58 protein-coding genes, 1 other RNA gene and 1 pseudogene (2 of these 60 cut by a window edge) are annotated in these 55,513 nt (G+C 60.7%); 17 read left to right on the top strand and 43 right to left on the bottom strand.

Translation table 11 applies throughout. The features are described from left to right. Positions 1–289 carry the 3' portion of a DUF721 domain-containing protein gene (locus J7302_RS08580; protein WP_215372836.1) on the top strand. Its footprint begins 167 nt before the window's first position, so the window shows 289 of its 456 coding nt (coding positions 168–456); its start codon lies beyond the left edge, outside the window; the stop codon is at positions 287–289. Positions 290–539: 250 nt separating this feature from the next. Here the strand turns inward: J7302_RS08580 and J7302_RS27115 are convergent. From J7302_RS27115 to rsmI, 19 genes and pseudogenes are all read right to left on the bottom strand, one after another. Beyond that, positions 540–844, bottom strand: a pseudogene (locus J7302_RS27115) (ISL3 family transposase); the annotation flags it as partial. A gap of 155 nt (positions 845–999) precedes the next feature. Next, positions 1,000–1,911 carry a UDP-3-O-acyl-N-acetylglucosamine deacetylase gene (lpxC, locus tag J7302_RS08585; protein ID WP_215372837.1) on the bottom strand — a complete coding sequence of 304 codons (912 nt, stop codon included), beginning with the start codon at positions 1,909–1,911 and terminating at the stop codon, positions 1,000–1,002. A 112-nt stretch (positions 1,912–2,023) separates the two neighbouring features. Further along, positions 2,024–3,211, bottom strand: a complete 1,188-nt coding sequence (gene ftsZ, locus J7302_RS08590) for a cell division protein FtsZ (protein ID WP_215372838.1) — start codon at positions 3,209–3,211, stop codon at positions 2,024–2,026. Positions 3,212–3,259: 48 nt separating this feature from the next. Next, positions 3,260–4,510 (bottom strand): cell division protein FtsA, encoded by a 1,251-nt coding sequence (gene ftsA, locus J7302_RS08595; RefSeq protein WP_215372839.1) that lies wholly within the window; start codon positions 4,508–4,510, stop codon positions 3,260–3,262. Positions 4,511–4,531: 21 nt separating this feature from the next. Further along, positions 4,532–5,392, bottom strand: coding sequence for a cell division protein FtsQ/DivIB (locus J7302_RS08600; RefSeq protein WP_215372840.1), 861 nt, complete (start codon positions 5,390–5,392; stop codon positions 4,532–4,534). Positions 5,393–5,397: 5 nt separating this feature from the next. Continuing rightward, the gene (locus J7302_RS08605) at positions 5,398–6,345 is read right to left on the bottom strand and encodes a D-alanine--D-alanine ligase (RefSeq protein ID WP_215372841.1); all 948 of its coding nucleotides are present in this window, start codon (positions 6,343–6,345) and stop codon (positions 5,398–5,400) included. Beyond that, on the bottom strand, positions 6,342–7,802 hold the full coding sequence (gene murC / locus J7302_RS08610) for a UDP-N-acetylmuramate--L-alanine ligase (RefSeq protein WP_215372842.1): 1,461 nt from the start codon (positions 7,800–7,802) through the stop codon (positions 6,342–6,344). The genes J7302_RS08605 and murC overlap by 4 nt, the downstream gene beginning before the upstream one ends. Then, complete coding sequence (murG, locus tag J7302_RS08615) at positions 7,795–8,865, bottom strand: undecaprenyldiphospho-muramoylpentapeptide beta-N-acetylglucosaminyltransferase (protein ID WP_215372843.1); 1,071 nt, start codon at positions 8,863–8,865, stop codon at positions 7,795–7,797. Before murG ends, murC begins: the two co-directional genes overlap by 8 nt. After that, positions 8,862–10,070, bottom strand: coding sequence for a putative lipid II flippase FtsW (gene ftsW / locus J7302_RS08620; RefSeq protein WP_215372844.1), 1,209 nt, complete (start codon positions 10,068–10,070; stop codon positions 8,862–8,864). The genes murG and ftsW overlap by 4 nt, the downstream gene beginning before the upstream one ends. Next, positions 10,070–11,416, bottom strand: a complete 1,347-nt coding sequence (gene murD / locus J7302_RS08625; RefSeq protein ID WP_215372845.1) for a UDP-N-acetylmuramoyl-L-alanine--D-glutamate ligase — start codon at positions 11,414–11,416, stop codon at positions 10,070–10,072. Before murD ends, ftsW begins: the two co-directional genes overlap by 1 nt. Before the next feature lie 6 nt (positions 11,417–11,422). After that, positions 11,423–12,505, bottom strand: a complete 1,083-nt coding sequence (gene mraY, locus J7302_RS08630; RefSeq protein WP_215372846.1) for a phospho-N-acetylmuramoyl-pentapeptide-transferase — start codon at positions 12,503–12,505, stop codon at positions 11,423–11,425. Positions 12,506–12,507: 2 nt separating this feature from the next. Beyond that, on the bottom strand, positions 12,508–13,872 hold the full coding sequence (locus J7302_RS08635) for a UDP-N-acetylmuramoyl-tripeptide--D-alanyl-D-alanine ligase (protein WP_215372847.1): 1,365 nt from the start codon (positions 13,870–13,872) through the stop codon (positions 12,508–12,510). Next, positions 13,865–15,328, bottom strand: coding sequence for a UDP-N-acetylmuramoyl-L-alanyl-D-glutamate--2,6-diaminopimelate ligase (gene murE, locus J7302_RS08640; RefSeq protein WP_215372848.1), 1,464 nt, complete (start codon positions 15,326–15,328; stop codon positions 13,865–13,867). The genes J7302_RS08635 and murE overlap by 8 nt, the downstream gene beginning before the upstream one ends. After that, positions 15,328–17,058, bottom strand: coding sequence for a peptidoglycan D,D-transpeptidase FtsI family protein (locus tag J7302_RS08645; RefSeq protein WP_375740081.1), 1,731 nt, complete (start codon positions 17,056–17,058; stop codon positions 15,328–15,330). Before J7302_RS08645 ends, murE begins: the two co-directional genes overlap by 1 nt. After that, positions 17,055–17,348: a cell division protein FtsL gene (gene ftsL / locus J7302_RS08650; RefSeq protein ID WP_215372849.1), complete on the bottom strand. Its 294-nt coding sequence runs from the start codon at positions 17,346–17,348 to the stop codon at positions 17,055–17,057. Before ftsL ends, J7302_RS08645 begins: the two co-directional genes overlap by 4 nt. Continuing rightward, positions 17,345–18,292, bottom strand: coding sequence for a 16S rRNA (cytosine(1402)-N(4))-methyltransferase RsmH (gene rsmH, locus J7302_RS08655; RefSeq protein ID WP_215372850.1), 948 nt, complete (start codon positions 18,290–18,292; stop codon positions 17,345–17,347). Before rsmH ends, ftsL begins: the two co-directional genes overlap by 4 nt. Then, positions 18,289–18,744, bottom strand: a complete 456-nt coding sequence (mraZ, locus tag J7302_RS08660; protein WP_215372851.1) for a division/cell wall cluster transcriptional repressor MraZ — start codon at positions 18,742–18,744, stop codon at positions 18,289–18,291. The genes rsmH and mraZ overlap by 4 nt, the downstream gene beginning before the upstream one ends. A gap of 314 nt (positions 18,745–19,058) precedes the next feature. Continuing rightward, positions 19,059–19,417, bottom strand: an RNA gene (gene rnpB, locus J7302_RS08665) — RNase P RNA component class A. 40 nt (positions 19,418–19,457) lie between these two features. After that, positions 19,458–20,330, bottom strand: a complete 873-nt coding sequence (gene rsmI, locus J7302_RS08670; protein WP_215373013.1) for a 16S rRNA (cytidine(1402)-2'-O)-methyltransferase — start codon at positions 20,328–20,330, stop codon at positions 19,458–19,460. Positions 20,331–20,451: 121 nt separating this feature from the next. Here rsmI and J7302_RS08675 point away from each other — a divergent pair, with 121 nt between their 5' ends. Genes J7302_RS08675 through J7302_RS08690 form a run of 4 tightly spaced genes read left to right on the top strand, consistent with a single transcriptional unit; the run spans position 20,452 to position 23,777 of the window. Continuing rightward, positions 20,452–22,263 carry a penicillin-binding protein activator gene (locus tag J7302_RS08675; RefSeq protein ID WP_215372852.1) on the top strand — a complete coding sequence of 604 codons (1,812 nt, stop codon included), beginning with the start codon at positions 20,452–20,454 and terminating at the stop codon, positions 22,261–22,263. Then, a complete protein-coding gene (locus J7302_RS08680) occupies positions 22,260–22,628 on the top strand; it encodes a YraN family protein (RefSeq protein WP_215372853.1) in 369 nt (122 codons plus the stop codon). Before J7302_RS08675 ends, J7302_RS08680 begins: the two co-directional genes overlap by 4 nt. Positions 22,629–22,656: 28 nt before the next feature. Further along, positions 22,657–23,250 (top strand): phosphoheptose isomerase, encoded by a 594-nt coding sequence (locus J7302_RS08685; RefSeq protein WP_215372854.1) that lies wholly within the window; start codon positions 22,657–22,659, stop codon positions 23,248–23,250. Then, positions 23,247–23,777 carry a BON domain-containing protein gene (locus tag J7302_RS08690; protein ID WP_215372855.1) on the top strand — a complete coding sequence of 177 codons (531 nt, stop codon included), beginning with the start codon at positions 23,247–23,249 and terminating at the stop codon, positions 23,775–23,777. The genes J7302_RS08685 and J7302_RS08690 overlap by 4 nt, the downstream gene beginning before the upstream one ends. A gap of 47 nt (positions 23,778–23,824) precedes the next feature. On the opposite strand, the gene J7302_RS08695 is transcribed toward J7302_RS08690, so the two are convergent. From J7302_RS08695 to rplM, 7 genes are all read right to left on the bottom strand, one after another. Further along, the gene (locus J7302_RS08695; RefSeq protein WP_215372856.1) at positions 23,825–24,247 is read right to left on the bottom strand and encodes a ClpXP protease specificity-enhancing factor; all 423 of its coding nucleotides are present in this window, start codon (positions 24,245–24,247) and stop codon (positions 23,825–23,827) included. 10 nt (positions 24,248–24,257) lie between these two features. Then, on the bottom strand, positions 24,258–24,875 hold the full coding sequence (locus J7302_RS08700) for a glutathione S-transferase N-terminal domain-containing protein (RefSeq protein WP_215372857.1): 618 nt from the start codon (positions 24,873–24,875) through the stop codon (positions 24,258–24,260). Positions 24,876–24,965: 90 nt separating this feature from the next. Continuing rightward, positions 24,966–25,748 (bottom strand): cytochrome c1, encoded by a 783-nt coding sequence (locus J7302_RS08705; protein ID WP_215372858.1) that lies wholly within the window; start codon positions 25,746–25,748, stop codon positions 24,966–24,968. After that, positions 25,748–26,959: a cytochrome b gene (locus J7302_RS08710; RefSeq protein WP_215372859.1), complete on the bottom strand. Its 1,212-nt coding sequence runs from the start codon at positions 26,957–26,959 to the stop codon at positions 25,748–25,750. The genes J7302_RS08705 and J7302_RS08710 overlap by 1 nt, the downstream gene beginning before the upstream one ends. Beyond that, positions 26,959–27,552: a ubiquinol-cytochrome c reductase iron-sulfur subunit gene (gene petA / locus J7302_RS08715; RefSeq protein ID WP_215372860.1), complete on the bottom strand. Its 594-nt coding sequence runs from the start codon at positions 27,550–27,552 to the stop codon at positions 26,959–26,961. Before petA ends, J7302_RS08710 begins: the two co-directional genes overlap by 1 nt. A 253-nt stretch (positions 27,553–27,805) precedes the next feature. Beyond that, positions 27,806–28,198: a 30S ribosomal protein S9 gene (gene rpsI, locus J7302_RS08720; RefSeq protein WP_215372861.1), complete on the bottom strand. Its 393-nt coding sequence runs from the start codon at positions 28,196–28,198 to the stop codon at positions 27,806–27,808. 15 nt (positions 28,199–28,213) lie between these two features. Beyond that, positions 28,214–28,642 (bottom strand): 50S ribosomal protein L13, encoded by a 429-nt coding sequence (gene rplM / locus J7302_RS08725; protein ID WP_016490991.1) that lies wholly within the window; start codon positions 28,640–28,642, stop codon positions 28,214–28,216. A 271-nt stretch (positions 28,643–28,913) separates the two neighbouring features. Here rplM and J7302_RS08730 point away from each other — a divergent pair, with 271 nt between their 5' ends. After that, the gene (locus J7302_RS08730) at positions 28,914–29,951 is read left to right on the top strand and encodes an NADP(H)-dependent aldo-keto reductase (RefSeq protein ID WP_215372862.1); all 1,038 of its coding nucleotides are present in this window, start codon (positions 28,914–28,916) and stop codon (positions 29,949–29,951) included. A 45-nt stretch (positions 29,952–29,996) separates the two neighbouring features. Here J7302_RS08730 and J7302_RS08735 read toward each other — a convergent pair whose 3' ends face one another. Then, positions 29,997–31,133, bottom strand: a complete 1,137-nt coding sequence (locus tag J7302_RS08735) for an acyl-CoA dehydrogenase family protein (RefSeq protein ID WP_215372863.1) — start codon at positions 31,131–31,133, stop codon at positions 29,997–29,999. Between the two features lie 146 nt (positions 31,134–31,279). On the opposite strand from J7302_RS08735, the gene J7302_RS08740 reads away from it, so the two are divergent. Next, positions 31,280–32,278, top strand: coding sequence for a GlxA family transcriptional regulator (locus J7302_RS08740; RefSeq protein WP_394359080.1), 999 nt, complete (start codon positions 31,280–31,282; stop codon positions 32,276–32,278). Between the two features lie 228 nt (positions 32,279–32,506). Here J7302_RS08740 and zapE read toward each other — a convergent pair whose 3' ends face one another. The 3 genes from zapE to J7302_RS08755 form a co-directional block, all read right to left on the bottom strand. Beyond that, the gene (zapE, locus tag J7302_RS08745; protein WP_215373017.1) at positions 32,507–33,601 is read right to left on the bottom strand and encodes a cell division protein ZapE; all 1,095 of its coding nucleotides are present in this window, start codon (positions 33,599–33,601) and stop codon (positions 32,507–32,509) included. 95 nt (positions 33,602–33,696) lie between these two features. Beyond that, positions 33,697–35,043 (bottom strand): tryptophan--tRNA ligase, encoded by a 1,347-nt coding sequence (locus J7302_RS08750; protein WP_215372864.1) that lies wholly within the window; start codon positions 35,041–35,043, stop codon positions 33,697–33,699. 29 nt (positions 35,044–35,072) lie between these two features. Next, a complete protein-coding gene (locus J7302_RS08755) occupies positions 35,073–35,702 on the bottom strand; it encodes an alpha/beta hydrolase (protein WP_215372865.1) in 630 nt (209 codons plus the stop codon). Positions 35,703–35,828: 126 nt separating this feature from the next. Here J7302_RS08755 and J7302_RS08760 point away from each other — a divergent pair, with 126 nt between their 5' ends. After that, positions 35,829–36,269: a YhcB family protein gene (locus tag J7302_RS08760; RefSeq protein ID WP_215372866.1), complete on the top strand. Its 441-nt coding sequence runs from the start codon at positions 35,829–35,831 to the stop codon at positions 36,267–36,269. A gap of 91 nt (positions 36,270–36,360) precedes the next feature. Here the strand turns inward: J7302_RS08760 and cysN are convergent, their stop codons facing one another. The 3 genes from cysN to J7302_RS08775 form a co-directional block, all read right to left on the bottom strand. Next, positions 36,361–38,262: a sulfate adenylyltransferase subunit CysN gene (gene cysN / locus J7302_RS08765; protein WP_215372867.1), complete on the bottom strand. Its 1,902-nt coding sequence runs from the start codon at positions 38,260–38,262 to the stop codon at positions 36,361–36,363. A gap of 12 nt (positions 38,263–38,274) precedes the next feature. Continuing rightward, the gene (cysD, locus tag J7302_RS08770) at positions 38,275–39,192 is read right to left on the bottom strand and encodes a sulfate adenylyltransferase subunit CysD (RefSeq protein ID WP_215372868.1); all 918 of its coding nucleotides are present in this window, start codon (positions 39,190–39,192) and stop codon (positions 38,275–38,277) included. Between the two features lie 147 nt (positions 39,193–39,339). Further along, a complete protein-coding gene (locus J7302_RS08775) occupies positions 39,340–40,098 on the bottom strand; it encodes a Nif3-like dinuclear metal center hexameric protein (RefSeq protein ID WP_215372869.1) in 759 nt (252 codons plus the stop codon). 112 nt (positions 40,099–40,210) lie between these two features. On the opposite strand from J7302_RS08775, the gene algW reads away from it, so the two are divergent. Then, positions 40,211–41,362, top strand: a complete 1,152-nt coding sequence (gene algW, locus J7302_RS08780) for a Do family serine endopeptidase AlgW (RefSeq protein WP_215372870.1) — start codon at positions 40,211–40,213, stop codon at positions 41,360–41,362. A 520-nt stretch (positions 41,363–41,882) separates the two neighbouring features. On the opposite strand, the gene hisC is transcribed toward algW, so the two are convergent. From hisC to J7302_RS08830, 10 genes are all read right to left on the bottom strand, one after another. Continuing rightward, complete coding sequence (gene hisC / locus J7302_RS08785; protein ID WP_215372871.1) at positions 41,883–42,935, bottom strand: histidinol-phosphate transaminase; 1,053 nt, start codon at positions 42,933–42,935, stop codon at positions 41,883–41,885. Between the two features lie 2 nt (positions 42,936–42,937). Beyond that, complete coding sequence (gene hisD, locus J7302_RS08790; RefSeq protein ID WP_215372872.1) at positions 42,938–44,251, bottom strand: histidinol dehydrogenase; 1,314 nt, start codon at positions 44,249–44,251, stop codon at positions 42,938–42,940. Positions 44,252–44,374: 123 nt separating this feature from the next. Then, positions 44,375–45,010 carry an ATP phosphoribosyltransferase gene (gene hisG / locus J7302_RS08795; RefSeq protein ID WP_215372873.1) on the bottom strand — a complete coding sequence of 212 codons (636 nt, stop codon included), beginning with the start codon at positions 45,008–45,010 and terminating at the stop codon, positions 44,375–44,377. A gap of 97 nt (positions 45,011–45,107) precedes the next feature. Further along, complete coding sequence (murA, locus tag J7302_RS08800) at positions 45,108–46,373, bottom strand: UDP-N-acetylglucosamine 1-carboxyvinyltransferase (RefSeq protein ID WP_215372874.1); 1,266 nt, start codon at positions 46,371–46,373, stop codon at positions 45,108–45,110. Positions 46,374–46,393: 20 nt separating this feature from the next. Continuing rightward, on the bottom strand, positions 46,394–46,633 hold the full coding sequence (locus J7302_RS08805; protein WP_215372875.1) for a BolA family protein: 240 nt from the start codon (positions 46,631–46,633) through the stop codon (positions 46,394–46,396). A 109-nt stretch (positions 46,634–46,742) separates the two neighbouring features. Then, positions 46,743–47,051: an STAS domain-containing protein gene (locus J7302_RS08810; RefSeq protein ID WP_215372876.1), complete on the bottom strand. Its 309-nt coding sequence runs from the start codon at positions 47,049–47,051 to the stop codon at positions 46,743–46,745. Further along, a complete protein-coding gene (locus tag J7302_RS08815; RefSeq protein ID WP_394359081.1) occupies positions 47,044–47,700 on the bottom strand; it encodes an MlaC/ttg2D family ABC transporter substrate-binding protein in 657 nt (218 codons plus the stop codon). The genes J7302_RS08810 and J7302_RS08815 overlap by 8 nt, the downstream gene beginning before the upstream one ends. 11 nt (positions 47,701–47,711) lie before the next feature. Next, on the bottom strand, positions 47,712–48,179 hold the full coding sequence (gene mlaD / locus J7302_RS08820) for an outer membrane lipid asymmetry maintenance protein MlaD (protein ID WP_215372877.1): 468 nt from the start codon (positions 48,177–48,179) through the stop codon (positions 47,712–47,714). Further along, the gene (gene mlaE, locus J7302_RS08825; protein ID WP_215372878.1) at positions 48,179–48,976 is read right to left on the bottom strand and encodes a lipid asymmetry maintenance ABC transporter permease subunit MlaE; all 798 of its coding nucleotides are present in this window, start codon (positions 48,974–48,976) and stop codon (positions 48,179–48,181) included. Before mlaE ends, mlaD begins: the two co-directional genes overlap by 1 nt. Beyond that, on the bottom strand, positions 48,976–49,785 hold the full coding sequence (locus tag J7302_RS08830; RefSeq protein WP_215372879.1) for an ATP-binding cassette domain-containing protein: 810 nt from the start codon (positions 49,783–49,785) through the stop codon (positions 48,976–48,978). Before J7302_RS08830 ends, mlaE begins: the two co-directional genes overlap by 1 nt. A 231-nt stretch (positions 49,786–50,016) precedes the next feature. On the opposite strand from J7302_RS08830, the gene J7302_RS08835 reads away from it, so the two are divergent. The 8 genes from J7302_RS08835 to ptsN form a co-directional block, all read left to right on the top strand. Then, on the top strand, positions 50,017–50,991 hold the full coding sequence (locus J7302_RS08835; RefSeq protein ID WP_215373021.1) for a KpsF/GutQ family sugar-phosphate isomerase: 975 nt from the start codon (positions 50,017–50,019) through the stop codon (positions 50,989–50,991). Beyond that, a complete protein-coding gene (gene kdsC / locus J7302_RS08840) occupies positions 50,991–51,515 on the top strand; it encodes a 3-deoxy-manno-octulosonate-8-phosphatase KdsC (protein WP_215372880.1) in 525 nt (174 codons plus the stop codon). Before J7302_RS08835 ends, kdsC begins: the two co-directional genes overlap by 1 nt. A gap of 10 nt (positions 51,516–51,525) precedes the next feature. Beyond that, positions 51,526–52,095 carry an LPS export ABC transporter periplasmic protein LptC gene (gene lptC, locus J7302_RS08845; protein WP_215372881.1) on the top strand — a complete coding sequence of 190 codons (570 nt, stop codon included), beginning with the start codon at positions 51,526–51,528 and terminating at the stop codon, positions 52,093–52,095. Then, positions 52,082–52,627 carry a lipopolysaccharide transport periplasmic protein LptA gene (lptA, locus tag J7302_RS08850; protein ID WP_215372882.1) on the top strand — a complete coding sequence of 182 codons (546 nt, stop codon included), beginning with the start codon at positions 52,082–52,084 and terminating at the stop codon, positions 52,625–52,627. The genes lptC and lptA overlap by 14 nt, the downstream gene beginning before the upstream one ends. Further along, on the top strand, positions 52,627–53,352 hold the full coding sequence (lptB, locus tag J7302_RS08855) for an LPS export ABC transporter ATP-binding protein (RefSeq protein ID WP_215372883.1): 726 nt from the start codon (positions 52,627–52,629) through the stop codon (positions 53,350–53,352). The genes lptA and lptB overlap by 1 nt, the downstream gene beginning before the upstream one ends. 145 nt (positions 53,353–53,497) lie before the next feature. Then, positions 53,498–54,994 carry an RNA polymerase factor sigma-54 gene (locus tag J7302_RS08860; protein ID WP_215372884.1) on the top strand — a complete coding sequence of 499 codons (1,497 nt, stop codon included), beginning with the start codon at positions 53,498–53,500 and terminating at the stop codon, positions 54,992–54,994. An 83-nt stretch (positions 54,995–55,077) separates the two neighbouring features. Further along, the gene (gene hpf, locus J7302_RS08865; RefSeq protein ID WP_215372885.1) at positions 55,078–55,386 is read left to right on the top strand and encodes a ribosome hibernation-promoting factor, HPF/YfiA family; all 309 of its coding nucleotides are present in this window, start codon (positions 55,078–55,080) and stop codon (positions 55,384–55,386) included. Between the two features lie 9 nt (positions 55,387–55,395). Further along, on the top strand, positions 55,396–55,513 hold the start of the coding sequence (gene ptsN, locus J7302_RS08870; RefSeq protein WP_215372886.1) for a PTS IIA-like nitrogen regulatory protein PtsN. Its footprint extends 347 nt past the window's final position; only the first 118 of its 465 coding nucleotides appear in the window; the start codon lies at positions 55,396–55,398; its stop codon lies beyond the right edge, outside the window.

The following is a 55,513-nucleotide window of genomic DNA, read 5'->3' on the forward strand; positions in this document are numbered from 1 at the left end:
CGAAGGCCGTCTGCTGCTCATCGTGACCGATGGTCACTGGGCCACCCGCCTGCGCTACCAGCAGGCTCGCCTGCTACGACAACTGAAGGCATTCGAAGACTTTGCCGGCCTGTCAAAAATCATCTTCAAGGTGCAGCCGACTACTGGCGGTAGCGCCAAACCCGCTGCCGAGAGCAGGCTTTCCCCGACTGCGGCAGAGAGCCTCCAGGCGACCGCCGAGACGGTCAGCGACCCCCGTCTCAGGGCAGCCCTCGAGCGACTGGCTCGCCACGGCAAATCCCACGATTAGCCCCTCATAGCCGAGCAGTTGCTGAGGCCCGCCCGGTTTCCAGCAGAGTCGAAGCAGACTTAAAAAAAGGTTCATCGCGGAATCTGGGGGAGATGCAAGTTGACAGCCGGATAGCCGGTACTCTCTCTGTAGGAGCCAGCTTGCTGGCGAACATGCGCCATTCGCCAGCAAGCTGGCTCCTACAAGGTTTCGTGCGCCTTCGATGTGTCACTCCGCCCGACAAGTCCGCCAAGGAGGTGTTGCAGGCTGCTTTCCGGGGAAGGCGGGAAGCCGGCGCCAGACAGTCGATCCGCTCGGATACGCGTCCGCAGTACCGGCAGTCGACGCGACGCACCGGCAGTTGCAGCAGGACGCGCTGATCCTGCAGGTCACGATCCCGCACCTGGCGGATGTGCTGCTGCTCATGGATCAACAGGTTGGGTTTGGCACGCGGCTGCAAATCGGGAAGCGCTCGGTTTGCGGTTCAAGACTGATCAGCAGGGGGTCGTGAGTGGATTGGCGACAGGCGACGACCTCGTAGCCTGGCCAGAAAGCGGCAAGATCAATAGGATGCACGGTGGCAGCAAGGTGTGGGGGTTGGGATGTTTGGCGATTGCCAATCTGCCCGCTTCCCTGACTGTCAACTCGCTCTTCCCCAGATTCTGCGAAGAACCTAAAAAAAAAAGGCCACCGCAAGGGTGGCCTTCTGAAGTAAGGAAAGAGGGTATTGCTTAAACGGCTGCTACCGGCCGCATGTAGGAGATCGGTGCAGTCCTGGCATCCTCGAAGGTCACCACTTCCCACGCATCCTTTTGCTCGATGAGCTTGCGCAGCAGGCGATTGTTCAGCGCGTGCCCCGACTTGAAGCCGCGGAATTCGCCAATCAGGCTGTTGCCGAGCAGATAGAGGTCGCCGATGGCATCGAGGATCTTGTGTTTGACGAACTCGTCCTCATAACGGAGGCCGTCTTCGTTGAGCACTTGATTCTCATCGACCACGATCGCGTTTTCCACGCTGCCGCCGAGTGCCAGGTTCTGCGAACGCAGGAACTCGATATCACGCATGAACCCGAAAGTCCGTGCACGGCTGACTTCCTTGACGAAGGAAGTGCTGGAAAAGTCCACGCAGGCACTTTGGGTGCGATTGCGGAACACCGGATGATCGAAATCGATCTCGAAACTCACCTTGAAACCATCGAAGGGAACGAAGGTGGCGCGCTTGTCGCCCTCCTCTACCGTCACCTCTCGCAGGATACGGATGAACTTCTTGGCTGCCTCCTGCTCCTGCAGGCCAGCAGATTGAATCAGGAAGACAAAGGGACCTGCGCTGCCGTCCATGATCGGCACTTCCGACGCGGAGAGTTCGACGTAGGCGTTGTCGATGCCCAGGCCTGCCATGGCCGAAAGCAGATGCTCCACGGTGTCCACCTTGACCTCACCGTTGATCAGTGTGGTCGACATGGTGGTCTCACCGACATTTTCGGCACGCGCTGGGATGTCCACCACGGGTTCGAGGTCGGTACGGCGGAACACGATCCCGGTGTCCACAGGCGCAGGCTTGAGGGTCAGGTAGACCTTCTCCCCGGAATGCAGCCCTACGCCAGTGGCACGGATGATGTTCTTGAGAGTGCGTTGTCTGATCATGGCATTGGCCGCTTGTACGCAAGTTGCGAACTGTTTTCAACAATGGCCGGCGATAATAGCAGAACCGGCCTTTGCTGAACACCAATCACCTTCATACTCCTGATACAGTACATCAATCAGCCTGGCGTCGCAGGAATGCCGGAATGTCCAGATAGTCCAGGTCATCCTGCGTATTCAGCTTGGCTGCAGTGGCTGCACCGCCATGAGCTTGGTTACGCATCACGGTGGGGCGATCCAGGTCACGGTAGTTGACCGACGGTTGCTCCGGACGGGAGGCAATGGTGGCGCTCGCCGTGGCAGCTGGCTGCACGGTGTTGTCCACAACCTTGACCGGCTTTTCGATACGGGCGCCGAGACCAGTGGCGACAACGGTCACGTGCAGCTCATCGCGCATGTCCGGATCGATCACGGTACCGACCTTGACGGTGGCGTGCTCGGAAGCGAACTGCTCGATGATGTTACCCACATCGGAGTACTCACCCAGGGACAGGTCAGGACCTGCAGTAATGTTGACCAGGATGCCGCGAGCGCCCTGCAGGTTGACGTCATCCAGCAGCGGATTGCGGATAGCCGCTTCGGTCGCTTCACGGGCGCGATTCGGACCGCTGGCGCAGCCGGTACCCATCATGGCCATGCCCATTTCGCCCATCACCGTTTTAACGTCGGCAAAGTCGACGTTGATCATGCCCGGACGCTTGATGATGTCGGAAATGCCGCGTACAGCGCCCGCGAGGACATCGTCCGCCTTGGCGAAAGCGGACAGGAGGCTGGCGTCCTTACCCAGGATGGTCAGCAGTTTTTCGTTCGGGATCGTGATCAGCGAGTCGACGCTCTCGGCCAGCGAACGGATGCCCTCATCGGCAATCTGCATGCGCTTGCGACCTTCGAACGGGAACGGGCGAGTCACCACGGCAACGGTGAGAATGCCCATGTCCTTCGCCACCTCGGCAATCACCGGCGCAGCGCCGGTTCCGGTGCCACCGCCCATGCCAGTGGTGATGAAGACCATGTCGGCGCCTTGCAGCACTTCAGCGATGCGCTCACGGTCCTCGATCGCTGCCTGGCGACCGACTTCCGGGTTGGCGCCAGCGCCCAGGCCCTTTGTCACACCTGGGCCAAGTTGCAGGACGGTACGTGCTCCAATGTTCTTCAGCGCCTGAGCATCAGTGTTGGCGCAGATGAACTCGACGCCTTCGATGTTGCTCTTGGCCATATGGTTTACGGCGTTGCCACCACCGCCACCGACGCCGATAACTTTGATGACCGCTGTTTGCGGAACGTTATCTACGAGTTCGAACATATCCCCTCTCCTTTCCTTTTTAGTTTTATCGCCTACTGCGTACCGCGGTTAAAAATTGCCCTGGACCCAGCGTTTGAACCGTTCCAGTACAGGAGCCTTGGCTTCCTCGCCGTAGCCGAAGCTACCGCTGGAGACGGGCATGCCATCGGACTGCTTCTGCAGGCCATACAGCAGCAGGCCCACACCCGTCGAATAGATTGGATTTCGCACCACGTCAGCCAGCCCCTTGACGTTGTGCGGCAGACCGAGGCGCACTGGCATGTGGAAAATCTCTTCGGCCAGTTCCACCGCGCCTTCCATCTTGGCGGTGCCGCCAGTGAGGACGATGCCTGCAGGGATCAGGTCCTCGTAGCCACTGCGACGCAACTCGGCCTGGATCAAGGTGAACAGCTCGTCGTAGCGAGGCTCGACCACCTCGGCCAAGGCCTGGCGGGATAGCTCGCGTGGCGGCCGGTCCCCGACACTGGGCACCTTGATGGTCTCGCCAGCGCCGGCCAACTTGGCCAGTGCGCAGGCGTAACGGATCTTGATTTCCTCGGCGTACTGGGTAGGTGTACGCAGGGCCATGGCGATGTCGTTGGTGACCTGGTCGCCGGCAATCGGAATCACTGCGGTGTGACGGATCGCGCCCTCAGTGAAGATGGCGATATCCGTGGTGCCGCCACCGATGTCCACCAGGCAGACGCCCAACTCCTTCTCATCGTCGGTGAGCACCGAGTACGCCGATGCCAGCTGCTCGAGGATGATGTCATCCATCTCCAGACCACAGCGACGCACGCACTTCTCGATGTTCTGTGCGGCATTCACGGCACAGGTCACCACATGCACCTTGGCCTCCAGGCGCACGCCGGACATGCCCAGCGGCTCACGTACGCCCTCCTGGTTATCGATGACGTAGTCCTGCGCCAGGGTGTGCAGCACGCGCTGGTCAGCGGGAATAGCCACCGCCTGGGCAGCGTCCAGCACCCGATCGATATCGGCGCCACTGACCTCGCGGTCGCGGATTGCCACAATCCCGTGGGAGTTCAGGCTGCGGATGTGATTGCCGGCGATGCCGACAAAGGCCGAGTGAATTCGGCAGCCCGCCATCAGCTGAGCCTCTTCCACCGCACGCTGGATCGACTGCACAGTGGACTCGATATTGACCACCACGCCCTTCTTCAGGCCGCGTGATGGATGGGTACCAATACCGACGATCTCCAGTTTGCCGTCGGCCGCGATCTCGCCCACCAACGCGACCACCTTGGAGGTGCCGATGTCCAGGCCGACGATCATCTTGCCGCTCTGCACGCTTGCCATGGTTTTAACCTTCTCCTCAATTCACTGCACGGCGACCGTAGTCGCCGCAGGAGCCTCGACCGGCGCCCGCCATGCCACGGCCAGGCCGTTGGGGTAACGCAGGTCGACGCGCTCAATGTTCGCAATCTGGTCTTTCAACGTTTTCTCGTAGATCGAGATGAAACGACGCATCTTTTCCACCAGGTGATCCCGTCCCAGCAGGAGTTCAACCCCCTGGCCGGTCGAGAGGAACCAGCTGCCACGCTCGCGCAGCTCCAGCCGGGCAATGGAGAAGCCAAGCGGGCGCAGCATCTGGCTGAGCATCTGGTACTGCTGCATCACCTGCTCCTGGGCCCTTTGGGGTCCCCAGAGCTGCGGCAGTTGTTCGTAATGGGCTAACTCACGAGGTGTGAAAGCCTGGCCCTGGTTGTTCAACAAAGCCTCATCCCCCCAGCGGGCGACGGGCAACTGTTCTTCAAGACGGATACTGACCTGGTCTGGCCATACACGCCGAACTTCGGCATGGGCGATCCAGGGCATCTGTTCCAGCTCATGGCGCATTCCAGCCAGGTCGACGCTGAAAAAACTCGCAGAGATGTACGGCGCGATTCGCTGATGCACCGCCTGCTGGCTGATGTAGCTCAGGTCCCCCAGCACACTGACCTTGGCAATGGGCCTGTCCGCATAGGGCAGTAGACGCTGTGCCGCCTCATAGGCACCTACGCCCAGCACCAGCAACAGCACCGGCCAGAGCAGGCGCCGGAGCGAAGCGAAGCCAGGTTTTGGCAAGCGTGCCTTCAACGGCTCCTTGGCCACCATCCGGCTGGCACCACGCGGCACCGGCTTGCGCGCAGGCGCGCGGCCGATAACGGGTTCCTGACGACGGAGAGTGGCAGTTCTCATGGGTTTCAGCCTCTTGCCTCAACGCTGTCGGCGAGGATCGCCAGCACCAACTGCTGGTAATCCAGGCCCGCAGCGCGAGCTGCCATGGGGACCAGGCTGTGATCAGTCATGCCTGGCGCGGTGTTCACTTCCAGGAGCCAGAATTGCCCGTCTGCATCCTGCATCACGTCGGCGCGCGCCCAGCCTTGGATGCCCAGGGTTTCGCAAGCGCGCGCAGTCAGGTTCCTGAGTTCCTCTTCCTTTTCGACATCAAGGCCGCAGGGAATCTGGTAACGGGTATCACTGGCCAGATACTTGGCGTCGTAGTCGTAGAAGGTGTGCGGAGTACCCAGGCGGATCGGCGGCAGCACTTGGCCACGAAGCACCGCCACGGTGAACTCTGGCCCCTGGATCCACTGCTCCACCAATACCTGTGGGTCATAGACCGCGGCGCTACGCCAGGCCTCGATCAACGCATCGACGTTGTCCACCTTGGCCATGCCAATGCTCGAGCCTTCGTGGGCCGGCTTGACGATCAGCGGAAAGCCAAGCTCCTCGGCTGCGCCACGGCAGTCAGCCTCACTGGCCAGTACCGCATGGCGCGGTGTCGGCAAGCCCAGGCTCAGCCACAGTTGCTTGGTACGCAGCTTGTCCATCGCCAGAGCAGAAGCCAGAATTCCGCTGCCGGTATAGGGAATGTCCAAGCACTCAAGCAGTCCTTGCATACTGCCATCTTCCCCGCCACGGCCATGCAGGATGATGAAGGCGCGATCAATCTTCTCAGCCTGCAGCCGCTGCAACAGGTCGTCGCCCACGTCGATACCGAATGCATCGACGCCCGCATCCAGCAGTGCCTGCAGAACCATGGTGCCGGACTTCAGCGACACCTCACGTTCAGCGCTCTTGCCGCCATAAAGCACAGCGACACGGCCAAATGCCTGTGGCTCAAGGTTAGATTTCAGCTGCGCACTCATTTCGCTTTCCTCTTGGCAGCATCGTCAGACTGGCCGCCAAACAACGGGTTCTGAATCAGTTGCGGTGCCAGCGCGCCGATATCGCCGGCGCCTTGGCATAGCAGGATGTCGCCAGGGCGGAGCAGCGGCTTGACCAGAGGTGCCAAGTCGACGCCACGCTCGATATAGATCGGATCAAGCTGACCGCGCTGACGAATGCTGTGGCACAACTGGCGGCTGTCCGCGCCAGGAATGGGCTCTTCGCCAGCTGGATACACTTCCATCAGCAGCAGCACGTTGGACTCGCCGAGCACCTGCACGAAATCATCGTAGAGATCGCGGGTACGGCTGTAACGGTGTGGCTGGTAAACCATGACCAGGCGACGCTCCGGCCAGCCACCGCGGACAGCCTTGATCACGGCCGCTACCTCGCGGGGGTGGTGGCCATAGTCGTCGACCAGCATCACGCTGCCGCCTTCGACCGGGAGTTCGCCGTAGACCTGGAAGCGGCGGCCGACGCCCTGAAAGCCGGAAAGACCCTGCAGGATCGCGTCATCGCTGATGCCTTCATCCGTGGCGATCGCAATGGTCGCCAACGAATTCAAGACGTTATGGTTGCCCGGCATGTTGACCGAAACGTCCAACGGCTCACGATCCTTGCGCAGGACCGTGAAGAATGTGCGCATGCCCTCCTGGCGGACATTGATGGCGCGGACGTCGGCATCCTCGGCAAAGCCGTAGGTCACGGTCGGACGGGCCACCTGGGGCAGAATCTCGCGAACCACCGGGTCGTCGACACAGAGCACGGCAAGCCCGTAAAACGGCAGGTTGTGCAGGAATTCGACGAAAGTCTTCTTCAACCGATTGAAGTCACCTTCGTAGGTGCTCATGTGGTCGGCGTCGATGTTGGTGACCACGGCGACCATCGGCTGCAGGTGCAGGAAGCTGGCATCGCTCTCGTCAGCTTCTGCCACCAGGTAGCGGCTGGTGCCGAGTTGGGCGTTGGTGCCGGCCGCGTTCAGGCGACCGCCGATGACGAACGTCGGGTCCAGGCCGCCAGCGGCGAAGACCGAAGCGATCAGGCTCGTGGTAGTGGTCTTGCCATGGGTGCCGGCAACAGCGATACCGTGGCGGTAGCGCATCAGCTCCGAGAGCATCTCTGCACGGGGCACGACCGGGATACGCCGCTCCAGCGCAACCGCCACTTCCGGGTTGGCCTTGTTCACCGCGCTGGACACGACCAGTACATCGGCATGCTCGGCATTTTCGGCACGATGGCCGATGAAGATCTGTGCACCGAAACTTTCCAGGCGCTCGGTCACAGCCGAAGCCTTGAGATCGGAGCCAGAGACCTGGTAACCCAGGTTGAGCAGCACCTCGGCGATCCCGCACATGCCCACGCCGCCGATCCCGACGAAATGGATACGGCGAATCCGGCGCATCTCCGGCTGCGGCATGGCTTTCTGGCTCTCAACCATGGGCCACCTCCAGGCAGATATCGACCACAGTGCGGGTAGCGGCCGGTTTGGCCAGTCGGCGCGCAGTAGCGCCCATTGCCTTGAGTTTTTCGGGGTGCATCAAAACCTCGGTCAGCTGAGCAGCCAGCGTGGCCGCGTCAGTGGAATGTTGCGGGAGTAGGACGGCCGCGCCCTCCTTCGCCAGATAATCGGCATTGCGCGACTGGTGGTCGTCGATCGCGTGGGGCAAAGGCACCAGGAACGACGGTAGGCCAGCTGCAGCCAGTTCGCTGACGGTCAAGGCGCCAGCTCGGCAAATGACCAGATCGGCCCATGCATAGGCACGCGCCATATCCTTGATGAAGGGTGCGACCTCCGCTTCGACAGCGGCATTGCGATAACGCTCCGCAGTAATATCGTTGTGCTTGCGACCAGCCTGGTGGAACACCTGCGGACGCAGCTCCGCAGACACCTTGGCCAGCGCCTCGGGCAGCAGTTTGTTGAGGGGCTCGGCTCCCAGGCTTCCGCCCAGCACCAGCAAGCGCGGCTTGCGCCCCGCCAGACTGTCGCGTGGTGTTTCCAGGAAGAGCTCTTCACGCACAGGGTTGCCGGTGGTGCGCCGTTTGCTGCTGGCCCCGAAGGTCTCCGGGAAAGCTTCGCAAACGCGGCTGGCAAGTGGAGCCAGGCTTCGATTGGCCGTGCCAGCCACGGCATTCTGCTCGTGGATGATCAATGGGACGCCCGCCAAGCGAGCAGCCAACCCACCGGGCCCGGTAACGTAGCCGCCCATGCCCAGCACGCAAACAGGGTTCAGGTCACGTACGACGCGGCGCGCCTGGAACAGCGATTTGATCAGCTCGAACGGTGCCTTGAGCAGGGACTTGATGCCCTTGCCACGCAGGCCACTGACGTTGATCAGATGCAGGGGCAACCCTGCCTGGGGCACCAATTCGTTCTCAATCCCCCGCGGTGTCCCCAGCCAATGGACCTGGTATCCGCGCGCCTGGAACTCACGGGCACAAGCCAATGCCGGGAACACGTGACCACCGGTGCCACCAGCCATGATCAGTACATTACCCCTCATGGACGCACCTCCTCGTCAGCGAAGTCGCTCTCGACGAACTCGACTTCTTCGCCGCCCAGTTGGGTACGCCGCTCCCACTCGATCCGCAGGAGCAGGCCAAGGCTGACGCAGCAGATCACCAGCGAACTGCCGCCGTAGCTGAGGAAGGGCAATGTCAGGCCTTTGGTCGGCAACAGGCCGACGTTCACCCCGATGTTGATCAGTACCTGGCCGATCCACAGGAAAGCCAGGCCGTAGGCCACGTAAGCGGAGAAGAACTGCTTGGCTTTCTCCGCCCAGAGACCGATGTAGAGCGCGCGCACGCTGACGAAGACGAACAGGCCGACGGTAACCAGCGCGCCGATCATGCCCAGTTCCTCGGCCAATACGGCGAATACGAAGTCGGTATGAGCCTCAGGCAGGTAGAACTGCTTCTGGATGCTATTGCCCAGACCGACACCAAACCATTCGCCGCGACCAAAGGCGATCAGCGCCTGACTCAGTTGGTAGCCGGCACCGTATTGGTCAGCCCAGGGATCTACGAAGTTGGTCAGGCGCTGCATGCGATAGCTCTGGCTGGTCATTACCAGCACACCGGCCGCCAGAACTGCAGCTGCCAAGGGAATGAAGCGCAGTAGGTTGATCCCGCCCAGGAACAACATGGCGATACAGGAGCCGACCAGCACCACGGTGGCCCCGAAGTCCGGCTCGGCTAGCAGAAGCACGGCGATCGGACCAAGCACCAGCATCGGCTTGATGAAGCCCGTGAGTTTTTCGCGGACCTCATCCTGACGGCGCACCAGATATCCGGCGATGAACATCACGGTGAACAGCTTGGCGAGCTCGGAAGGTTGCACGTTGAACATCCCGAAACCGATCCAGCGCTTGGCACCGTTTACCTCACGACCGATCCCCGGCAGGAGCACCAGGATCAGCAGGACGAAGGCCAACAGCATCAGCCGTGCGCCGTGACGCTGCCAGAAGGCCATGGGGACTTGTAGGGTCAACAGGCACGCACCTAGGCCGAGCGTCAGGTAAATCAAGTGGCGAATCATGTGATACAGCGGGTTGCCCGACAAGGCCGCCGCGACTTCCGACGAGGCCGACGTGATCATCACCAGCCCCAGGCCGAGCAGGGCCAGACTACCGGCCAGCAGCGGGAAGTCGATATCGATGCCGCGGCGGTTGCGCAGTGGCGACGGGGCGGCGAGCAGTCGGGCCAGCATCAGGCGAGCCCTTCCACGGTCTGGGCGAACAGACGCCCGCGCTCTTCGAAGTTCTTGAACATGTCGAGGCTGGCACAAGCCGGCGACAGCAGCACGGCATCACCGGCTTCGGCAAGCTCAGCGCTACGCTGGACGGCCTCCTCCAGGGTCTTCACTCGTACCAGCGGCACAGAGTCGTCCAGCGTCGCGGCAATCAGTTCGGCATCGCGCCCGAGCAGCACCACGGCTCGGCAGTAGCGTTCAATCGGTGCACGTAGACCAGAGAAATCGGCACCTTTACCGTCACCGCCCGCGATCAGAACCAGTTTGCCGTCAATATCCGCCCCAAGACCTTCGACGGCCGCCAGCGCGGCGCCGACGTTGGTGGCCTTGGAGTCGTCGTAGTAGGAAACGCCTTTACGCTCGCGCACCCACTGGCAGCGATGAGCGAGGCCCGCGAATGTGCGCAGGGTTTCCAGCATCGGCTCGAATGGCAGTCCCACGGCATGCCCCAAGGCCAATGCCGCCAAGGCATTCGACTGGTTGTGGGCACCACGGATCTTCAGTTCACGCACCGGCATCAGCGCATTGAACTGGAAAGCCAGGTACTTTTCGCCGTCCTCCTCAATCACACCAAAACCCTTGAAGTCCGGCTTGTTCAGGCCAAAGGTCCAGCACGGCAGCTGGTCGGCAACCAAGGGACGCGACAATGCGTCCGCGCGGTTCACCACCACCTGGCGAGCACCGCGGAAGATACGGTGTTTGGCGAGGTGATAGGCCTGCATGTCAGCGTAGCGATCCATGTGGTCTTCGCTGACGTTGAGGACAGTAGCGACCTCGGCGTCCAGACGATCCGTGGTCTCCAACTGGAAGCTGGAGAGCTCCAGCACGTAGAGCTCGACCGCATCATCCAGCAGATCCAGCGCTGGGGTACCAAGATTGCCCCCTACCGCCACCTTGCGCCCTGCCGCACGGGCCATGTCGCCTACTAGCGTGGTAACCGTGCTCTTGGCGTTGGAGCCCGTAATCGCGACGATGGGCGCCTTGGCGTGTCGAGCGAACAGTTCGATGTCGCCAGAGAGCTTCACCCCGCGCCGAGCGGCCTCTTGCAGGGCCGGCGTGGCAACCGCCAACCCTGGACTGACATAGAGCTCGTTGGCGCGGCAGAGGAAATCGACGTCCAGCGCACCGCAGCGAACCTCCACCTGCGGGAATTGGCTTTGCAACGTGGCCAGTTCCGGCGGGTTCGCACGAGTATCGGCTACGGCAAACGACACGCCCTGACGCGCCAGGAAGCGCACCAGGGACATGCCGCTCTTGCCGAGGCCGACAACGATGCGGAACTGGTCGGAAGCGATCAAAGTCACGCGCAATTACCTCAGTTTCAGGGTGGCCAGGCCGATCAGCACCAGGATCACCGTAATGATCCAGAAGCGCACGATGACGCGGGGCTCGGGCCAGCCTTTCAGTTCAAAGTGGTGATGAATAGGGGCCATGCGGAATACGCGACGACCGGTCAGTTTGAAGGAAGCCACCTGGATCATTACCGAGAGGGTTTCCATCACGAAGACGCCGCCCATGATGAACAGCACCACTTCCTGGCGCACAATCACGGCGATGGTTCCCAGCGCGGCGCCAAGGGCCAGCGCACCGACGTCCCCCATGAAGACCTGGGCCGGATACGTGTTAAACCAGAGGAAACCGAGACCCGCTCCCACCAGCGCGGCACAGAACACAATCAGCTCGCCCGCGCCCGGAACGTAGGGAATTAACAGGTAGTCGGCGAATTTGATGTTGCCCGACAGGTAGCAGAAGATCCCGAGCGCACCGCCGACCATGACGGTGGGCATGATTGCCAGGCCATCGAGGCCATCCGTCAGGTTCACCGCATTGCTGGAGCCGACGATGACGAAGTAGGTCAGCACCACGAAACCGATGCCCAAGGGAATTTCGATGTTCTTGATCAGCGGCAGGATAAGAGTGGTCTCGGCCGGCGTACTGGCAGTCATATAAAGGAAGGCTGCTGCCGCGATTCCAAAAACCGACTGCCAGAAATACTTCCAGCGGCTCGGGAGGCCGCGGGAGTTCTTCTCGATTACCTTGCGATAGTCATCGACCCAGCCGATGGCTCCGAACAGCAGCGTGACCGCCAACACCACCCACACATAGCGATTGGACAAGTCGGCCCAGAGCAGGGTGCTGATGGCGATGGCGGTAAGAATCAACGCGCCGCCCATGGTCGGAGTACCGGACTTGGAGAGGTGCGACTGCGGGCCGTCATTACGCACTGCCTGTCCGATCTGGCGGATCTGCAGGGTGCGAATCATCCAGGGACCGAGCCAGAGCGACAGCGACAGCGCCGTCAGGACGCCGAGAATCCCGCGCAGGGTCAGGTACTGGAATACTCCAAACCCTTTATAGAACTGTTGCAGGTACTCAGCGAGCAGCAGCAGCATGATTAGTGAGCCTCCCCCGTCCCACAGAGTGCCGCGACGATTTTGTCCATCGCCGCGCTGCGGGAGCCTTTGATCAGAATTGTGGTATTGGTGTCCTGCTCGCTTGCCAGCGCCTGAATCAGGCTGGCCTGGTCTGCGAAATGGCGACCGTTTGCGCCGAAGGCAGCTACTGCGTGCGCCATCAGCGGGCCAACGGCATAAAGCGCGCTGACCTTGCCACGGGCGTATTCGCCCACCTCGCGGTGGCCCTGCTCCGCCCACTCGCCCAGCTCGCCCATATCCCCGAGCACCAGGACGGTGTGCCCAGAAAAGCCGGCGAGTATATCAACGGCGGCGAGCATCGACGCGGGGTTGGCGTTGTAACTGTCGTCGATTACCCGCATGCCGCTGGGTGCCAATTGCGCTACGGCGCGGCCTTTGACCGGTTGAAGCGCTTCCAGCCCCGTCTTTATACCGACAAGCGGTACGCCTAGGGCATGTGCAGCAGCTGCTGCTGCCAAGGCATTGGCGACATTGTGTGCTCCCAGCAGGTTGAGCTGGATGCGTGCCTCACCGGCCAGACCAACAAGGGTGAACGCCATGCAGCCACGTGCGTCGCGATCGAGGTTCTCGGCTCGCACATCCGCCACCGGCTCATTCAGGCCGAAGCTGATGACTTTCCGGCCTGCGGCACGCTCGTGCCAAACCGGGTACGCAGAGTCGTCGCGGTTCAGAATCGCAACGCCATCGCTAGCGAGTCCCTCCAGGATCTCACCCTTGGCTTCGACAATTTTGTCCGGCCCGCCGAACTCACCCACATGAGCGGTGCCCGCGTTATTGATGATCGCAACTTGAGGGCGCGTCATTCCGACTGTGTAGGCGATCTCCCCTACCCGCGAAGCGCCCAGCTCGATCACTGCACTGTCGTGCTCGAACGACAGTTCCAGCAGGGTCAGCGGAACCCCCAGGTCATTGTTCAGGTTGCCACGGGTAGCGAGGACTGAACCCTGCGTACGCAGGATGCTGGCCAGCATTTCCTTGACCGTGGTCTTGCCGCTGGAACCGGTCACTGCCGCTACACGGCCAGTGAATCCTTGGCGATTGAACGCCCCTAGTTGACCAAGCCCTTCTCGGGTATCGGCCACAACCAGTTGCGGGATCGGTGCATGCTCGACCTCGCGCTGCACCAGCGCAGCGACCGCCCCCTTGGCAGTCACCTCGGCCAGGTAGTCATGACCATCGAAACGAGGGCCGACCAAGGCAACGAACAATTGCCCCGGCTCAATCTTTCGGCTGTCGCTGGAGACGCCGGTGAAGGCGACATCTGCTCCGACCAACTCAGCATTCAGTGGCACCAGCAGCTCGGAAAGGCGAAGCGGCTTAAGCATGAGGCACCTCCCAGGCGTCGAGCGCCTTGGCAGCTTCGTCCAGGTCGGAGAACGGCTGACGCACACCGGCGATCTCCTGATAATCCTCATGCCCCTTGCCGGCCAACAGCACGACATCATCGGCGCCGGCCCGGCCAATCAACTGCGCAATGGCCTGACCGCGGCCGTGCACGAACTCGACCTGCTGGACATTGGCAAACCCTGGACGGATATCGGCAAAAATATGCGCGGGGTCTTCACTGCGCGGATTGTCATCGGTCACCAGCACCCGGTCGGCAAAACGCTCGGCAGCTTCGGCCATCAGCGGGCGCTTGCCGCGATCCCGATCCCCGCCACAACCAAACAGACAGAGCAGTTGCCCACGGACATGCGGACGCAGTGCCTGCAATACCTTTTCCAAGGCATCGGGAGTGTGGGCATAGTCGACCACGACCAGCGGCTTGGCGTCGCCACCCAGACGCTGCATGCGCCCGACAGGGCCATGGAGGGATGGCAGGAGGTGCAGCACTTCGTCCAGTGGATAATCCAGCGCCAGCAGCACACCGACCACAGCCAGCAGGTTGCTCAGGTTGAAACGTCCAAGCAGCGGGCTGCGCAGCAGACCCTCGCCTTGCGGCGTGACCAGTTGTGCCCGCACGCCGTTGTCATCGAAATGCGCTTCGCGGCAATAAAGGAAGGCTGCGGAATCTTCAAGGCTGTAGCTGACCAGTCGCGACTCATGCTGCTCGCAGGCCAGCTGGCGACCGAAATCGTCATCCAGATTGACCACGCGCACACGCAGATCGGGCCAGGCGAACAGGCGGGCCTTAGCCGCCGCGTAGGCCTCCATCGAGCCGTGGTAGTCCAGGTGATCGCGCGACAGGTTGGTAAAGACCGCCACGTCGAAATCCAGGGCTGCAACGCGTCCCTGTTCGAGGCCATGGGAAGAAACTTCCATAGCCACGGCACGCGCGCCGGCCTGTTTCAGCCCGGCCAGAGTCGCCTGCACGGCCAGAGGGTCTGGAGTGGTATGCCTACCGCTTTCCAGCGCGCCATAGAAACCGGTGCCCAAGGTGCCGACAATTCCACAGCGCTCACCCAACTGGTCAAGGGCCTGCGCCAGCAGTTGGCTGACACTTGTCTTGCCGTTGGTACCGGTGACGCCGACCAGTCGAAGGGCACGACTGGGTTCACCGTAGAACCGCCCGGCGATGGACGACAATTGACCAGCGAGCCCCTTGACCGGGATCAGCTCAGCACCAGCAGCTTCGATCGCGGCAGCACCCTCACTTTCATAGGCAACGGCAGTGGCCCCACGAGCAACGGCGTCCGCGATATGCGTGCGACCATCCTGCTGGGCTCCAGGCACAGCAAGGAACAAGTCGCCCGGGCGCACGCGGCGGCTGTCCAGGGTCAGTTCACGAATAAGCGCAGCGCTCTGCGCCTGGGGCAGTAATTGATTCAATGGCATGGGCATCAGATGCGCCCTCCTTTGCCGGTAACCGCGGTGGCGGTTTGTTGTTCCTCGGTGGGCAGGTTATCTGGCGCCACATTCATCAGTCGCAGGGCCCCAGCCATGACCTTACCGAACACTGGGGCCGAAACGAGGCCGCCAAAGTAGCCCGCCTTGCTCGGCTCATCGATCACGACCACCATGGCGATACGCGGATTGCTGGAAGGCGCAAAGCCCGCAAACAGCGAGCGATAGGCATTCTGTGTGTAACCCTTGCTACCTACGCTTGCCTTACGCGCGGTACCACTCTTGCCGGACACGTGGTATCCGGGGACCTGAGCACGGAATACGCCGCCTGGGGCTTCAACCACCTGCTGGAGCATGCCTTGCAGGGTCTTGGCCACTGACTCATCGATGACCTGCACACCGTCCGGCAGGCTGTCGGCCCGGGTAAGGGAAAGGGGTACGCTGCGACCGTTGTTGGCGAGTACCGAGTAGGCATGGGCGAGCTGGATTGCAGTCACCGAAAGGCCGTAGCCATAAGCCAGGGTCGCAGTCTCCGCCTTAGGCCACTTGCGGTGGTTTGGCAGATTGCCGACTCGCTCGCCAGGAAAGCCCAGCCCGGTGTCTTGCCCCAGACCGACTTGCTGCATGACCCGATAGATAGACTCAGCACCGATATCGAAGGCGACCTTGCTGACACCGACGTTGCTCGACTTGATCAGAATTCCCGTCAGGTCCAACACACCCTCACTGCGCGAGACGTCACGAATGGTGTAGCGGCCGATCTGCAGGGTACCCGGGTAGACATCGACCTTGTCTTCCGGCTTCCAACGTCCGCTTTCCAGGGCAGCACTGATTGAAAACGGCTTGACCGTGGAGCCAGGCTCGAACACATCGATCATGGCCCGGTTACGCATCGCAGCAGGCTGCAGATTGCGCCGATTGTTCGGGTTGTACGTGGGCTGGTTGGCCATTGCCAGGATTTCGCCCGTTTTTACATCTGCGATCACCAGGCTGCCGGCTTTGGCACCATTCTCCACCAGCGCATTGCGCAACTCGCGGTGGGCCAAGTACTGCAGGCGCAGGTCGATGGACAGTGCCAGCGTCTTGCCAGGTTTGGCATTTCGAGCGACCTGGACATCCTTGATCAGGCGTCCGCGGCGATCCTTGAGGACCTGGCGCTTGCCCGGCACACCGGCAAGCCACTCGTCAAAAGACAGCTCGACACCTTCGCGCCCCCGGTCATCGACATCGGTGAAGCCGACGACATGAGCAGTGACCTCCCCGGCTGGGTAAAAGCGGCGGAACTCCTCGATGCTGTAGACGCCAGGCAACTTCTGCGAAAGGATGGCCTGCCCCTGCTCGGGCGTCAGGCCCCGGACCAGGTACATGAACTCACGATTGGCGTTCTGCTCGATGCGCTGGGCAAATATCTTGGGGTCCTGCCCCAGCGCCTTGGCAATCACTGGCCAATGATCACGCAGGCCCATCAGGTCCTTGGGGTTCGTCCAGAGCGTCGTAACGGGCGTACTTACCGCCAGCGGTTCGCCATTGCGATCGGTAATCAGGCCGCGGTGCGCCGGGATCGGAATATGCCGCACACTGCGAGCATCACCCTGCCCCTGCAGGAAGGCACGATCGATCACATGCAGATCGACGATGCGCCAGGAGATGGCACCGACCATCAAGGCGAGCAGGCCCAACACTACCCGGAAGCGCCAAGGATAAAGTGCGCCTTCGAGCTTCATCATGGCGCCACCATCCGAATTTCCGCTGGTTCGGGAATGCGCATGTTCAGCTGCTCGCTCGCCAGCGACTCGATCCGGTTGTGCGCTGTCCAGGTACTTTGCTCGAGCACCAGACGCCCCCACTCAGCCTGCGCCTTGTCGCGCACGCTCAACTCGGCATACAGCTGATTGAGCAGCTGACGATTCCAATGAGCGCTGTAGGAAACTGCTACAGAGGAAACCAGAACCCCCAAGAACAGCAGAAGCATCAGGAGGCTTCCACCAGGTAGAGGCTTGGCGTAGAGACGGCTCACTTCAGCTTCTCCGCCACGCGCATGACGGCGCTACGCGAGCGTGGGTTGGCCTTGAGTTCTTCTTCCGAGGCGTACTGAGGTTTGCCAAGCAGCTTCAGGCGCGGCTCGAAGGCGGCCAGACGAATCGGCAGGTCGCGCGGCAATTTGTCCGCCTCCCCCTTGGCGTGCTTGCGCATGAACTGTTTGACGATCCGGTCCTCCAGCGAGTGGAAGCTGATCACCACCAGACGGCCACCCACGGCCAGCGCCTCGAGCGCCGACTCAAGCCCGCTCTCCAGATCCCCCAATTCGTTATTGACGTGGATACGGATGCCCTGAAAAGCACGAGTGGCCGGATTCTTGCCCTTCTCCCAGGCCGGGTTGGCGGCACTGAGCACTGCAGCCAGATCGGCGGTACGCTCGAAGGGTTTCTCCTGGCGCCGCTGCACAACCGCACGCGCCATACGCCTGGCAAACCGCTCCTCGCCGTAATCCTTGAGTACCCGGGCGATTTCTTCTTCAGTGGCGCTGGCAATCCACTGCGCAGCACTGACGCCGCGATCTGGGTTCATCCGCATGTCGAGCGGACCATCGTTCAGGAAGCTGAAGCCGCGCTCCGGATCATCCAACTGAGGGGAAGAGACGCCGAGATCCAGGAGTACGCCGTCCACTTTCCCCTGCAAGCCGCGTGCGCCGACCTCATCCCCCAGCTCAGCAAAGCTGCGCTGCACAATGACAAAGCGGCCGTCATCGGCCGCCAGCGCTTGACCCGCTGCGATGGCTTGCGGGTCTTTATCGAAGCCCAGCAAGCGCCCGTCGGGGCCGAGCTTTTCAAGAATCAGCCGACTATGCCCGCCACGCCCAAACGTGCCGTCCAGATAACAGCCATCCGCACGCAGGGCGAGAGCCTCTACTGCTTCATCGAGCAGTACGGTGATATGGCGGAAGCTGCTGATCGTACTCACAGGATTAAGTCACGTAGTTCGCCCGGCAGACCGCCAGGCTGTTTAATTGCCATGAGGTCCGCCTCGGAAATCGCATTCCAGGCATCCTCATCCCAAAGTTGAAATTTGTTCAGTTGACCGACCAGCATCGCCCGCTTATCCAGCCGAGCGTACTCTCGCAGCCGCGGCGGAACCAGAAAGCGGCCGGCACTATCAAGCTCCAGGTCCACGGCATTGCCGATCAGCAGGCGTTGCAGGCGGCGAGTTTCCTCGCGCAGAGAGGGCAGCTCCCGAAGCTTCGCTTCGATGAGCTCCCATTCAGGCAGGGGGTAAACAGTCAAGCAGGGGTCTACAGCGTCGATGGTCACGATGAGCTGCCCAGCACAACGCGACACGAGCTCATCGCGATACCGACTTGGCATCGCAAGGCGCCCCTTTGCGTCGAGACTGATGGCGTTGGCTCCGCGAAACACGGCTGCGCTCCCCCTTTGAGTGGCTTTCCCTGCCTATAACTCCCACTTTTACCCACTTCACACCACTTCTGCACACTATAGGAATGCGCCCACCCCACAGTCAAGGCGGGCAAAAGGGGAAAACTCCTTACAGGACGGCAATTTAGCGAGCAAAGAAGGGGATTGGGGAGGGATTATCGGAAGCGAATCAAAGGTAAAGTTCAGCCAGCTCAAGAAGCTGAATTTCAAACTTAAAGTAGTTTGTTAAGAGTAAGATCTTTTCGGTATTTCAACGACATGAAACGGAGCGAGGCAGATTTAAAGCGGGAGGAAGAGAGGAGAGTCGATCTGTAAGCCGGGTTCTGTCGTGGACAGTCATTCATCTACGGCTGCCATCACTGACAGCCTTTAGCAACCTACCCGAATCCGACGCGGGCCGCGCCAAGGATTCCTATTTGGTCTTGCTCCGAGTGGGGTTTACCTAGCCACGAACTGTTACCAGACGTGCGGTGCGCTCTTACCGCACCTTTTCACCCTTACCGGCGCTTACGCGCTTAGGCGGTTATTTTCTGTGGCACTTTCCGTAGGCTTGCGCCTCCCAGGCGTTACCTGGCACTCCGCCCTATGGAGCCCGGACTTTCCTCCCTCTCAAAATCGTTAAACGAAATGAGACAGCGACTGTCCGATCGACTCTCCGCTGCCAAGGTTAACGGCAGGCAGCACGAAGAACAAGCTCACGGATCGGATTGTCGCTCCAACGCGGCCTGGTAGAGCAGGTTCTTGCGAACCCCGGTGATTTCAGCTGCAAGCGCGGCCGCCCGCTTCACTGGCATTTCACCCAACAGCAGATCGAGCACACGAAGCGCTTCAGCACTCAGGGCACCTTCGCCTTCGGGGGCCTGCCACCCCCCCACCAGAACGACGCACTCACCGCGCTGTTGATTAGAATCCGCAGCCACCCATTCGCACAACTGATCCAGCGAAGCACCCTTGATGGTCTCGAATGTCTTGGTCAACTCCCTGGCCAGTACCGCAGGCCGCGCATCACCAAACACTGCACGCATTTCCTCGAGCGACTCAAGCAGGCGATGCGGTGCCTCATAGAAGATCAGGGTACGAGGCTCTTCCTTGATCTGCTCTAGCCGCCCTCGACGGGCTGCGGCCTTGGCGGGGAGGAAGCCCTCGAAAATGAAGCGATCCGACGGCAACCCGGCCACTGACAGTGCGGCGACAACCGCGCAAGCGCCGGGAACCGGGACAACCGGAATCCCCGCCGCCCGAGCCTGGCGCACCAGATGAAACCCCGGATCGGAAATCAACGGTGTTCCGGCGTCGGAGATCAATGCAACATCCTCCCCTGCCTGCAGCCGGGCAAGAAAACGTCCACCTTGATCGCGCTCGTTGTGCTCGTGGCAGGCCGCCAGCGGTGTCTCGATCCCGAAATGCTGAAGCAAGCGAATCGAGTGCCGAGTGTCTTCAGCCGCTATCAATGCAACCTCGCGCAGGACTCGCAGTGCCCTGGCACTGATATCGTCCAGATTACCAATCGGCGTTGCGACCACGTAGAGGGTGCCTGGCGCACTACCAAGAGCAGAGGAAAGAGTCACGAGACACCTCAGAAAATACTGAAAGCGCGCATTGTAGCCCGATTCACAGCAGCAACATCGCGCCCCATCAAGGGCTTGGGTACAATCCGCAACTTCTTTCAACGAGTATCGGGACCGATAAATGATCGCCTGCCTGCGTCCGCTCTCCGCCCTCTGTCTCGCCGGCTTGCTTGCTGCATGCGCCAGCTCGCCTTCGTCCAGCCTCGGCGAACTGCCTCGCACGCCGCAGGCCAGCGTCGAACAGCTACTGCAGCAAGCAAGCGAGAGCAAACCTGAACAGGCCGCTCTGCTGCGCCTTTCCGCTGCCGACCTCGCCCTTCAACAACAAGACATCGGTCGCTCAGCACGAATCCTGGAGCAGGTGCCGATGGAAGGCCTCAAGCCCGCCCAGCAGATTTTTGCCAGCACCCTGACCGCAGAACTGGCAATGGCCCGCAACCAGCCCAAGAGCGCGCTCAAAGCCCTGTCACATCCAAGCCTCGAACGCCTCGCCGAACTTCCCGCCGAGCAGCAGGCACGCACTCAACTGGTGCGCGCTCGAGCACTTGAAGCTGACGGCCAGACACTGCCTGCGGCCCGCGAGCGAGTATTCATCGCCCCGCTACTGAGCGGCGAGGCCGCCACTTCCAACCACGAAGCAATCTGGGCCCTGGTCTCGAGCCTACCCGTCGACCAACTGCAGGCCAGCGACCAGACCGACCTGGCAGGATGGCTGGAACTTGCGCGCCTGACCAAAACCTCAGCAACACTCGTGGAACAACAGGCAGCCATTGATAAATGGCGCGAGCAGAATCCTGATCACCCTGCCGCCAAGCAACTGCCCCAGCCCTTGGGCAAGCTGAAGGAAATCGCGGGACAACCATTGACCAAGATCGCCCTCCTGCTACCACAGGAAGGTCAGTTAGCATCCGTGGGACGCGCGCTGCGCGATGGCTTCATTGCCGCGCACTACCAAGCACAGCAAGGTAACCAACCACAGCCGAGCATCAAGCTGTATGACAGCTCCAAGATGACCTCGCTGGATGAGTTCTATCGCCAGGCACAGGCCGACGGCATCCAATTGGTGGTTGGCCCGCTCGAGAAGCCCCTGGTCAAACAACTCAATGCCCGCGAGCAACTCCCCATTACGACCTTGGCCCTGAATTACAGCGATGCAGGCCAGGAAGGCCCCGCGCAGCTATTCCAATTTGGCCTTGCCGCTGAAGACGAGGCCCGTGAAGCAGCCCGACGCGCCTGGGCAGACGGCATGCGCAGCGCCGTAGCCCTGGTGCCCCGCGGCGAATGGGGTGACCGCGTCCTCAAGGCCTTCCAGCAGAGCTGGCAAGCTGAAGGCGGTCGCCTAATTGCAGCCGAACATGTTGACCAGCCTGTTGCGCTGGCGCAGCAGATCGCTGACCTGTTCCAACTCCGCCAAAGCGAAGCACGCGCGAAGCGCCTGCAGAGCACCCTCGGCACGCCGGTCGCAGCACATCCGACCCGTCGCCAGGATGTCGATTTCATTTTCCTCGCGGCGACGCCCCAGCAAGCCCAACAGATCAAGCCGACACTGGCCTTCCAATACGCGGGCGACGTTCCTGTCTATGCGACCTCGCATCTTTATGCTGCCGGCAGTGACCAGTCCCAGTACCTTGACCTGAATGGCATTCGCTTCTGCGAAACGCCGTGGCTGCTGAACGGCAGCGACCCGCTACGCCAGCAAGTGGGAACCCAGTGGCCGCAAGCCGCCGGCAGCCTAGGCCGCCTCTACGCCATGGGTGCCGACGCATACCGGCTTGCGCCACGCTTGACGCAACTCAAGGCTCTTCCGGAGAGCAAGATCGACGGCCTCTCTGGCACCTTGAGCCTGAACCCGGCGCAACGAATTGAACGGCAACTCCCCTGGGCCGAATTCCGCGACGGCCAGGTACAACGCCTGGAAGACAGCGACTCTTGACTGAGAAACGCGCACGCGGGCAAGCGGCTGAATCGCTTGCCCGCCGCCACCTTGAAGCAAATGGACTGCGTCTGCTGTCCCAAAACTGGCTGTGCCGTCGCGGAGAGCTCGATCTGGTCATGCTCGACGGCGATACAGTAGTATTCGCTGAAGTCCGCTACCGGCGACATGCTGGCTGGGGCGGCGCCCTCGAGAGCGTCGACGCCCGCAAGCGCGAAAAACTGGCATACGCCGCTCAGCAGTTCCTCCAGCAGGAACCCCGCTGGGCAAGATACCCTTGTCGATTTGATGTGGTCGCCATCGACTCAATGGACGGCGACACACCCCCGCGACTGACCTGGCTGAAAAACGCCTTCGACACCTGATCGGTCGCCCCACTGAAGGTCTTACCCGATGGACATGCAACCCCGTATCCGCCAACTCTTCCAGGCCAGCATTGACACAAAGCTGCAAGCCATGGAACTGCTGGCCCCGCATATCGAGCATGGCAGCATGGTGATGGTCAATGCGCTGCTCAACGAAGGCAAGATCCTGTCTTGCGGCAACGGTGGCTCAGCAGGCGACGCTCAGCACTTCTCTTCGGAGCTGCTCAACCGCTTCGAGCGCGAGCGGCCGAGCCTACCGGCACTGGCTCTGACCACCGATAGCTCGACCATCACCTCGATTGCCAACGACTACAGCTACAACGAAATCTTCTCGAAGCAGATTCGCGCCCTGGGTCAGCCCGGAGACGTCCTGCTGGCAATCTCCACCAGCGGCAACTCCGCCAACATCATCCAGGCCATCCAGGCTGCCCATGACCGGGAGATGGTAGTGGTCGCCCTGACCGGCCGCGACGGTGGAGGCATGGCTTCCCTGTTGCTGCCAGAAGATGTCGAGATCCGCGTGCCGTCAAAGGTCACCGCACGAATCCAGGAGGTTCACCTGCTGAGCATCCATTGCCTCTGCGACCTGATCGATCGTCAACTGTTTGGGAGTGAAGAATGATCCGTTCCCCCCTGATTCTCGCCGGCCTAGCCCTCTGCCTCGCGCTTTCCGGTTGCGGAGGACGCACCATTGGCAAGACCATAGATGACCAGTCCACCCCCTCCAAGGTAAGGGCCAAGATCGACGCAGCCAGCCCGGACCTCAAGACCAATTCGCATGTCGTGATCGCCAGCTACAACGGCGTTGTCCTGCTGGCCGGCCAAACACCGCGCGCCGACCTCAAGAACCTGGCGGAGCAGGCTGCCCGTAGCGCTCAAGGCGTACGCCGAGTACACAACGAACTCCAGGTGCTGCCACCCTCCTCATCACTTGCGCGCCTGAACGACAGTACCATCACCACCAAGATCACCACCCAATTGCTGGCGGACAGCAACGTTCCCAGCTCGCAGATCAAAGTGATCACCGAGAATGGCATCGTTTATTTGCTGGGCCTGGTAACCCGTCAGGAAGCCGCTTTGGCGACCAGCATCGTCCAGAACGTTTCGGGCGTGCAGAAGATCGTTCGGCTCTTCGAATACACCAACTGATTGCTGGATCTAACAAAAAAGGCGATCCCAAGGATCGCCTTTTTTGTTTACTTGACCACCTTCAGGCTGGGTCGGCCAGTGGGACGGGATGGCTCACCACCACTCGGCTCACCGCCGGACGGGCCGCCATCCTCAGGGTCCGGATCATCATCAGGAATTGGCGGCTCGAGATCGAAGACCATGCCCTGACCGTTCTCCCTGGCGTAAATTGCCATCACAGCCGCCGAAGGAATATACAGATTGTGGGCAATGCCCCCGAAACGACCTTCGAAGCTCACCGCCTCGTTATCCATGTGCAAATGACGAACTGCAGTTGGGGAAACGTTGAGCACAATCTGGCCATCGCTGGCATAGCCTGACGGAACCCGAACATCGGCATGCTCGGTGTTGACCAGGAGGTGCGGGGTGCAGTTGTTGTCCACGATCCACTCGTAAAGTGCACGAACCAAGTAGGGACGACTGGAGTTCATCGGACTCTCCTCAGCGCATTTCGCGCTCTACAGCAGACAGGCTGGTCTGAAAACTGTCTCGGGCGAACTGGCGCTCCATGTAGTCCAGCAACGGCTTGGCTGGGCGCGGCAGCTCGATACCCAGCACAGGCAAACGCCAAAGTATCGGCAGAAGACAGCAATCCACCAGACTGAAATCTTCACTCAAGAAGAAAGGCTTGTCCGCAAACAAGGGCGATACGCCCGTCAGACTCTCTCGCAATTCCTTGCGGGCAAGCGCCTTTTCCGCATCCTTGGTGCGCGGATCGAGGATCCGGTCCACCAGCGAGCACCAGTCACGCTGTACGCGATGAATCAGCAGACGACTGTTCGCTCGAGCCACCGGATAGACGGGCAGCAGCGGCGGATGAGGATAACGCTCATCCAGGTACTCCATGATGACCGTGGACTCATAGAGCGCCAGATCACGATCAACCAAGGTCGGCACACTACCGTAAGGGTTGACCTCGGCGAGCTTCGGCGGGCAACGACCCTGTTCAACGTTGATGATCTCGGCGCTCACACCCTTCTCTGCGAGCACGATACGTACACGATGGGAATAGTGGTCGGCAGGGTCGGAGTAACAGGCCAGCCTGTTGATTGCGGCCATGGCACCCTCCTCACTTGGGGATATTCAGGGGGCAGAAAGACGCGCGCGCCCACTAAGGGGCGCGCGCTTAAACAACGCTGCAGCAACTGATCAGTGAACGTCCTTCCAGTACTCACGCTTGAGCAGGTAGGCGAACACGAAGAAGAAGGCCAGGAAGAGCAGTACATAGGTACCAACGCGCTGACTTTCCAACTTGACCGGGTTGGCCGAGTAAGCGAGGAAGGTCACCAGGTTCTGGATCTTCTCGTCGAACTCAGCCTCAGTCAGCTTGCCGGTTTTCGGCAGGACAGTCAGCTGATCGCATGCTTCGTGAGTGATCGGAGCACCGGTCAGCGGATCGAACTGCTTCTTGCCACCATCAACCACCTGAACCTGCTTGCAACCTACAACCTGACGCCCCTGCAGGCCGACCAGCACGTTGGGCATGCCCACGTTCGGGAAGACCTTGTTGTTCACACCCCAGGGACGGGTCGGATCTTCATAGAAAGCACGCAGGTAGCTGTAGAGCCAGTCGGTGCCACGCACACGAGCCACCAGGGTCAGATCGGGCGGAGCAGCGCCGAACCAGGCCTTGGCGTCATTGGGTTGCATGCCGACCTTCATGTGATCGCCAATCTTGGCACCGGTCAAAACCAGGTTCTCCAACATCAGCTCTTCGGAGATACCCAGGTCCTTGCCCACCCGCTCATAACGCTGGAACTTGGCGCTATGGCAGCCCATGCAATAGTTCGCGAAGGTACGCGCTCCGTCCTGCATGGCAGCCTTGTCGGTCAGGTCGATGTCGACCTTGTCCAGATGCACTTCTCCACCGCCGGAGGCAAAGGAAAGAACCGGCAGAGCGGCAATCACAAATGCAGCAAATAGCTTTTTCATCAGCCCGTCACCCTTTCCGGAACCGGTTTGGTTTTTTCCATCCTGGTGTAGAACGGCATCAGGATGAAGTACGCGAAGTACAGGATGGTGCACACCTGCGACAGCAACGTACGGCCCGGGGTCGGCGCCAGAACACCCAGCACGCCAAGGATGACGAAGGAGATGCAGAATACCACCAGCCAGATACGGCTCAGCCAGCCCTTGTAGCGCATGGACTTGACCGGACTGCGGTCCAGCCACGGCAGTACGAACAGAATGGCGATGGCGGCGCCCATGGCGATAACGCCCATCAGCTTGTCCGGAACAGCACGAAGGATTGCGTAGAAGGGAGTGAAGTACCACACCGGCGCAATGTGTTCAGGCGTCTTGAAGGGGTTGGCCTGTTCAAAGTTCGGCTTCTCGAGGAAGTAACCGCCCATTTCCGGGAAGAAGAACACCACAAAGCAGAACACGAAGAGGAATACTACGACGCCGACGATATCCTTGACGGTGTAGTACGGATGGAACGCGATGCCATCCAGCGGGATGCCGTTCTCGTCCTTCTTCTTCTTGATGTCCACGCCGTCAGGGTTGTTGGAACCCACTTCGTGCAGGGCAAGAATGTGCAGAACAACCAGGCCGAGCAAGACGATTGGCAGCGCAATTACGTGCAGAGCGAAGAAGCGGTTCAGGGTAATACCAGAGATCAGGTAGTCACCACGGATCCACTGGGTCAGGTCTTCACCTACTACCGGAATCGCACCAAACAGCGAGATGATCACCTGCGCACCCCAGTAGGACATCTGGCCCCACGGCAGCAGGTAACCCATGAAGGCTTCAGCCATTAGTGCAAGGTAGATCAGCATGCCGAAGATCCACACCAGTTCACGAGGCTTCTGGTAGGAGCCGTAGAGCAGGCCGCGGAACATGTGCAGGTAGACCACGATGAAGAATGCCGATGCACCGGTGGAGTGCAGGTAGCGAATGATCCAGCCGTACTCCACGTCGCGCATGATGTATTCGACGGAGGCAAAAGCCTCCTCAGCGGACGGAGTGAAGCTCATGGTCAACCAGATACCGGTCAGGATCTGATTGACCAGCACCAGCAGTGCGAGAGAGCCGAAAAAGTAGAAGAAGTTGAAGTTCTTCGGAGCGTAATACTTGCTCAGATGGTCTTCCCACATCTTGGTCGCGGGGAAGCGCGCATCGACCCATTCCATGAATTTGCTCATTACGCCTTCTCCTGGTCCACACCGACGACGATGACGTCATCCGACTCGTACGAGTAAGGCGGCACCGGCAGGTTCATCGGGGCTGGCTGCGCCTTGTAGACGCGACCGGCGAGATCGTAGCGAGAGCCGTGGCAAGGGCAGAAATAACCCCCCACCCACTCAGCACCCAGATCAGCCGGCGCAACTTCCGGACGGAACGACGGCGAGCAACCCAGGTGAGTGCAAATACCAACCAACACCAGGACCTCTGGCTTGATCGAGCGAGTTACTGGATCCACGTACGCCGGTTGCACCGAAGCCTTGGACTCCGGGTCCGCCATGCTGTCATGGATCTTGCCGAGATTCGCCAGGATTTCCTCGGTACGACGCATGATAAATACCGGTTGACCACGCCATTCAGCAACGATCTGCTGGCCAGCTTCGATCTTGCCAATACTCACCTTGACCGGTGCACCGGCGGCCTTGGCCTTGGCACTGGGCAGCCATGACCCCACGAACGGGACCGCAGCCCCCACCGCTCCCGCCGCACCAACCACGGATGTGGCCGCTACGAGGAAGCGACGCCGGCCTGCATTCACGCCGTCATTGCTCATTCAGTCGTCTCCCATCAGCTTTATTGGCCTGTTTTCCAGGCCTCTACTAAGTAAAAATCGAGCCGCGCAAAAAATTCGCCAAATGGTAAAGAAAACCCCCCCTGCTGACAAGGTAATAGCCGGATACAAATATGGCGAAACCCTTGATTGGCGGGGCATTTGGACATGCGACATGCTGTCGCAGCTAATAATTATCCGCGCATAAAAAAACGCCCAGCTGATAACAGGCTGGGCGTTTTCTTGTAAGCGCAAATTAACGCTTGGAGTACTGCGGACGCTTACGCGCTTTACGCAGACCGACTTTCTTACGTTCAACTTCACGAGCATCGCGAGTTACGTAGCCGGCCTTACGCAGCGGGCTGCGCAGGGTCTCGTCGTACTCGATCAGAGCGCGGGTGATACCGTGACGGATAGCACCAGCTTGACCACTTACACCACCACCGACAACGGTGACGTAGATGTCAAACTTCTCGACGGTCTCAGTCAGCTCAAGAGGCTGACGCACGACCATGCGAGCGGTCTCGCGGCCGAAGAACTGATCCAGGCTGCGGTTGTTGATGGAAATCTTGCCAGTACCCGGACGCAGGAAGACGCGAGCGGTAGCAGTCTTACGACGGCCAGTGCCGTAGTTTTGAGTCGCCGACATAATCAACTTATCCCGTTAAATCTTCAGTTCTTGGGGCTGCTGAGCGGTGTGCGGGTGAACAGCACCCTTGTACACCTTCAGCTTGCGATACATGTCGCGGCCCAGCGGATTCTTCGGCAGCATGCCTTTGACCGCGGTCTCGATCACGCGCTCAGGGGCCTTGGCAATCAGCTTCTCGAAGTTGATTTCCTTGATACCACCCGGGAAGCCGGAGTGCGAGTAGTACATCTTGTCGGTAGTCTTGGCACCGGTCACACGCACTTGCTCAGCGTTGATGACGACGATGTAGTCGCCAGTATCAACATGCGGAGTGTATTCCGGCTTGTGCTTGCCACGCAGACGGCTGGCAATTTCAGTGGCCAGACGACCCAGGGTCTGACCTGCAGCGTCGACGACATACCAGTCGCGCTTAACAGTTTCCGGTTTTGCAGTAAAAGTCTTCATTCGCTATAGCCTCAGGGGCCGCCCTGAAAATAAGACGGCGGATCTTACTGAATAGTGCTCGCCTTGACAAGGTCAAGACAGCCGGAAACAGACGCTATCGGGGGCTCGGGTCAGCGCGTCCGCTACGGCAGGGGTTTCGGTGGGCTAGGCATCCCCACCTTCTTCCTTCGCGAGCTAGGCATCCCCGCAAAGAAAGCCGCCGAATTATGCCGATTGCAGGAAAAATATCAACCTGATTTGATGCGTCCTTCAACGATGCAAGGAGGTACTTATGGAATTTCGCCAACTCGGACGCACCGAACTGAAGGTCAGCAGCCTTTGCCTGGGCACCATGACCTGGGGGGAGCAGAACAGCGAAGCAGAAGCCTTTGCGCAGATTGCACGCGCCAAGTCTTACGGCATCAACTTCATGGATACCGCCGAAATGTACCCCGTGCCGCCACGCAGCGAAACCTATGGCGCCACCGAGACGATCATTGGCAACTGGTTCGCCAGACACCGAGACCGGGCCGACTGGGTTCTCGCCAGCAAGGTTGCCGGCCCCGGCAATGGTATAAGCCATATTCGCAACGGTGCCCTGAAGCACAACCGGCAGCACATCGTCGCAGCGCTGGATGCTAGCCTGAAGCGCCTCCAAACCGACTGGATCGATCTGTATCAACTGCACTGGCCAGAACGCAGCACCAACTTCTTCGGCCAACTCGGTTACCAGCATCAGGAGCAGGAATTCACCCCGCTGCAGGAAACGCTCGAAGTTCTGGCCGAACAGATCAAAGCAGGAAAGATCCGCCACATCGGTCTATCCAACGAGACGCCCTGGGGCGCGATGAAATTCCTCCAACTGGCCGAACAGCTAGACCTACCCAAAGCGGTATCGATTCAGAATCCATACAACTTGCTCAACCGCACCTTCGAAATTGGCCTGGCCGAGGTCGCGATCCGCGAGCGATGCGGCCTGCTCGCTTACTCGCCGATGGCATTCGGCATGCTCTCCGGAAAGTACGAAAACGGCGCCCGCCCGGCGAATGCACGGATCACCCTATTCAGCCGTTTCACCCGCTACACCAATCCGCAAGCGCAGTCGGCCTGCTCTCGCTATGTCCAATTGGCCCACGAACACGGGCTCGACCCGGCGCAGATGGCCCTGGCGTTCGTCTCCACCCAGCCTTTCGTGACCAGCAACATCATCGGCGCCACCTCCCTCGAACAACTGGAAGACAACCTCCGAAGCAGCGAGCTGAAGCTTTCGGACGCCGTGCTAGAAGGTATCTCAGCCATTCACAAGGCGCAGCCGAACCCCGCCCCCTGAATGAAAAGACCCGGCGATTGCCGGGCCTTTTTGGGCTCACCCCGCCTAGAGCGAACGAGCGATGATTTCCTTCATGATTTCGTTGGTACCGGCGTAAATACGCTGCACTCGCGCATCAGCCCAGGCACGGGCCACTGGGTATTCCCACATGTACCCATAACCACCGTGAAGCTGCACGCACTCGTCGAGCACCTTGCACTGCAGGTCAGTCCCCCAGTACTTGAGCATCGCCGCAGTCGGCACATCCAGCTTGCCCTGCAAATGCAGCTCCAGGCAACGATCAACGAAGACCCGACCGACCTGGATTTCGGTCGCCATTTCCGCCAGCTTGAAGCGGGTGTTCTGGAACTCGGCGACAGCCTTGCCAAATGCCTTGCGCTCCCGCGTGTAATCCAGCGTCCACTGAAGCGCCGCCTCAGCCGAGGCCAAAGCCCCGACGCCCACAGTCAGGCGCTCCTGAGGCAGCTCCTGCATCAGATAAGCGAAGCCCATGCCAGCCTGGCCCAGCAGGTTCTCCTTAGGCACACGTACATCCTGGAAGAACAGTTCAGAGGTGTCCTGGGCTTTCATGCCCACCTTTTCCAGGCGCTTGCCCTTGGCAAAACCTGGCATCCCAGCGTCCACCAGGAACAGGCTGGTGCCCTTGGCCCCTGCCTTGGGGTCTGTCTTGGCGACCACGATCACCAGGTCAGCCAGGAATCCGTTGGTGATGAAGGTCTTGGAACCGTTGATGACGTATTCGTCGCCATCCAGCACCGCCGTGGTTTTCACACCCTGGAGATCCGATCCGGCCCCTGGTTCGGTCATCGCAATGGCGGTGACCAGCTCGCCACTCACAAGCTTGGGCAGGTACTTCTGCTTCTGCGCCTCAGAACCGTAATGAAGGATGTAAGGCGCGACGATATCGGAGTGCAACGAGAAGCCAATGCCGGTCAGGCCGAGCCGGCCGATCTCCTCGATCACCACGGTGCTGTAGAGAAAGTCTGCGCCCATTCCGCCATAGGCTTCGGGGATGTGCGAGCAGAGCATGCCTGCTTCACCAGCCTTGTTCCACAGTTGGCGATCGATATGGCCGTCCTTCTCCCACTGGTGGTGGTAGGGAACTGCTTCCTGCTCGAGAAATTTGCGCACGCTATCGCGGAAGAGTTCATGGTCGGAGCTGAACAGGGTTCTCGGAATCATAGCGCCACCTTCGATGGACAGGAGTTGAGTGAGTGGGAAGGCCAAGACTCTAGGCCAGTCATCTCTCACTCACACTGGACACTTAGGACAAAAAATAAGACGATCCAGCCGCAAAATGACCGTTTTCCCCTAACAAGAATAATCCCATGACCAATCAGCAGCCCCCCACCCTCAGGCGGGTGAGCATCCTCGCCCTCGACGGCGTATTTGCCTCTACCCTGATGCAAGCCAAGGATTTCTTCCATATGGCTAGCCTGCGCTTCGGCAAGCTGCAAGGCCAAGGCCTGACGCCCGCGTTCGAGACCCGCCTGGTCAGTCCCGATGGCCAACCCGTACAAAGTTTCAGCGACGTACGACTACCGGTCGATGGCGACCTGGACCAGGCCGACATCATCATTCTTCCCGCCTTTTGGGGCGACTTCGACGCTCTAAATGCCCGCTACCCGCAGGTCAGCGAGTGGCTGCGCCAGCGCCATGCCGCAGGCACCGCCATTTGCGGCGAGGCCACCGGGGTTTTCTGGATGGCCCAGGCTGGCCTGCTCGACGGCAAGGAAGCGACTACCTACTGGCGCTTCTTTCGCGAGTTCGCGGAACGCTTCCCCAATGTGCTCCTTAACCAGGAGAAGCACCTTTCCGATGCTGATAACCTTTACTGCGCGGGCGGGGTTACCTCGGCCTGCGACCTCTACATCTACCTGATCGAACGCTTCTGCGGCGCCAACGTCGCCCAAGCCGTCGCGCGGGACATTCTCTATGAGGTTCAGCGCAACTACATTCCCGGACGCATCGGTTTCGGAGGCCAGAAGCTACACCACGACATGACCATCCTGCAGATCCAGCAGTGGCTGGAAGAGCATTTCGCCGACAAGTTCCGCTTCGAGGATGTGGCAAGGGAGCATGGCATGAGCATCCGCAACTTCATGCGGCGCTTCCAGGCTGCGACAGGCGACAAGCCGCTGCATTACCTGCAAAGGTTACGCATCGAAACAGCGAAGGGGCTGCTCTCGGCAACGCGAAAGAGCATCAAGACCATCAGTTACGAAGTGGGCTACGACGACGCCAGCTTCTTCGCACGACTGTTTCGCCAGCACACTCAGCTATCGCCAAACCAGTATCGTCGCCAGTTCCAGCACAAAAGGGATTGATACCGCTATCCCAACGGAGTACGCCCGGACGGGCCACCCCGGCCCCACGCCAGCCCGGCGCGAGGGACCAACAAGGAAAGGTCCATCACCATGCGCGCTATCTCATTGCCCTGCTGACCGTCTGCAGCCTGACCGCTGCGGCGGACGACACCTGGAAACCCTGTCCCTTCGATCAGAGCACCCAAATGAAAAAGACCGCCCAAGGGCAGTCTTTTTCGCATGCACATCTCAGGGCCTGTGCGGTCTGGAGAGGAACTCGTGGGACTGCATTTCCAGCAGGCGACTCAACGTCCGCTGGAACTCGAAGTTCAACCGACCACCGCTGTAGAGATCCTTCAACTCCACTTCGGCGGAAATGATCAGCTTCACGTTGCGGTCGTAAAACTCATCCACCAGGTTGATGAAACGACGCGCCATGTCATCCTTGGCAACGCCCATCTGCTCGACGTTGGCGAGGATCACCGCATGGAATATCTTGCCCAGTTCGATGTAGTCGTTCTGGCTGCGCGGGCCGTCGCAGAGTTCGCGGAATTCGAACCAGGCCACGTCCTCACAAACGCGCACAGCACGAATCTCGCGATTCTCGATCATCAGGGCTTCGTTTTCCTGAGCCATGGTGCAATCCGGCAGCAGGCTCTTGAAGCTCTTGCTCAGGCTGGCTTCGGCCTCAGTGTCCAGCGGCCAATGGAACAACTCTGCCTGTTCCAGGGCGCGCAGGCGATAGTCCACGCCGCTGTCGACGTTGACGATCTCGGTGTGCTCCTTGAGCAAGGCAATGGCCGGCAGGAAGCGCGCACGCTGCAAGCCATCCTTGTAGAGACCGTCCGGGACGATGTTTGAGGTCGCCACCAGGCTGACGCCGTTCTTGAACAACTCCTCCAGTAGCGTCGCCAGAATCATGGCGTCGGTGATATCGGAGACGAAGAATTCGTCGAAGCAGATGACCCGGGCCTCATCGGCAAAGCGCTTGCCAATGATGGTCAGCGGGTTCTTCTCGCCCTTGAGGGTTTTCATCTCCTCGTGGACGCGCTTCATGAACCGGTGGAAGTGCGTGCGCATCTTCTGCTTGAAGGGCAGCGCATCGAAGAAGGTGTCCACCAGGTAAGTCTTGCCACGGCCAACGCCGCCCCAGAAGTACAGGCCCTTGACTGGCCCCTGGCGCTTCTTGCCGAACAGGCTGCCGAGCAGGCCGGGCTTGTTGCGGTCATCGGAGATCAGGTCGTCGTACAGGCGCTGCAAATGGCGGACGGCAGTTTCCTGCGCGGCATCGTGAAAAAAGTCCGGCCGCTTGAGATCGGCCTGGTAGCGCTCGAGGGGAGTCATGATCGGTAGCAAGGCAACGAAAAACGGGGCCGTCACTTTAGCGACGCCCCCTCGGATTGGCAATCGGCCAGCGTCGCCGGCCGTACGAAAGACAGTTATTCCTGGGGTGCAAGGACCATGTGCAGGCGCTGGATGGCTGCATCGCGCTCCGCCGGGTCGGCGAAGGATGGGCTCAGCGCCACCTGCTCGCCGTCCAGCCACAGGCCGAAAGCATCGCCCTCGACACGCAGATCCAGCTCGGAATCCGCTTGCAGGCGCTTGCTGACCTGGCCGGCCGCCTTGCCATCGGCAAATCCCTTGGACAGCAGCAGCTGCTCGCCATCCGCATCCAGCAGACGGAAGCGGAAGCTGCCATCGTCCTCGCGGAAGCTGACGAAACGCGCGCTCTTGACCGCCTTTTTCTTACCAGTCTCAGCGCTCTGCACGCTGGAGCGGAACGAGCGCAACCCAACGGCCTCACGCAGTTCGCCAAGGAAGGGCGTGGCGATCTTGCGGGCCTTGGCTGCGCCGGCGAGCAGGATGTCTTCCAGGTCTGCAGGACGCTCGATCAGCGCGCGATAGCGCTCGCGCGCTTCGCCCAACTCATTGTCGAGCAGTTGGAACAAGCGCTGCTTGGCTTCGCCCCAAGCCAGGCCGCCCAGCAACTCGGCTCGGAACTCCGCGAGCTGCGCAGGGGTTGCGAAGGCCTGGTACAGGGTGAACAAGTGCGAGTTGTCCGGATCCTTGGGCTCGCCGGGCGCGCGCGAGTCGGTGACGATGCGGGCGATGGAATCCTTCAACTGCTTGGCATTGCCAAACAGCGGGATGGTGTTGTCGTAGCTCTTGGACATCTTGCGACCGTCCAGACCCGGCAAGGTCGCCACTTCTTCTTCGATCACCGCCTCGGGCAGAGTGAAGAACTCACGCCCAGCCCCGAACAGGTGGTTGAAGCGCTGACCGATATCGCGGGCCATTTCCACGTGCTGGATCTGGTCACGCCCTACCGGCACCTTGTGCGCATTGAACATCAGGATGTCTGCCGCCATCAGCACCGGGTAGCTGTAGAGGCCCATGGTGACGCCTGCATCCGGGTCTTCGCCATTCTCCAGGTTCTTGTCCACCGACGCCTTGTAGGCGTGCGCCCGGTTCAGCAGCCCCTTGGCGCTGACGCAGGTGAGCAGCCAGGTCAGTTCGGGGATCTCCGGGATGTCGGACTGACGGTAGAAGGTCGCCTTGTCGGTATCCAGCCCGCAGGCCAACCACGTGGCGGCGATCTCCAGGCGCGAACGCTGGATGCGCAACGGGTCGTCGCACTTGATCAGCGCATGGTAATCAGCGAGGAAATAGAAGGAATCGACGTCGTTGGAACGACTGGCAACGATGGCCGGACGGATCGCGCCCGCATAGTTGCCGAGGTGTGGCGTACCGGTGGTGGTGATGCCAGTGAGGATACGAGTAGTCATGGTGTTCGCTTGTCGGACTGCAATCGGAATCAGAGGCGTGGCAGGACCAGATCCTTGAGATCGGTCAGCTTGCCATGAAAGAAGTGCCCGCATTCTGCCACTTTCAGAAGCTCATGGGGACGAGCCAGGCTCGCAGACCAGTCGTAGACAGCCTGCGGACTGACAACCTCGTCGGCATCGGGCTGAATCACCGCCAGTTCGCCTCGTTCAGGCAAGGGATGGTCGCCATTCAGGCGCATGACCGCCGGTGCCACCATGAATAGCTGCGGCACCTCGACGCCTTGCTGCTCCAGGCGTCCGGCCAGGCTGGCAGCGACAAATCCCCCGAAGGAAAAGCCGAACAGGATTAATGGCAGTTCTGGACGCCGGGCGCGGAGCCAATGGGCGGCTGCCTCCGCGTCGTCTACCTCGCCAGTGCCCATGTCATGACTCCCCGCACTGGTCCCGACTCCCCGGTAATTGAAGCGCAGGGTGCTATAACCAGCGTCACGGGCGGTACGCTGCAAGGTGGAAACCACCTTGTTGAGCATAGTTCCGCCCTGCACCGGGTTAGGATGGCAGATCAGAGCCAGGCCCTTGGCCTCGGACAGATCGAGATGCAATGCTTCGAGTTGGCCACAGGGACCATCGAGCAAAATAGGATTTTCGCGGATCAACAACGGTTACTCCGTGACCCCGGTCCGGGTCGACTCGTCTTGGATTAGCACAACAGGGCTTGCGTCGCGGTATACAGCGCGGACTCGAGCCGTTAACGTAAAGCAAAGCCGCTTATAGAGGAAGGACTCGTGGAACAGTCGCTCACCGTCTGGTTGTTACCAGCCTTCGCCCTGCTCGCCGGTATCGGCATCGGATTCCTGATCGCCCGCCTGGCGCCCAACGCTGCCCCGACAAGGACGCAACGTCAGCTGGATGAACTGCAGGAACGCTTCGATACCTACCAGAGTGAGGTGGTCACCCACTTCAACACCACCGCCAGCCTGGTCAAGAAACTTACTCAGAGCTACCAGGACGTACAGGAGCACCTCTCCGAGGGCGCAACTCGCCTGGCCCTGGACGAACTGACCCGTCAACGCCTGCTGGCCGCCCTGCACGCCGACGAGGCCGCCAGCCCGCGCGAGCGACTGACCCCACCCAAGAGCAACGAGGCGCCGAAGGACTATGCGCCCAAAGCTCCGGACACCCCCGGCACCCTGGACGAAACCTTCGGCCTCAAAGGCAAGTACTGAATCCCAGGTGGCGAAGACGGCTTGCCGGAACCACCAACCTGAAGCCCAACAAAAAGCCCCGCAAACGCGGGGCTTTTTACTGCCTTGCCGTTTAGATCGCGCCACGCGTGCGGAGCAGGTCCAGCACCTGTTTGACGCCCTCTTCCACCGAAGTGGATTGGGTGTCGATCACCAGGTCGGCATCCAGCGGGACATCGTAGGGGAAGGACTCGCCAGGGATGTTGTCCTGGCCAGCCGCATAGAGCCCCTGCGGGTCACGTTCACGGCAAGCCTGCGGCGACGCCTGGACATAGACGGTAATCAAGCGCTCGGCACCGAGCAGCGCCTTGGCCTGCTCCCGCCCCTCAGCATCCGGAGCGACAAAGGCTGCCAGCGTCAGAAGGCCAGCTTCATTGAACTGACGGGCGACATGAGCGGCGCGGCGCCAGTTCTCAGTACGTCCAGTACGATCCTGTGGCAAGCCCTTGTTCAGGTCATGGCGCAGGTTCTGACCGTCAAGAACGTAGACCGCACGGCCCATGTCGAACAGCTTGCGCTCGACCGCGTAGGCCAGCGTGCTCTTGCCTGCACCAGAGAGACCGCTGAACAGCACGGTGGCAGGCTGCTGGCCGAAGCGGGCAGCGCGCTCGTCGCGGGACACGTGGGCTAGCTTGCCGTGGTGGCCACTGACATTACGCCCGGCCAGCGGATCAGCAATGATCATGCCGGCGCCGACGGTACCATTGGTCAGGCGATCGATGACGATGAAGGCACCGGTTGTGCGGTTCTGCTCGTAGCCATCGAGGGCGATGGGCGCATCCAGGCTGACCTTGACCTTGGCGATCTCGTTCAGCTGTAGGTTGCTAGCCGAAGTCTCCTCCAGGGTGTTCACATCCACCTTGTGAGCAATGCTCGGGATGGAACCCGGCACGTAGCTGGTGGCGCGCTTGATGTCGTATTTCTTGCCCGGCAGCATCGGCTCCTCGGACATCCACACCAGCATGGCCTCGAAACCATCGGTAACCACTGGGAGGTTGTCGGCGTGCACCAGCATGTCGCCACGGGAAACGTCGATCTCGTCTTCCAGGGTCAGAGTGATGGCCTGGCCCGGGCCGGCCTGCTCAAGCTCTCCATCGAAGGTGACGATGGACTTGACCCGACTGCTCTTGCCCGAAGGCAGCGCCACGACTTCGTCGCCCTTGTGCACGATGCCGCTGGCAAGAGTGCCGGCGAACCCGCGGAAGTTGAGGTTCGGCCGGTTTACGTACTGCACAGGGAAGCGCATGTCGTTGAAATTGCGATCGCCGGCGATCTCGACGGTCTCGAGGATCTCCATTAACGGCTTACCGTCGTACCAGGGCGCACGCTCGCTGCGATTGACCACGTTGTCGCCCTTGAGGGCAGACATCGGCACGAAATGAATCGAGGTCGGAGCCAGCTTGATGCGGTCGGCGAACTTCAGGTAGTCGGCCTTGATCTGCTCGAAGACGCCCTGATCGAAATCCATCAGGTCCATCTTGTTCACCGCCACGACGATGTGACGGATACCCAGCAGGGAAGCGATGAAGCTGTGGCGGCGGGTTTGCGTCTGCACACCGTAGCGGGCATCGATCAGGATGATTGCAAGATCGCAGGTGGAGGCGCCAGTCGCCATGTTGCGGGTGTACTGCTCATGACCGGGGGTGTCGGCGATGATGAATTTGCGTTTGGCGGTGCTGAAATAGCGGTAGGCCACGTCGATGGTGATGCCCTGCTCACGTTCGGCTTGCAGACCGTCTACCAGCAGCGCCAGGTCGACGTCGTCGCCGGTGGTGCCGACCTTCTTCGAGTCGCGGGTAATGGCTTCCAGGTGATCTTCATAGATCATCTTGGAGTCGTGCAGCAGGCGCCCGATCAGGGTGCTCTTGCCGTCGTCAACGTTGCCGCAGGTAAGGAAGCGCAAGAGTTCCTTGCGCTCGTGCTGGGCCAGGTAAGCGAGGATGTCCTGGCTGATCAGATCGGATTGATGGCTCATGGTGCGGAATCCTTAGAAATAACCCTGACGTTTCTTCTCTTCCATCGAACCGGCCTGGTCGTGGTCGATGACACGGCCTTGGCGTTCGGATGTGCGGGTCAGGAGCATTTCCTGGATGATTTCCGGGAGCGTGGTAGCGCTGGACTCCACCGCGCCGGTCAGCGGGTAGCAGCCCAGGGTACGGAAACGCACCATCTTCTTCTGGATGCCGGCCTTCTGCTCGTCGCTGAGGTGCTCGAGAATGCGCTCGTCATCGATCATGATCAACGCGCCATTCATCTCGATGACTTCCCGCTCGGCTGCGAAGTAGAGCGGCACGATCGGGATGCTTTCCAGGTAGATGTATTGCCAGATGTCCAGCTCGGTCCAGTTGGACAGGGGGAAGACGCGGATCGACTCGCCCTTCTTCACCTTGCCGTTGTAGACGTTCCACAGCTCCGGACGCTGGTTCTTCGGGTCCCAGCGGTGCTTGCTGTCCCGGAAAGAGTAGACGCGCTCCTTGGCACGGGATTTCTCCTCGTCACGACGGGCGCCACCAAATGCTGCATCGAAGCCGTACTTGTCGAGCGCCTGCTTCAGACCCTCGGTCTTCATGACGTCAGTGTGCTTCGCGCTGCCATGGGTGAAAGGGTTGATGCCTTGGGCGACGCCTTCCGGATTAACGTGGGTAATCAGGTCAAGACCCATTTCGCTGACCATCTTGTCGCGAAAACGGTACATCTCCTGGAACTTCCACTGGGTGTCGACATGCATGACCGGGAACGGCAGCTTGCCTGGAAAGAACGCCTTGCGTGCCAGGTGCAGCATGACGGCGGAGTCTTTACCGATGGAATAGAGCATCACCGGGTTGTCGAATTCGGCGGCCACTTCACGGATGATGTGGATGCTCTCCGCCTCCAGCTGTTTCAGGTGCGTCAGTTTATCGAGCATGGCTACTCACGAAGTCTTTCTGATACGACGGCCGGCGGGCCGTGGACGAAGCGGCACTCTAGCACAGCCCCTCCTTCTATTGAGGGGCCGATTTAGAACGAAAAGATCTAGTGATATGCCGGCCGGATAGAAGCCTGCCGGCAGCCGCTACACAGGATTCGGACAGTCGATGAAGAGGTGTTCAAGAGCGAAACGTCGGGCCAGATAATCGCCCAACGCCTGAATGCCGTAGCGCTCGGTAGCATGATGGCCCGCGGCGATGAAGCTGATGCCATTCTCCCGTGCGCTGTGAAACGTCTGCTCCGACGCCTCACCAGTCAGGTACAGGTCGACGCCCGCGGCAATCGCCTGATCGATGTAGCTCTGGCCACCGCCCGTGCACCAACCGACCCGACGGATCATCTGCGGCCCTTCCACCAGGAGCGGCTCCCTGCCCAAGACAATCCGCACCTTGCGGGCAAAGTCGCTTGCCGTCATCGGCTCGACCAGCGACCCGACAAGACCGACCGTGCGCGGGTTTTCTGGATCCAGCGGCCCTTCGACGACGATGTCCAATTGGCGCGCCAACTGCACGTTGTTACCCACCTCGGGATGCACGTCCAGCGGCAGATGGTAGGCCAGCAGGCTGATGTCATGGCTGAGCAGCGTCTTCAAGCGACGCTGTTTCATCCCCACCACCCGCGGGTCCTCGCCCTTCCAGAAATAGCCATGGTGCACCAGCACCACATCAGCCTCCGCCTCGACTGCGGCATCCAGCAGGGCCTGACTGGCCGTGACGCCGGAAACGATGCGACTGACCTGCGGTCGCCCCTCGACCTGGAGTCCATTGGGGCAGTAATCCTGGATACGCGAAGCGTTGAGATAGCGCTCGGCTTCCTCCACCAGGGTGTTCAGGGCGATGGCCATGCACATTCCTCACAAGCTATTACTGGCGTCTGCTTTTTGGCAGGCGCCTCCGTATAATGGCGCCACCTTAAGGGGCACCTCGGCCCCTCGCAACCCTCAGGACTCTTCCCCGATGCTCAAGGCCCTGCGTTTTCTTGGCTGGCCCCTGCTTGTCGGCGTGCTGGTGGCACTGCTGATCATCCAGAAGTACCCGCAATGGGTCGGCCTGCCCACCCAGGAAGTGCACGTACAGGAAGCCCCCAGCTTCAGATTCAACCGACAAGGCCCTGCCTCCTATGCGGACGCGGTGAAAAGCGCCTCTCCCGCCGTTGCAAACCTCTACACGACCAAGATGGTGAGCAAGCCGGCTCACCCCTTGTTCGAGGACCCACAGTTCCGCCGTTTCTTCGGCGATAACCTGCCACGCCAACGACGCATGGAGAGCAGCCTCGGCTCGGCTGTGATCATGAGCCCGGAAGGCTACCTGCTGACCAACAACCATGTCACCGCGGGAGCCGACCAGATCGTGGTCGCACTCAAGGACGGGCGCGAAACTTTGGCTCACCTCGTTGGCAGCGACCCAGAAACCGATCTGGCCGTACTCAAGATTGACCTCAAGGACCTGCCCTCGATCACCCTTGGCCGCTCCGATGACATCCGCATCGGCGATGTCGCCCTGGCCATTGGCAACCCCTTTGGCGTTGGCCAGACGGTGACCATGGGCATCATCAGCGCCACCGGACGCAACCAGCTTGGCCTGAACACCTACGAAGACTTCATCCAGACCGATGCCGCCATCAACCCAGGCAACTCCGGCGGTGCCCTGGTCGATGCCAACGGTGACCTGATTGGGATCAATACCGCCATCTTCTCCAAGTCCGGCGGCTCCCAGGGCATCGGCTTCGCAATTCCGACCAAGCTGGCACTGGAGGTGATGAAAGCCATCGTCGAGCACGGCCAGGTCATTCGTGGCTGGCTGGGCATCGAAGTACAACCGCTGACGCCCGAACTCGCGGAGTCGTTCGGACTGGAAGGCCGTCCCGGCATCGTGGTGGCTGGCATCTACCGCGACAGCCCTGCACAGCGGGCCAACCTGCAGCCAGGCGATATCATCCTGAGCATCGACGGCGAACCTGCCGGAGATGGACGCCGCTCCATGAACCAGGTCGCACGAACCAGGCCCGGCGAGCAGGTCAACATCCTGGTCATGAGAAATGGCAAAGAGCTCGAACTTGCAGCCGAAGTCGGCGTGAGACCCCCACCGAGCAGTAACGGCGGCAACTGACATTCTGAAACGGGCCCTGGCCTCAGTTCGCCGACAAGCAGTGCATCAACAAGGGGCAGTCCCAGGTGCCGGATGCCGTAACCTCGATTCACACCTGGAAGTACAGCCTGGCCACCTACCAGCCAGGCTGCCGCAGTTCAGCAAGCTGCGGCTAGTGCTCCTGCCGGAAGTCGACCCGCTCGATGTGGGTCCGGGCGAACCACTACCGGCCAGGGCGCTACGGAACGGCAAGCCTGCGGCCGACATCGAGTTGATCGGAGACTATCGCTGCGAAGCTGACACGGACAGTGCCAAGGCTGATGAGCAATGACGCACCAGGATCCTGGCGCGCAATGCGAACCTCAATATCATCGCCACTCAAGTCGCCACCCCGGACACGCCAAAAGGCGAGAACGTGTGCGAGCAAAGCCTGTTCAGCTCTCTGGCCTTCCTCGGGGCTCCGCACCACGAGTAATGGGACACGGGAAAAGAAAAAGCCGAGGCGGTAACCCGCACTCGGCTTCTCTTACTCCTGTCACACTTATCGCGTGGCCAACGCATCCAGCAGCGCCTGGTTCTGCTCGGGCGTTCCGATGGTGATGCGCAAGAACTGGGCAATACGCTCCTGCTTGAAGTGGCGGACGATCACGCCCTGCTCCCGCAATCCGGCAGCGATACCGGCTGCATCTTTCTGCGGGTGTCGGGCGAAGATGAAGTTGGCAGCCGATGGCAGCACCTCGAAGCCCAATTTGCCGAGCTCTGCAATCAGGTGTTCACGGCTGTCGATGACCTTGCGGCAGGTGGCGTCGAAGTAGACCTTGTCCTCGAACGCAGCTGCAGCTCCGACGATGGCCATGCGATCCAGCGGATAGGAGTTGAAGCTGTTCTTGATGCGCTCCAAGGCCTCGATCAGGTCCGCGTGCCCCACCGCCAGACCTACGCGCAGGCCCGCAAGGGAGCGCGACTTGGACAACGTCTGAGTCACCAGCAGGTTCGGATAACGATCCACCAGGCAGATTGCGCTCACACCGCCGAAGTCGATGTAGGCCTCATCCACGACCACCACCGAGTCGGGGTTGGCTTGCAGCAGCTTCTCGATGGCCTCGAGCGGCAGCAAGCAACCGGTTGGGGCGTTCGGGTTGGGGAAGATAATCCCGCCATTGGGACGCTCATAATCCTCGACGCGGATCTGGAACTGCTCGTCCAGCGGCATCGCCTCGAAGGGGATGCCGTACAGACCGCAGTAGACCGGATAGAAGCTGTAGGTCACGTCGGGGAACAACAGCGGCCGGCCGTGCTGGAACAGGCCGTAAAAAGCATGGGCCAACACCTCGTCGGAACCGTTACCGACGAACACCTGACTCGGCTGCACGCCGTAATAGTCGGCGACCGCGTGCTTGAGGCGGTCGCTGTTCGGGTCCGGATAGAGGCGGAGGCTCTCGCCCACTTCCGCCTGCATGGCGGCAATCGCCTTGGGCGAAGGTCCGTAGGGGTTCTCGTTGGTGTTCAGCTTGACCAGGTTGGCGATCTTGGGTTGTTCGCCAGGTACGTAGGGCACCAGGTCCTTGACGAAGGGACTCCAGAACTTGCTCATGTTCACTCCCCCTTGATCCGGTATTCGGCGCTGCGCGCGTGAGCGGTCAGCGACTCGCCACGCGCCAGTACCGAAGCAGTCTTGCCCAACTCGGACGCACCATCGGCCGAGCAGAAAATGATCGACGAGCGCTTCTGGAAGTCATACACGCCCAGCGGCGAGGAGAAGCGCGCAGTGCCGGACGTCGGCAACACGTGGTTGGGCCCAGCACAGTAATCGCCCAGCGCCTCGGCAGTGTAGCGGCCCATGAAGATGGCACCGGCATGGCGAATCTGCGGCAGCCACGCTTGCGGATCGGCTACCGACAACTCCAGGTGCTCGGGGGCGATGCGGTTGGCCACTTGGCAAGCCTGGGCCTGGTCAGCCACTTGGATCAGCGCGCCACGATTCTGCAGCGAAGTGCGAATGATCGCCTCGCGCTCCATGGTCGGCAGGAGCTTGTCGATGCTGGCGGCAACCCGATCAAGGAAAGCTGCGTCCGAGCTGACCAGGATCGCTTGGGCATCTTCGTCGTGCTCGGCCTGGGAGAACAGGTCCATGGCGATCCAGTCCGGATCGGTCTGGCCGTCGCAAACCACGAGGATCTCCGACGGGCCGGCAATCATGTCGATACCCACCTGGCCGAACACATGGCGCTTGGCGGTGGCGACATAGATGTTGCCTGGTCCGACGACCTTGTCCACCTGCGGCACGCTCTCGGTGCCATAGGCCAGCGCAGCCACGGCCTGAGCGCCACCGATGGTGAAGACGCGATCGACGCCTGCTACACAGGCAGCGGCCAGGACGATCTCGTTGATCTCCCCACGCGGCGTCGGCACCACCATTACCACTTCAGCAACACCAGCAACCTTGGCCGGGATCGCGTTCATCAGCACGGAGGACGGATAGGAAGCTTTCCCGCCCGGCACATAAAGGCCAGCGCGGTCCAGCGGCGTGACCTGCTGGCCCAGCACGGTGCCGTCGGCTTCCGTGTAAGTCCAGGAGTCCTGCTTCTGCTTTTCGTGGTAGCTGCGCACCCGTGCAGCAGCAGTTTCCAGCGCCTTGCGCTGCTCGACGGTGATGCGCGTCAGGGCAAGCTCAAGGCGCTCGCGGGGCAGGATCAGGTCGGCCATCGAAGTCGCTTCGACACCATCGAAACGCTGGGTGAACTCGACCACGGCGGCATCGCCACGCTCGCGGACGGCCTGAATGATCTCGAGCACACGCTGGTTGACGGCTTCATCGGATACGCTTTCCCAGCTCAGCAGATGATCCAGGTGTCGAGCGAAGTCCGGATCAGCGGCATTGAGTCGGCGAATAGCGATAGGAGCGGTCATAGCGGGCCTCATGAATGGCAAATACTCGGGCGCCGCTAGAGTAGCAAGCCCACCGTGCGGGCACCCGAGAATATTGGCTATGACACGGATAGGCGCGTGCGGCTCAGGGCCGCACTTATTGTGTCAGCTGGGGTGTCGAGACTCGACTGCGCCGCGCAGGACATCGATCAGCGCCTGGATGCGCGCGTGCTGCATCTTCATCGAAGCCTTGTTGACGATCAGTCGCGAACTGATGGTGGCGATCAGCTCCTGCGGCTCCAGACCGTTAGCGCGCAGGGTGTTGCCGGTATCGACGACGTCGATGATCTTGTCGGCCAGACCGACCAATGGCGCCAACTCCATGGAGCCATAAAGCTTGATCACATCAACCTGGCGCCCTTGCTCGGCGTAGTAGCGCTTGGCGATATTGACGAACTTGGTGGCCACGCGCAGGCGCCCCTTGGGCTCGGAAGCTCCGATAGCACCCGCTGTCATCAGCTTGCATTGGGCGATTTGCAGGTCCAGCGGCTCATAAAGACCCTGACCGCCGTATTCCATCAGCACGTCCTTGCCGGCAACGCCAAGGTCGGCCGCACCATGTTCGACGTAGGTGGGAACATCGGTGGCACGAACGATCAACAGCCGGACATCCTCCTGAGTGGTGGGGATGATCAGCTTGCGGCTCTTGTCCGGATTCTCGGTCGGCACGATGCCGGCTTCGGCCAGCAACGGCAGGGTGTCGTCGAGAATACGGCCCTTGGACAACGCGATGGTGAGCATGGAACTGGATATCCTTGGCTACGGCCCGATTCGGGCCTGATGCAGAGGCGACATGGCTGGCCTGACCCGATAAGCCTAGGCCAGGCCTGCGGCCACCTTAACCCGGCACGCGACGGATCTTGGCGCCGAGCAACTGCAGTTTTTCCTCGATGCACTCATAACCACGATCGATGTGGTAGATGCGGTCGATGAGGGTATCGCCTTCGGCAACCAGACCAGCGATCACCAGGCTGGCGGAAGCCCGCAGGTCGGTGGCCATGACCGGGGCGCCCTTGAGGCGCGGCACACCGGTAACGATTGCGGTGTTGCCCTCGACGAGGATCTGCGCACCCATGCGGTTCATTTCATAAACGTGCATGAAGCGGTTCTCGAAGACAGTCTCGATCACAGCGCCGGTGCCCTCGGCGACAGCGTTGAGGGAAATGAACTGGGCCTGCATGTCGGTCGGGAACGCCGGATACGGGGCAGTTCGGATGTTGACCGCCTTCGGACGGTTACCCTTCATGTCCAGCTCGATCCAGTTGTTGCCGGTGTTGATGTGCGCGCCGGCCTCTTCCAGCTTGAGCAGGACCGCTTCAAGAATGGTCGGATCGGTATCCTTGAGCTTTACGCGGCCACCGGTAGCAGCTGCTGCCACCAGGTACGTGCCGGTTTCGATACGGTCAGGCATAACGTTATAGCGAGCGCCGCCGAGGCGTTTCACGCCATCGATGGTGATGGTGTCGGTACCCGCACCCTGGATCTGGGCTCCCATGGCATTCAGGCAGTTGGCCAGATCGACCACTTCCGGCTCACGGGCTGCGTTCTGCAGAACGGAACGGCCGTTGGCCAGTGCCGCGGCCATCATGATGTTCTCGGTACCGGTCACGCTGACGGTGTCGAAGACGAAGTTGGCGCCGCGCAGGCCGCCGGCCGGAGCCTTGGCCTTGATGTAACCGCCTTCTACGTCGATCTTGGCGCCCATGGCTTCCAGGCCACGGATGTGCAGGTCCACCGGACGCGAACCGATGGCACAGCCGCCGGGCAACGCAACTTCAGCCTCGCCGAAGCGGGCCACCATCGGGCCAAGTACCAGAATGGAGGCACGCATGGTCTTCACCAGCTCGTATGGTGCCACCAGGGTCTTGATGCTGCTTGCGTCGACTTCGACACTGAGCTTCTCATCGATCACCGGCTGCACGCCCATACGACCGAACAGCTCGATCATGGTCGTGATGTCGTGCAGGTGCGGCAGGTTGGCTACGGTCACCGGGGTATCGGCGAGCAAAGTAGCGGCCAGGATCGGCAGCGCGGAGTTCTTGGCGCCGGAAATGCGGATTTCGCCGTCGAGGCGTTGACCGCCAGTAATAATCAGTTTGTCCATAGTTCTCTCGGCAGCGGAGCTCAGGAGCGCTCGGCCCAGGCGGCCCGGCTGAAGAATTTCATGGTCACGGCATGGATGCTGCCATCGGCGATCCAGGCGTTCAGGTGTGCGTAAACCTGCTGTTGGCGCTTGACTGGGCTCAGGCCAGCCAACTCGTCACTGATCAGGTTCAATTGGAAGTTGCAGCCTTCACCTTCAACTTCCACCTGGGTACCTGGCAGTTTTGCCTCCAGGAGGCTTTTCACTTCTACGGCCTGCATGCTCAACCTCAATCGGCGCCCAACGCGCGCGGGTCGGCCATGATACAAAAAAGCCCTCCACCTGCGAACCCCGTACAAACGGGGTCAGACGGAGGGCTGCAAGACTTGTTCAGGCCTCTAACGGCAGAAGCTCGGTCAAATTCGAAACTTCAGCGATCTGCCGCATGTCGTCGGGCAGGCCGCGAAAGGCAAGCGTCTTGCCGGCAGCCTGAGCATCGCGCATGAATGCCAGCAGCAAAGCCAACCCAACGCTGCTGCTCTTCTCCACGCCCGAGAGGTCCACCAGTACGCGATCACCGGTGCTTGCGCCGATCAACTTTCCGCCCGCCTCACGCAACTGCGGGCCGGTATTGAAGTCGAGGACGCCCGCCAGGCGAAGCTCGCCTGGCGCGACCTGATCGATCCGGGCCTCACTCATTACTTTTGCCCACTGCTCGCTGGGCTTCTTCGGTTTCCTTGGCTTTGGCGACCACGTTGGCCCAGCCATCGATGGTCTTGTCCAGGTTGTTGCCATTCTTCTGCATGCTATCGGCGAACTGATCGCGGAACAGCTTGCCGATGTTGATGCCGTTGATGATGACGTTGCGCACCATCCACTGCCCCTGGATGCTCACCATGGTGTAGGAAACTGGGTAGATGGCACCGCTACGCCCGGTAACTTCCATGCCAACGCTTGCGCGCCCGGCATCATCCTCCCGGACATTGAGGACGCGGATATTCTGGTTGTCGTACTCCAGCAAGGCATTGCCATAGAACTGGATCAAGCTGCGCTTGAAGTTTTCCTGGAAACGCGCCATCTGCTCAGGAGTGGCATTACGCGAGTATTTCACGGTCATGATGCTGCGCGAGATGCCGTCGGCATCCACCACTGGCCCAAGGATTCGATTGAGCGAGTCGTAGAAGGCGTCTGGATTGCCGCGGTATTGCTCCTTGTTGGCCTTGAGGTCAGCCAGCAATTGCTCGGTGGTTTCCTGAACCACATCGCGCGGACCAGCAGAGGCGGTCGCGATCAAGGGGAGCGCTGCCAGCAGGACCAGCAGGCCGTTTCGCAGGGCTTTGAACAACATAGGTGTAATCCTCATTTGCTTTCTTTGTTGACCGTGTTCAGCAGGAACTTACCAATCAGATCCTCTAGCACCAGCGCCGACTGGGTGTCACGGATGGTTCCACCGTCCTTGAGCAACTCCTCATCGCCGCCGACGCTGAGGCCGATGTACTTCTCACCGAGCAGCCCGGCCGTCAGGATGGATGCCGTGGAGTCCGTCGGCAGATTGTCGACGCGCTTTTCGACCTCCATGGTGACCCGACCGGTATAGCTGTCGCGATCCAGGTCGATGGCCGTGACCTTGCCAATCGTTACACCGGCCATGGTGACCTTGGCTCTGACAGTCAAGCCGGCAATATTGTCAAAATGCGCATAAAGCTTGTAGGTATCGTCACTGGCGCCATAAGACAGGCCACTGACTCGCAGAGCCAGCAACATCAGGGCCAACATCCCAGCCAGAATGAAAAGGCCGACACCAATTTCCAAGGTGCGGATTTGCATCAGAAATCTCCAAACATCAAAGCAGTCAGGATGAAGTCGAGCCCCAGCACGGCCAGCGAGGCATAGACCACGGTTTTAGTCGTCGCGCGGCTGATCCCTTCCGAGGTCGGCTCGCAGTCATAGCCCTGGAACACGGCGATCCAGGTCACCACGAAGGCGAATACGACGCTCTTGATCACGCCATTCAGCACATCCTCGGTGAATTCGACACTGTTCTGCATGTTGGACCAGAAAGAGCCTTCATAGACTCCCAGCCAGTCCACCGCCACCATCGCCCCACCCCAGATTCCCACCACGCTGAAAATCATCGCCAGCAGCGGCATCGAAATGAACCCAGCCCACAAACGTGGCGCGATGATGTACTTCAGCGGGTCCACGCCAATCATTTCGAGACTGGAAAGCTGCTCCGTGGACTTCATGTTGCCGATCTCGGCGGTTAATGCAGAACCGGCGCGCCCCGCGAAAAGCAGCGCAGTCACCACCGGTCCCAGCTCACGCAGCAACGTCAGCGCCACCATCTGGCCAACGGCCTGCTCCGAGCCGTAGTCCACCAGGATGTTGTAGCCCTGCAGCGCCAGCACCATGCCGATGAAGACACCCGAGACGATGATGATTGCCAGCGACATCACGCCAACGGAAAAGAGCTGCTTGACCAGCAACTGGAACCCATTGCCAACACCAGTACGACCAAACAAGGCATGCAGCAGGAACAAGGTCGAGCGACCCAGTGCTTCCAGCACATCCAGGCCAGAGCGCCCAAGCAGGCCTATGCGCTCGAGTTGAGATTTCTTGCGCATCAGCGCCCCCCCAACAGATCGGAACGATAATCCGGCGCCGGGAAGTGGAAAGGCACTGGACCGTCCGGGATTCCCTTCATGAACTGCCGGACACGCGGGTTTTCGGAATTCATAAGTTCGTCTGGCGTACCCTGACCCAGCACCTCGGCATCCCCCACCAGGTAGATGTAGTCAGCGATGCTGGCCGTCTCGGCCAGGTCATGGGAGACCACGATACTGGTAATGCCCAGGGCGTCGTTGAGCAATCGAATGAGGCGAACCAGCACACCCATGGCGATCGGGTCCTGGCCTACGAAAGGCTCGTCGTACATGAGGATCTGCGGGTCGAGCGCGATAGCACGTGCCAAGGCCACCCGACGTTTCATGCCTCCGGACAATTCATCGGGCATCAGCTCGAATGCGCCCCGCAGGCCAACGGCCTGGAGCTTCATCAGCACGATGTCGCGAATCATCTCCGCGGGCAGGTGCGTGTGGACCCGCAAAGGGAACGCCACGTTCTCGAACACATCGAGATCAGTGAACAGGGCGCCGCTCTGGAACAGCACACCGAACTGCTTGCGCATGTCGAACAGCTCCGCCCGCGATAGCGTGGGCAGGTTCCGACCATTGACCCAGACTTCGCCGCTGGACGGCTTCAACTGGGCGGCGATCAAGCGCAACAGCGTGGTCTTGCCGCAGCCGGACGGCCCCATGATGCCGGTCACTTTGCCGCGCGGGATGCGGATATCGACATCTTGAAATATGCTGCGCGTGCCGCGCTTGAAGGTTACGCCCTTCAGCTCAACGGCATAGGCACTCTCGGCGCTCATCTGGACTCCTTGCGATACAGCCTCCCGGTCAGACGCCGCATCCCACCGCAAGGACACTGCGCCCACGACGGGCCGAATAAGGCGTGAACTATACCATCGCAGCAGTGCCCCTCCCAAGGCTGCTTGCGGTCTCCCTCGGCTTTGCGACGAGCTCGACGGCATTGGTGCGTGAGCAAAGCCGCCTTTGCCGCTATAATCCCGACCTTTTCCTTCGGCAACCGCACGCCCTACATGACCCAGTCCAGCGATCTGATCAAGTCCGCACAACGCACCATCCGACTCGAACGAGAGGCTATCGACGCCCTCCTCCCGCGAATCGACGCCGATTTCATCCGCGCATGTGAACTGATCCTCTCCTGCAAAGGCCGCGTCGTCGTCGTCGGCATGGGCAAGTCAGGTCACGTCGGAAACAAGATCGCCGCCACGCTTGCCAGCACCGGCACGCCGGCTTTCTTCGTCCACCCTGCCGAGGCCAGCCATGGCGACATGGGCATGATCACCACCGACGATGTGGTGCTCGCCCTCTCCAACTCGGGCTCCACCGCCGAGATCGTTACGCTATTGCCGCTGATCAAGCGTCTCGGGATCACGCTCATCAGCATGACCGGCAACCCCGACTCCCCACTGGCCAAGGCCGCCGCCGCCAAACTGGATGCGCGGGTAGCGCAGGAAGCGTGCCCACTCAACCTGGCGCCGACCTCATCCACCACCGCATCACTGGTGCTGGGCGATGCGCTGGCGATCGCCCTACTGGAAGCCCGCGGCTTCACCGCCGAGGACTTCGCGTTTTCGCACCCCGGCGGCGCACTTGGCCGTCGTCTCCTGCTCAAGGTAGAGAACATAATGCATGCAGGTGAAAGCCTGCCCCGCGTCGCCCGCGGCACCCCCTTGCGCGAGGCTCTGCTGGAAATGACCCGCAAGGGACTGGGTATGACTGCAGTTCTGGAAAGCGATGGCACGCTCGCCGGCATTTTCACTGACGGCGACCTGCGCCGAACCCTGGACAAAGGCATCGACGTGCGCCAGGCCAGTATCGATGAGGTCATGACTGTTCACGGCAAAACCGTACGCCCGGAGATGCTGGCCGCCGAAGCCCTGAAGATCATGGATGACCACAAGATCAACGTCCTGGTGGTGGTCGATGACTCCGACCGACCGACCGGAGCCCTGCACATCCACGACCTGACCCGCGCCGGGGTGATCTGATGAACAACCAGCTCCTGCAACGCGCCAAGGCTATCCGCCTGGCCGTTTTCGACGTCGATGGCGTGCTCACCGACGGACGTCTTTACTTCCTGCCAGATGGCGGCGAGTTCAAGACCTTCAATACCCTGGATGGTCATGGCATCAAGATGCTGATCAATTCGGGCGTGCGCACCGCCATCATCAGCGGCCGCAAGTCCCCGGTCGTCGAGCGACGCGCCCAGAACCTGGGTATCCAGCACCTCTATCAGGGCCGCGAAGACAAACTGGTCGTCCTGGACGAACTGCTTGCCGAACTGGGCTTGAGCTATGAACAAGTGGCCTATCTGGGCGATGACCTGCCCGACCTGCCAGTGATCCGCCGCGTCGGCCTCGGCATGGCCGTGGCCAGCGCGGACAGCTTCGTGCGCCAGCATGCCCACGGCGTGACCCAAGCCCGCGGTGGGGACGGTGCCGCCCGCGAGTTCTGCGAGCTGATCATGCGCGCCCAAGACAGCCTGGAAGCAGCCCAAGCCGCTTACCTCTGAGGCCACACCCATGTCCAAGAACCTTCGCCTCACCCTGATCCTGGCGCCCATTGCCGCGCTGCTGATCGCCTTGGGCTACTGGAACATCCGCCCCGAGAGCTTCATGGACAGAACGCCCAGCCCAACCGATGCAAACGCTATCGACTTCTATGTCGAAAACGGCAAGAGCACCCAGTTCCAGGCTGACGGCAAGCTCCACTACGAACTGACCAGCAAACGCCTCGAACATATCAAGGCGACTGATGTCACATTGCTGACCCAGCCTGATCTGCAGCTGTATCGCGGCACCGCCTATCCCTGGCATGTGCAGAGCGAGCGCGGCGAAGTCTCCCCTGGCGGTAGCCAGGTCGAACTGATCGATAGCGTCAGGATTGCACGCACTGACGCCAAGGGCCGCCCCACTATTCTCACCACCAGCCGACTGACCGTGTTCCCGGATGAGGAATTTGCGCAGACTCAGCAAGCCGTTAAAATCGAAGCGGCTAACGGGGTCACTACGGCGCAAGGAATGAAAGCGTACTTGAATGACGGCAGGATGCTCCTGCAGTCCAACGTAAGAGGCCAGCATGAGGTTCGTTAATACCCTCCCCCTACTGCTCAGCCTGGGTGCCGCACTCGGAAGTGCCGCTGCCTGGGCCCTGCCGACGGACCGCGACCAGCCCATCCGGGTCCAGGCCGACAGTGCCGAACTGGACGACAAGCAGGGCGTCGCGGTTTACCGCGGCGACGTCATCATCACCCAAGGTACCCTGAAGATCACCGGCGACACGGTGACCATCACCCAGGACTCCAACGGCGACATCCAGGTCTTCACGTCGGTCGGCAAGCCTGCCTATTACGAGCAGAAGCCGGCCGTCGACAAGGAGATCGTCAAGGCTTACGGCATGACCATCCAGTACTTTGCCAGCAATGAGCGCATCGTACTGATCGACCAGGCCAAGGTAATCCAGGAAGGCAATACTTTCGAAGGCGAGAAGATCGTCTATGACACCCAGCGTCAGATCGTGAATGCAGGGCGGGCCACCGGCACCAACGTCAGCACGCCGCGCCCGCGGATCGACATGGTCATCCAGCCCAAGAAAAAAGAGCAGAACGCGGGACAAGCACAGTAATGGCGACCCTCAAAGCCCAGCATCTGGCCAAAAGCTACAAGAACCGGCAGGTGGTACGCGACGTCAGCGTCTCGATCGATAGCGGCCAGATCGTTGGCCTGCTTGGCCCCAACGGTGCGGGCAAGACCACGTGCTTCTACATGATCGTGGGCTTGGTCAAAGCCGACCAGGGCCGGGTGCTGATTGACCATCAGGACGTCACCCACCAGCCCATGCACGGCCGCGCCCGCGCCGGTATTGGCTACCTGCCGCAGGAAGCCTCGATCTTCCGCAAGCTGAGCGTTGCCGACAACATCATGGCAATCCTGGAAACCCGCAAGGACCTGGACCGCGCCTCCCGTCGCAAGGAACTGGAGAGCCTGCTCCAGGAATTCCACATCAGCCATATCCGCGACAATCTTGGGATGAGCTTGTCCGGCGGTGAGCGACGCCGGGTGGAAATCGCCCGAGCGCTGGCCACGGCCCCGAAGTTCATCTTGCTGGACGAGCCCTTCGCGGGGGTCGACCCAATCTCAGTGGGTGACATCAAGCAGATCATCCACCACCTCAAGGCCAAGGGAATTGGTGTGCTCATCACGGATCACAATGTCCGCGAGACTCTGGATATCTGCGAGACTGCGTATATCGTCAGCGATGGCCAGCTGATCGCCGAGGGTGATGCCGAAGCAATCCTGGCCAACCAGTTGGTGAAGGAAGTCTACCTGGGCCATGAATTCCGTCTGTAGCCCGACAACCGATCTGTAAGGACGGGTTGCGAGAGCTAGGAAAATCCTTCAAGGTCAGGCATATAATTTGCTTCCTGGTGGCGCTTCGGCGCCCTGTAGTGGATGGCGCGTGAGCGCCGGCGAATAAGGTGCTAAGCCCCCTGCCATGAAACCATCGCTAGTCCTAAAGATGGGCCAGCAGCTGACGATGACTCCGCAGCTGCAACAGGCCATCCGCCTACTCCAACTGTCCACCCTCGATCTGCAGCAGGAGATCCAGGAGGCACTGGAATCCAATCCCATGCTGGAACGACAGGAGGATGGCGAAGATTTCGACACCTCCGACCCCATGGCTGAAGGCGAGCAACTGACCAACACCTCCACCCAGGAGTCCAGCTTCCAGGAATCCAGCGTCGAGGCTAATGCCGAAGCTCTGGAAGACGGCGAATGGCATGAACGCATCCCGAGCGAACTGCCAGTCGACACTGCCTGGGAAGACGTCTACCAAACCAGCGCGAGCAGCCTGCCTAGTAACGACGACGATGAGTGGGACTTCACCTCCCGCACGTCTGTCGGCGAAAGCCTGCAAAGCCATTTGCTGTGGCAGCTGAACCTCGCTCCGATGTCGGATACCGACCGGCTGATCGCCGTCACGCTCATCGACTGCATCAACAACGATGGCTACCTGGAAGAGTCGCTTGCGGACATTGCCGAAGCCTTCGACCCGGAACTCGAGATCGAGCTCGACGAGATCGAAGTGGTGCTGCACCGCATCCAGCAGTTCGAGCCCGCCGGCATCGGTGCCCGCGACCTGCGCGAATGCCTGCTGCTGCAACTGCGCCAACTGCCGGTGAAAACCCCCTGGCTGAGCGAAGCGCAACGCCTTGCGGGCGACTACCTGGACCTGCTGGGCAATCGCGACTACAGCCAGCTGATGCGCCGCATGAAGGTCAAAGAGGATGAGCTGCGCCAGATCATCGAATTGATCCAGGGGCTCAACCCGCGCCCAGGCTCGCAGATCGAGGCCAGCGAACCGGAATACGTCGTTCCCGACGTCATCGTGCGCAAGCACAACGAGCGCTGGTTGGTGGAGTTGAACCAGGAAGCCGTGCCACGCCTGCGGGTCAACCCCCATTACGCAGGTTTCGTCCGCCGCGCAGACTCCAGCGCCGACAATACCTTCATGCGCAACCAGCTTCAGGAAGCCCGGTGGTTCATCAAGAGCCTGCAGAGCCGGAACGAAACCCTGATGAAGGTCGCCACGCAGATTGTCGAGCATCAGCGTGGGTTCCTCGAATACGGTGACGAGGCAATGAAGCCACTCGTGCTGCACGACATCGCCGAGGCGGTAGGGATGCACGAGTCGACGATCTCCCGGGTAACCACCCAGAAATACATGCACACACCGCGCGGAATCTACGAGCTGAAGTACTTCTTCTCCAGCCACGTAAGTACTTCCGAAGGCGGTGAGTGCTCATCCACAGCGATCCGCGCGATCCTCAAAAAGCTGGTCGCAGCGGAAAATCCGAAAAAGCCGTTGAGTGACAGCAAGATCGCTGGTTTACTGGAAGCACAGGGTATCCAAGTGGCGCGTCGCACAGTCGCCAAGTACCGCGAATCCCTTGGGATCGCGCCTTCCAGCGAACGGAAGCGACTGATGTGAAGCAGAATTGAGCCACGCCAAAGTGTTCCGGTGGCAGGCCCGTTAGCCTGTCTCATATACACGGGCAATAAGGAGAAAGCGGTATGCAAGTCAACATCAGTGGACATCAACTGGATGTGACCGACGCCCTGCGCAACTATGTTGTCGAGAAGTTCGAACGACTGGAGCGCCACTTTGACCGCATCACCAATGTTCAGGTGATCATGCAGGTGGAGAAACTCAAGCAACAAATTGAAGCTACCCTTCACGTTGCCGGCGGCGAAGTCGTTGCCAACGCGGAGCACGAAGACATGTACGCCGCCATAGACCTGCTCACTGACAAACTTGATCGCCAACTGATCAAACACAAGGAAAAGCAGCTTCACCGCCAGCAGGGCGCCACGGCCCGCTGACCCTCCCCTATGATCCGACTTGAGCAAATCCTGACCCCCGGCCGTTCCCTCGTGAACGTGCCGGGCGGCAGCAAGAAACGCGTCCTCGAACAGATTGCCAACCTGGTCGCTCGCGACCTTCCCGAAC

The organism is Metapseudomonas boanensis, from assembly GCF_018704125.1.
GTDB lineage: Bacteria > Pseudomonadota > Gammaproteobacteria > Pseudomonadales > Pseudomonadaceae > Metapseudomonas > Metapseudomonas boanensis.

Excerpts from the sequence above, each read along its gene's own strand:
- J7302_RS08710 (WP_215372859.1), bottom strand. The coding sequence starts at position 26,959 with ATGAGCAAATTCATGGAATGGGTCGATGCGCGCTTCCCCGCGACCAAG.
- J7302_RS08860 (WP_215372884.1), top strand. The coding sequence starts at position 53,498 with ATGAAACCATCGCTAGTCCTAAAGATGGGCCAGCAGCTGACGATGACT.
- J7302_RS08635 (WP_215372847.1), bottom strand. The coding sequence starts at position 13,872 with ATGCTTAAGCCGCTTCGCCTTTCCGAGCTGCTGGTGCCACTGAATGCT.
- J7302_RS08775 (WP_215372869.1), bottom strand. The coding sequence starts at position 40,098 with ATGGCCATCGCCCTGAACACCCTGGTGGAGGAAGCCGAGCGCTATCTC.
- J7302_RS08695 (WP_215372856.1), bottom strand. The coding sequence starts at position 24,247 with ATGAACTCCAGTCGTCCCTACTTGGTTCGTGCACTTTACGAGTGGATC.
- murC (WP_215372842.1), bottom strand. The coding sequence starts at position 7,802 with ATGGTTGAGAGCCAGAAAGCCATGCCGCAGCCGGAGATGCGCCGGATT.
- hisD (WP_215372872.1), bottom strand. The coding sequence starts at position 44,251 with ATGACCGCTCCTATCGCTATTCGCCGACTCAATGCCGCTGATCCGGAC.
- J7302_RS08740 (WP_394359080.1), top strand. The coding sequence starts at position 31,280 with ATGACCAATCAGCAGCCCCCCACCCTCAGGCGGGTGAGCATCCTCGCC.
- hpf (WP_215372885.1), top strand. The coding sequence starts at position 55,078 with ATGCAAGTCAACATCAGTGGACATCAACTGGATGTGACCGACGCCCTG.
- kdsC (WP_215372880.1), top strand. The coding sequence starts at position 50,991 with ATGAACAACCAGCTCCTGCAACGCGCCAAGGCTATCCGCCTGGCCGTT.
- hisC (WP_215372871.1), bottom strand. The coding sequence starts at position 42,935 with ATGAGCAAGTTCTGGAGTCCCTTCGTCAAGGACCTGGTGCCCTACGTA.
- J7302_RS08750 (WP_215372864.1), bottom strand. The coding sequence starts at position 35,043 with ATGACTACTCGTATCCTCACTGGCATCACCACCACCGGTACGCCACAC.
- J7302_RS08700 (WP_215372857.1), bottom strand. The coding sequence starts at position 24,875 with ATGGCCGCAATCAACAGGCTGGCCTGTTACTCCGACCCTGCCGACCAC.
- murE (WP_215372848.1), bottom strand. The coding sequence starts at position 15,328 with ATGCCCATGCCATTGAATCAATTACTGCCCCAGGCGCAGAGCGCTGCG.
- rplM (WP_016490991.1), bottom strand. The coding sequence starts at position 28,642 with ATGAAGACTTTTACTGCAAAACCGGAAACTGTTAAGCGCGACTGGTAT.
- J7302_RS08685 (WP_215372854.1), top strand. The coding sequence starts at position 22,657 with ATGGACATGCAACCCCGTATCCGCCAACTCTTCCAGGCCAGCATTGAC.
- J7302_RS08605 (WP_215372841.1), bottom strand. The coding sequence starts at position 6,345 with ATGAGTGCGCAGCTGAAATCTAACCTTGAGCCACAGGCATTTGGCCGT.
- J7302_RS08645 (WP_375740081.1), bottom strand. The coding sequence starts at position 17,058 with ATGATGAAGCTCGAAGGCGCACTTTATCCTTGGCGCTTCCGGGTAGTG.
- J7302_RS08805 (WP_215372875.1), bottom strand. The coding sequence starts at position 46,633 with ATGCAGGCCGTAGAAGTGAAAAGCCTCCTGGAGGCAAAACTGCCAGGT.
- mraY (WP_215372846.1), bottom strand. The coding sequence starts at position 12,505 with ATGCTGCTGCTGCTCGCTGAGTACCTGCAACAGTTCTATAAAGGGTTT.
- J7302_RS08600 (WP_215372840.1), bottom strand. The coding sequence starts at position 5,392 with ATGAGAACTGCCACTCTCCGTCGTCAGGAACCCGTTATCGGCCGCGCG.
- hisG (WP_215372873.1), bottom strand. The coding sequence starts at position 45,010 with ATGCTCACCATCGCGTTGTCCAAGGGCCGTATTCTCGACGACACCCTG.
- murA (WP_215372874.1), bottom strand. The coding sequence starts at position 46,373 with ATGGACAAACTGATTATTACTGGCGGTCAACGCCTCGACGGCGAAATC.
- mlaD (WP_215372877.1), bottom strand. The coding sequence starts at position 48,179 with ATGCAAATCCGCACCTTGGAAATTGGTGTCGGCCTTTTCATTCTGGCT.
- zapE (WP_215373017.1), bottom strand. The coding sequence starts at position 33,601 with ATGACTCCCCTCGAGCGCTACCAGGCCGATCTCAAGCGGCCGGACTTT.
- J7302_RS08675 (WP_215372852.1), top strand. The coding sequence starts at position 20,452 with ATGATCGCCTGCCTGCGTCCGCTCTCCGCCCTCTGTCTCGCCGGCTTG.
- lptC (WP_215372881.1), top strand. The coding sequence starts at position 51,526 with ATGTCCAAGAACCTTCGCCTCACCCTGATCCTGGCGCCCATTGCCGCG.
- algW (WP_215372870.1), top strand. The coding sequence starts at position 40,211 with ATGCTCAAGGCCCTGCGTTTTCTTGGCTGGCCCCTGCTTGTCGGCGTG.
- J7302_RS08815 (WP_394359081.1), bottom strand. The coding sequence starts at position 47,700 with ATGTTGTTCAAAGCCCTGCGAAACGGCCTGCTGGTCCTGCTGGCAGCG.
- petA (WP_215372860.1), bottom strand. The coding sequence starts at position 27,552 with ATGAGCAATGACGGCGTGAATGCAGGCCGGCGTCGCTTCCTCGTAGCG.
- ftsW (WP_215372844.1), bottom strand. The coding sequence starts at position 10,070 with ATGCTGGCCCGACTGCTCGCCGCCCCGTCGCCACTGCGCAACCGCCGC.
- lpxC (WP_215372837.1), bottom strand. The coding sequence starts at position 1,911 with ATGATCAGACAACGCACTCTCAAGAACATCATCCGTGCCACTGGCGTA.
- J7302_RS08810 (WP_215372876.1), bottom strand. The coding sequence starts at position 47,051 with ATGAGTGAGGCCCGGATCGATCAGGTCGCGCCAGGCGAGCTTCGCCTG.
- cysN (WP_215372867.1), bottom strand. The coding sequence starts at position 38,262 with ATGAGCCATCAATCCGATCTGATCAGCCAGGACATCCTCGCTTACCTG.
- J7302_RS08735 (WP_215372863.1), bottom strand. The coding sequence starts at position 31,133 with ATGATTCCGAGAACCCTGTTCAGCTCCGACCATGAACTCTTCCGCGAT.
- J7302_RS08690 (WP_215372855.1), top strand. The coding sequence starts at position 23,247 with ATGATCCGTTCCCCCCTGATTCTCGCCGGCCTAGCCCTCTGCCTCGCG.
- J7302_RS08830 (WP_215372879.1), bottom strand. The coding sequence starts at position 49,785 with ATGAGCGCCGAGAGTGCCTATGCCGTTGAGCTGAAGGGCGTAACCTTC.
- lptB (WP_215372883.1), top strand. The coding sequence starts at position 52,627 with ATGGCGACCCTCAAAGCCCAGCATCTGGCCAAAAGCTACAAGAACCGG.
- ftsZ (WP_215372838.1), bottom strand. The coding sequence starts at position 3,211 with ATGTTCGAACTCGTAGATAACGTTCCGCAAACAGCGGTCATCAAAGTT.
- rpsI (WP_215372861.1), bottom strand. The coding sequence starts at position 28,198 with ATGTCGGCGACTCAAAACTACGGCACTGGCCGTCGTAAGACTGCTACC.
- J7302_RS08835 (WP_215373021.1), top strand. The coding sequence starts at position 50,017 with ATGACCCAGTCCAGCGATCTGATCAAGTCCGCACAACGCACCATCCGA.
- lptA (WP_215372882.1), top strand. The coding sequence starts at position 52,082 with ATGAGGTTCGTTAATACCCTCCCCCTACTGCTCAGCCTGGGTGCCGCA.
- J7302_RS08730 (WP_215372862.1), top strand. The coding sequence starts at position 28,914 with ATGGAATTTCGCCAACTCGGACGCACCGAACTGAAGGTCAGCAGCCTT.
- J7302_RS08705 (WP_215372858.1), bottom strand. The coding sequence starts at position 25,748 with ATGAAAAAGCTATTTGCTGCATTTGTGATTGCCGCTCTGCCGGTTCTT.
- mlaE (WP_215372878.1), bottom strand. The coding sequence starts at position 48,976 with ATGCGCAAGAAATCTCAACTCGAGCGCATAGGCCTGCTTGGGCGCTCT.
- murG (WP_215372843.1), bottom strand. The coding sequence starts at position 8,865 with ATGAGGGGTAATGTACTGATCATGGCTGGTGGCACCGGTGGTCACGTG.
- ftsA (WP_215372839.1), bottom strand. The coding sequence starts at position 4,510 with ATGGCAAGCGTGCAGAGCGGCAAGATGATCGTCGGCCTGGACATCGGC.
- cysD (WP_215372868.1), bottom strand. The coding sequence starts at position 39,192 with ATGCTCGATAAACTGACGCACCTGAAACAGCTGGAGGCGGAGAGCATC.